Below are 56,150 nucleotides of genomic sequence, written 5' to 3' on the forward strand. Positions count from 1 at the left end.
GAAAAGAACCGCGCCATCGAGGACCGCCGCAACGAGGACCGGTTCCACTTCATCGAGTGGACGAAAAAAGCGTTTTCCAACGTCCAGGTCATCCCCGCGGGCAACGGCATCATGCACCAGATCAACCTGGAGAAGATGTCGCCCGTGGTCCATGCGGACAACGGCGTGGCCTATCCCGACACCTGCGTGGGCACCGACAGCCACACGCCGCACGTGGATGCCCTGGGCGTGGTCGCCATCGGCGTGGGCGGCCTGGAGGCCGAGAACGTGATGCTGGGCCGCGCCAGCTGGATGCGCCTGCCCGAGATCGTGGGCGTCAAGCTCACCGGCCAGCGCCAGGACGGCATCACCGCCACCGACGTGGTGCTGGCCCTGACCGAGTTCCTGCGCAAGTCCAGGGTGGTGGGTGCCTACCTGGAGTTTCATGGCGAAGGCGCGGCCAGGCTGACCATTGGCGACCGCGCGACCATCTCGAACATGGCCCCCGAATACGGCGCCACCGCCGCCATGTTCAGCATCGACACGCAGACGCTGGAGTACCTGACCCTCACGGGCCGCGCGGCGGAGCAGGTCAGGCTGGTCGAGACCTACGCGAAGCACGCCGGCCTGTGGTCGGACTCGCTCAGGGAGGCCGTGTACGAACGCCATCTGGAGTTCGACCTGTCCAGCGTGGTGCGCAACCTGGCGGGCCCGTCGAACCCGCATGCGCGCGTGGCCACCGCCGATCTGGCGGCCAAGGGCATCGCGGGCGTCTGGCGCATGCCCACGCCGGAAGAAGGCACGATGCCCGACGGCGCCGTGATCATCGCGGCCATCACGAGCTGCACCAACACCTCCAACCCGCGCAACGTGATCGCCGCCGCCCTGCTCGCCCGCAATGCGAACCGGCTGGGCCTGGCGCGCAAGCCCTGGGTCAAGACCTCGCTGGCCCCCGGCTCCAGGGCCGTGGAGCTGTACCTGAAGGAAGCCGGCCTGCTGCAGGACCTCGAAAAGCTGGGCTTCGGCATCGTGGCCTTCGCCTGCACCACCTGCAACGGCATGAGCGGCGCGCTCGATCCGGACATCCAGCAGGAGATCATCGGCCGCGGCCTCCACACGGCCGCCGTGCTCTCGGGCAACCGCAACTTCGACGGGCGCATCCACCCCTATGCCCGGCAGGCGTTCCTGGCCTCGCCGCCGCTGGTCGTGGCCTATGCGATCGCGGGCACGGTGCGGTTCGACATCGAGAACGACGTGCTCACGGTGGTGGACGGCAAGCCCGTGCGCCTGAGGGACATCTGGCCCGCCGACGAGGAAATCGACGCCGTCGTGAAGGCCGCCGTGAAGCCCGCGCAGTACCGCGCCGTGTACGAACCGATGTTCGCCATCCGGCACGACGACGGCCAGCGCGTATCGCCGCAGTACGGCTGGCGGGCGCAGTCCACCTACATCCGCCGCCCGCCCTACTGGGACACCGAAGGCGTGGGCGCGCTGGCCGCGAACCCGCGCACCTTGAAGGGCATGCGGGCGCTGGCCCTCCTGCCGGACAACATCACCACCGACCACCTCTCGCCCTCCAACGCCATCCTGCCCGACAGCGCGGCCGGAGAGTACCTGCACAGCATGGGCCTGCCCGAGGAGGACTTCAACTCCTACGCCACCCACCGCGGCGACCACCTCACCGCCATGCGCGCCACGTTCGCCAACCCGCAGCTCGTCAACGAGATGGCCGTGGTGGATGGCCAGGTTCGCAAGGGCTCGCTCGCCCGGGTGGAGCCCGAAGGCCAGGTCATGCGCATGTGGGAGGCCATCGAAACCTACCTGCACCGCCGCCAGCCGCTCATCATCATCGCCGGCGCCGACTACGGCCAGGGCTCCAGCCGCGACTGGGCCGCCAAGGGCGTGCGCCTGGCGGGCGTCGAAACCGTGGTGGCCGAGGGCTTCGAGCGCATCCACCGCACCAACCTGATCGGCATGGGCGTGCTGCCGCTGGAGTTCAAGGACGGCACCACGCGGCGGACCCTGGGGCTCGACGGCACCGAAACCTACGACGTGCAAGGCCAGCCGCAGCCACGCGCCACGCTCATGCTCGTCATCCGGCGCAAGAATGGCGAGGTGGTGAACGTGCCCATGGCCTGCCGCCTGGACACCGCCGAGGAAGTCTCCGTGTACGAAGCGGGCGGCGTGCTGCAGCGCTTCGCCCAGGACTTCCTGGCCCAGAATGTCAAGCAAAAACAGCCCCTGGCGCAGTCATGACAAGCGCTGGCTGCTATCAAATTTGAAAAATCCGACATGACGACACTCTTTGCGCCACAGATCCGGATCCCCGCCACCTACCTGCGAGGCGGCACCAGCAAGGGCGTTTTTTTCCAGTTGCAGGACCTGCCCGAGGCGGCCCGGCAGCCCGGCGCCGCGCGCGACGCCCTGCTGCTGCGCGTGCTGGGCAGCCCCGACCCCTATGGCAAGCAGATCGACGGCCTGGGCAATGCCTCGTCGAGCACCAGCAAGGCCGTGATCCTCAGCCGCAGCACGCGCCCCGGCCATGACGTGGACTACCTGTTCGGCCAGGTCTCCATCGACCAGCCCTTCGTGGACTGGAGCGGCAACTGCGGCAACCTCTCGGCCGCCGTGGGGCCCTGCGCCATCCACATGGGGCTGGTCGATGCGGCGCGCGTGCCGCGCGACGGCACCGCCGCCGTGCGCATCTGGCAGGCCAACATCGGCAAGACCATCGTGGCGCACGTGCCGATGGCCGCCGGGCAGGTGCAGGAGACGGGCGAATTCGAGCTGGACGGCGTGACCTTCGCGGCCGCCGAGGTACAGCTTGAATTCCTCGACCCGGCGGACGAGGGCGAGGACGGCGGCGCGATGTTCCCCACCGGCAACCTGGTCGACCGCCTGGACGTGCCGGGCGTCGGCAGCTTCCAGGCCACGCTGATCAACGCGGGCATACCGACCATCTTCCTCAATGCCCGGGACATCGGCTGCACCGGCACCGAGCTGCAGGCCGCCGTCAACGGCGACGCGCAGGCGCTCGCGCGCTTCGAGGCCATCCGCGCGCACGGCGCGCTGAGGATGGGCCTGATCCGGGAGCTGGCCGAGGCCGCCACGCGCCAGCACACGCCCAAGATCGCCTTCGTGGCACCGCCCGCCGGCTACACGGCCTCCAGCGGCAGGCGCGTCGAGGCGCAGGACGTGGACCTGCTCGTGCGGGCGCTCTCCATGGGCCAGCTGCACCACGCCATGATGGGCACGGCGGCCGTGGCCATCGGCACCGCCGCCGCCATCCCGGGCACGCTGGTCAACCTCGCGGCGGGCGGCGGCCCGCGCGGTGCCGTGCGCTTCGGCCACCCGTCCGGCACGCTGCGCGTGGGCGCCGAGGCCGCACAGGTCGACGGCCGGTGGCAGGTCACCAAGGCCGTGATGAGCCGCAGCGCCCGCATCCTCATGGAAGGCTGGGTCAGGGTGCCCGCCCCCTGAGCGGCGGCGCGGTTTCAGGAAAAGTGCGGCACGCCTGCGTGCCGCCATTGAACCAACAGCGAAGAAGAAAATGATGAACACCAAGCAGCGACTCAAGTCCCTGGCCGAAGCCCGCCGCGGCATCCTCGTGCCCGGCGCGTTCAACGCCCTCTCCGCCCGCGTCGTGGCCGACCTGGGCTTCGAGGCCCTCTACGTCACCGGCGCGGGCGTCACCAACATGTGGTTCGGCCTGCCCGACCAGGGCTTCATGGGCCTCACGGACATCGCCGACCACACGGCGCGCATCCGCGACGCGGTGGAGCTGCCGCTCATCGTGGACGCCGACACCGGCTTCGGGAACGCGCTCAATACCTACCATGCGGTGCGCACGCTGGAGCGCGCGGGCGCCGACTGCATCCAGCTCGAAGACCAGGTCAGCCCCAAGCGCTGCGGGCATTTCAACGGCAAGGAGGTCATCTCCACCGAGGAGATGCTGGGCAAGATCCGGGCGGCGGTGGACGCGCGCCGCGACCCGGACACCCTGATCCTGGCCCGCACCGACGCCTGCGCCACCCAGGGCTTCGAAGCCGCCGTGGAGCGCGCGCAGCGCTACGGCGAGGCCGGCGCCGACATCCTGTTCGTGGAGGCCGTGACCACGGCCGAGCAAATCCGCACCCTGCCCCGGCGCCTGGCCGACAGGCCCCAGCTCATGAACATGGTGATCGGCGGCAAGACCCCCATCGTCAGCGCCGAGGAACTGGCGGGCCTGGGCTACGGCATTGTGCTGTACGCCAATGCCGCGCTGCAAGGTGCCGTGGCCGGCATGCAGAAGGCGCTGGCGGTGCTGCGCGAAACCCGGCGCATCGACGAAGACCCCGCCCTGGTCGCGCCCTTTGCAGAACGCCAGCGCCTGGTGCGCAAGCCCGAATGGGATGCGCTGGAGCGCAAATACCAATAAAAAGCAGTCCTGGCGCTTGCTGCAAAAGCGCAAGCAGCTACATATTCAATAGCAATCAAACGGCCTGACGCCACGCGGTGCGGCCAATCCGCGGGCGTCAAGCCAGCGCGCGACGGCGTAGCGTTTTACGCACACGCCACGGCACAGCCGCGGGCCGCGCTGCACAATGGGTTTTCCGTACCTTGTGCGCGCCCTGCCAATGCAAAGCATTTCTTCCGCGAACATCGTAGACCTGCTGCTGGATGCCGTCTGCATCGTGCAAGCCGACAGCCGGATCGTGTTCGTGAGCCCTGCCTTCGAGCGCATCTTTGGCTATGCGCCCCAGGAGGTGGTGGGGCGGCGCATGCTGGACATGGTCCACCCCGAAGACCTCGAGGCCACCGAGCGCCAGGCGCGCAGCGTGACCGAGGGCCATCTGCAGCTTCAGTTCGAGAACCGCTATGTGCGCAAGGACGGCACCGTCGCGCACATCCGCTGGACGGCGCGCTGGCTGCCCGACCGGCAGCTGCGGCTGGCCGTGGCCCACGACATCACCGAACGCAAGTTCACCGAGTCCATGCGCGGGGCGATCTACGCGATCTCCGAAGCGGCGCAGACAGCGCCCAACCTGGATACGCTGTTCGGGCGCATCCACCACACCGTCGGGCAGTTGCTGCCCGCCACCGATTTTTCAGTGGCGCTGTACGACCGCGAGAACGGCGCTCTGAGCTTTCCCTACCACGTGAGCGACGGGCTGCCCATGCCCGCCCCCATGGCGCTGGTGCGCGATTCGCTGTGCGCCGAGGTCATCCGCAACGGCAGTACCCTGCTGCTCACGCCCACCACGCGGGCCGGGCTGCCCGTGGAGGTGCCGCACGAACACCTTCCGCTGTACTGGCTGGGCGTGCCGCTGCAGACACCGCAGGGCGCCATCGGCGCGCTGGTGCTGCAAAGCCATACCGGGCAGTACCGCTACACCGACAAGGACAAGGAGCTCCTGCAGTTCGTCTCCACCCAGGTCGCGGCCGCCATCGAACGCCAGCAGATGCACGAGCGCCTGGAGCACATGGCGCAGTACGACCAGCTCACGCACCTGCCCAACCGCCAGCTGTTCCTGGACCGACTGAAGACCGCCCTCGCCCGCGCCCGGCGGGACCAGGGCCAGCTGTCGCTGCTGTTCATCGACCTGGACCATTTCAAGGACGTGAACGACACCCTGGGCCATGCCATGGGCGACCTGCTGCTGCAGCGGGTGGCGCAGCGGCTGCTGGAATGCGTGCGCGGCTCCGACACCGTGGCCCGCCTGGGCGGCGACGAGTTCGTGGTGCTGCTCGAGCATGGCCCCGCGCAAGGGCACACCACGGCGGTGGCCGAAAAGATCCTGGCGGCATTCGGCCAGGCCTTCGACCTGGAGGGCACGAGGCTGGCGATCCACCCCAGCATCGGGGTGGCCCTGCACCCCGAGCACGGCAGCGAGGTGCACCACCTGCTGGGCCACGCCGACGCCGCCATGTACCTCTCGAAGAAAAACGGGGGCAACCAGGTGCGGCTTGCGCCGCAGCCCCGCGCGGACAGGGGCCCGTAGCGGCCTGGGCCGCCCGCACCACCGGACCGCCATGCACGCCCCACGCCCCGGCGACACCTGCGCCGCGCCCACGCCCCACCGCCGCGCGGCGGCCCTGCAGCTCCTGAAGCGGCTGGGCCTTGCCGTGCTGGCCTTGCCGGTGGCGATGGTCCTCACGTTCGCGGCCTTTCCGTTCTGGTCGTGGCTGGAGCGCACGACCGGCATCGAAAGCATGGGCCGCGAAGGCCCAGCCAGCTGGTGCTACCTGGCCACCTGGGGGCTGCTCGCGCTCGCCCTGGCGGGGCCAGCCCTGCTGCGCGCCGTGCGAAGCCTGCGCCCGGCCCGGGGCCACCGGGCGGGGCACTAGCCACCGCCCGGCAAGCCGCTGCGCCACGCCCCCCCGGCGGCTGGCGGCGATGTCGCTGCACAATGCGCCTTTCGCACCCGCGCCCTTCACCCACGGCCTACGGCCCCGCCCCCATGCTCTACAACGCCCTCAAGCTCGCCCATGTCCTGTCCATCGTGGTGTGGATAGGAGGCATGGTGTTCGCGCATTTCTTCCTGCGCCCGGCCGCGCAGTCACTGGAGCCCGCGCAGCGCGTGCGGCTGATGCACGACGTGCTCCAGCGCTTTCTCGCGGCGGTGTCGGTGGCCGTCGTGGTCGTGCTGGCCAGCGGGCTGTGGATGATCGGCCGCGTGGCCAGGCAGGCCGTGCAGGCCGGCGGCTCGTTTTCCATGCCGCTGGACTGGACCGTCATGGCCACCCTGGGCCTGGTGATGATGGCCATCTTCGGCCACATCCGCTTCGCGCTGTTCAGGCGCCTGCAGCGCGCGGTGGCCGCCTCGGACTGGCCTGCCGGCGGCCAGGCCCTCGCCAGCATCCGCAGCTGGGTAGGCGTCAATCTGGCGCTGGGCGTGGTCACGATCGTCGTCACCCTGCTGGCCTGACGGCGCACCGCCGCTTCCTGCCCATGCTCACGCACAAGCAGCTGCGCTACTTCGTGGACATCGTGGACGCGGGCAGCTTCAGCTTGGCGGCCGAGCGGCTGTTCATCGCCCAGTCGGCGCTGAGCCGCCAGGTCAAGGACATGGAACAGGCGCTGCAGGTACCCCTGCTCGAGCGCGGCACGCGGCACCTGCAGGCCACCCCCGCGGGGCGGTCGCTGTATGCCGACGCGCGCCGCATCCTCGCCGACCTGCAGCAGGCCGCCGTCAACGCGCGCGATGCGCAGCGCGGCATCGAGGGCACGGTGCACCTGCTGCATGCCAGCTCGGTGCCGCTCACGCCCGCGCTGCAGTCCTTTCTGCGCCGCCATCTGGCGCAGCACCCGGGGGTGTCGGTCGAGGTATCGCAATCCTCGTCCGAGCACCAGGCCCCCGACATCGCCCAGGCGCGCGCCGACATGGGCCTGGCGCGCGCGCCGGTGCTGCGCCGCTACCCCGGCATGCACTATGAGCCGCTGTACACCGAGGGCCTGGTGGTGGCCCTGCCCCCCGGCCATGCGCTGGCGCAAGCGCCCGAGATCGCACTGGGCGACTTGCGCGGGGAGTCCTTCGTGGCCACGCCCCACCTGGACCGGGGCGGCCTCAGCCACCACGTGGCCCAGCTGTGCCGGGCGGCCGGGTTCGAGCCGCGCAGCGCGCGGGTACGCTCGCGCAAATGGTCGCAGTTGGCCCTGGTGCAGGGAGGTTTTGGCGTGGCGGTGATGCCCGAATCGCTGGCAGCATGGGCACCGCCGGGTGTGCCCGTGCGCCCACTGGCCGGGAGCACGGGTCACCGCACGGCGGTGCTGGCCTTGTGGCGCGAGGACGCAGCGCCCCTGGTGCAGCAGTTCGCGGATGCCATGGTGCGCAGCTTCGCCCCGCTGCCACAGGCCCCCGGCTCCCACCCGCCTGCGGGCTGAACCCAGCTGATTTCGAGATAGATACCCGCCCCATTCGGTATTGGATGTGCAGGGGGACCGCCGGTAGAGTGCATCGCATTCGTCCACCGTGCCTGTTGCCCCCGCCACCATGCCGCTCTCCACCCTTGCCGACTTTCTGCCCGCCGTCCAGCCGTGGCAACTGGCCCTCATCTGCGCGGGGGTGACCGCCGCCTACGTGATCTTCGGCATGGCCGGTTTCGGCACCGCCCTGGTGGCCGGGCCGGTGCTGGCCCACTTCATCCCCGTCGCGACCATCGTGCCGCTGCTGGCGCTGCTCGATTTTTTCGCCGCCGCCACCAACATCGCACGCGACCGCCATGCGGCCGACCGCGCCGAGCTGGGCCGCCTGGTCCCGTTCATGGCCGCGGGCAGCCTCGCGGGGGCCGCGCTGCTGCTCTGGGGGAGGCCCGATGCACTGCAGTGGGCCCTGGGCGCATTCGCCACGGGCTATGCGCTCCATGCGCTGAGCGGCCACAAGCCCCGGTCGGCGCTGCCCCCGCGCGCGGCCCTGCCCTTTGGCTTCATCGGCGGCATCTTCTCGGCCCTCTTTGGAAGCGGCGGTTTTCTCTATGCCATCTACCTGGCGGGGCGGCTGGACGACAAGGACCGTATCCGCGTCACGCAGTCCACCCTGATCGGGCTGAGCACGCTGACCCGCGCGGTGCTGTTCCTGCTGGCGGGTGTGTACGCGCAGGCGCCGGTGCTGGTGCTGGCGGCCGCGCTGGTGCCGGCCATGCTGCTGGGCACGGCCATCGGGCGGCGCATCACGCTGCGCCTGTCGCGCGAACAATTTCTGCGCGTGGTCCACGGGGTGGTGCTGTGCTCGGGCGTGCTGCTGCTGTGGCGGCAGTGGGCGGGCGCATAGCCGCAGGCCCCGGCCGCCGGTTCACCTACTTGGGTTGCGGACAAGGGCCCGCCGGCGCGCGCGCCGCGCCCCGGTCCTCTACCATCGGGCGAAGAGGAGCCGCGCTACGTGTTCAAGTTTTTCGAAAACCGCCTTCCCCCCTATCCCCCCGCCGAACCCCACCTGCCCCCGAAGGACTTCATGGCCTTCGTCTGGGATGGCACGCGTGGCCTGCGTGGCTACGTCGCCACGATGGCGGGGCTGTCCGCCGCCATCGCGGTGTACGAAGCCCTGCTGTTCGCCGTGCTCGGCCATGTGGTCGACTGGCTCTCCACCGTCGCACCCGGTGCGCTGTGGACGCAGCACAAGGCCTCCATCCTCGGCATCACCGCGCTGCTGCTGGGCTCCGTGGGCCTGGTGGCGCTGCAGACGGCCATCAAGCACCAGGTGCTGGCCATCAACTTCCCGCTGCGCCTGCGCTGGAACTTCCACCGCCTGATGCTGGGCCAGAGCATGGCCTTCTATGCCGACGAGTTCGCGGGCCGCATCACCACCAAGATCATGCAGACCGCGCTGGCCGTGCGCGACATGATCTTCACCACCACCGACGTGGTGATCGGCATGGGCGTCTACCTCGTCACCATCCTCGTGCTGCTGGCCGGGTTTGACGTGCGGCTGCTGGCCCCGTTCGCCGCCTGGATGGTGGCCTACGGGCTGGCTTGCTGGTATTTCGTGCCGCGCCTGGGCAAGGTGGGCAAGGCCCAGGCCGATGCGCGCTCGGTGATGACCGGGCGCATCACCGATGCCTACACCAACATCGCCACCGTCAAGCTGTTCTCGCACACGCGCCGCGAATCCGAATTCGCGCGCGCGGCCATGGACGCCTTCAAGCTCACCGGCTACGCGCAGATGCGCCTGGTGAGCCTCTTCGAGATCGTGAATCACATCCTGGTGGTGGTCATGATCCTGGGTGCGTGCGGCACGGCGCTGTGGCTGTGGTCGCTCGGCGAGGTGGGCGCGGGCGCCGTGGCCGCCGTCACCGCCATGACGCTGCGCGTGTCGGGCCACGCGCACTGGGTGATGTGGGAGATGACCACCCTGTTCGAGAGCGTGGGCACCATCCAGGACGGCATCAACACGCTGACCAGGCCGCGCACGGTGGTGGATGCACCCGATGCCCAGCCACTCGCCGTGACCCAGGGCGAGGTGCGCTTTGACAACATGAGCTTTGCCTATGGCAACGGCCGGCCCGTGATCGACGGGCTGAACCTGGTCATCCGGCCGGGCGAGAAGATCGGGCTCATCGGCCGTTCGGGCGCCGGCAAGTCCACGCTGGTGAACCTGCTGCTGCGCTTTCACGACGTCAGCTCGGGCCGCATCCTCATCGATGGCCAGGACATCGCCCACGTCACGCAGGACAGCCTGCGCCGCTCCATCGGCATGGTGACGCAGGACACCTCGCTGCTGCACCGCTCCATGCGCGACAACATCCTGTACGGCCGCCCCGACGCGAGCGAGGCCGACCTGCACAAGGCGGCCGAGCGCGCCGAGGCGGCGGACTTCATCGCCACGCTGACCGACCTGCAAGGCCGCACGGGCTACGAGGCGCATGTGGGCGAACGCGGCGTGAAGCTGTCGGGCGGCCAGCGCCAGCGGGTCGCGATCGCGCGGGTGATGCTCAAGGACGCGCCCATCCTGCTGCTCGATGAAGCCACCAGCGCGCTCGACTCCGAGGTGGAGGCCGCCATCCAGCAAAGCCTGGACAGCCTGATGCAGGGCAAGACCGTGATCGCGATTGCGCACCGCCTGTCCACCATCGCGGCCATGGACCGCCTCATCGTGATGGACGCGGGCCGCATCGTGGAAGAAGGCACGCACGCGCAGCTGCTGGGCCAGGGCGGCGTGTATGCACGCCTGTGGGGGCACCAGAGCGGCGGATTCCTGGGCGAATCGGAAGAAGACTGATGTAGCCGCAGGGGCTGCCGCACACCGCCAAAAGCACCTGATTCGCCGGTGGTCAGTCCCCCGAGTGGACCGCACCGGAGATGCTGGGTTGGTCGCTTCCCGCTCAGCGGCCTACGGATTCGAGATCCGCTCAATGGCTCTGGACCAATAACTCACCAGATTGGTGAAGTGCATCTGGGCGCCCGCGAAGGTGCCGGAAGGGATGCTGAAAAGGCACACCTTGCCAGCATCTCGAGCTAGATAGTTCTCTGAGTAGTCGGACCAGTACTCGGGCGACAAGGAGTACACGACCTCGCCCGTCACCTTGTCCTTCACGTAGATCCTGTGGCCCATTTGCCCCAGAAAGGACACACTCTCTATGACGACCCGGTACCACCGATCTGCGTGCACTTTGTCGTTCTCAAGCGTGCCGCGTGGGTTGGTTCCCGTTTGTGGCTGGTGCGACTCGCCGTTCGTGAAGTCAGGCCTGATTTCAATCTCCTCGAGAGCAACGCAGCCAGGTCCGTAGCTCCAATTGCCAAGGATTGCTGCGGCTCCCCGGTTGTCGCCAGGAACATGGGGAGACTGATTGGAACCTTTGTGCCTCGCGACGAGGCCCATATGGCAGCCCTCCAGGTAGCCGCCAATGAACCGTACATCCATCGCGATGGTGTGCCGGTTGTTTTGGCCCTGGTAGTTGCCGGGCTTGCCTGTTTCATCGAAAACGATCAGGTAGGGATTCACGACGATGGCAGGACGCGAGCCTGGCACCACGGGTATGCCTGCATTTGTCGCCACATAAATGACCTCCTCGTCCGGGTCCGCAGAAGTGACCCGGCCATCAGGGATAAGAACTGTCTTGATTTTTGCCATGCGACAAGACCTTTACGGTGTGAAATCAGGAGGAATCTTCAGACGCCCTTCTTTGATCCCGCCCGCGCCAACCATAGGGCAACATATGGTCGTTGGCAGCGTGAGTTGCGCGCGATTGGCACTACTCTACAACTGTTCAAATAGAAAACCCATCCAGGGCCAAATGGCTTGATGGGAATCGCGGGTTTTCAAAATCGCTCGGCCAAATGTTTGATCATGACCGGGGATGCGCGCCAAGAAACCGCATTCAGCATGCGCCGAGACGGCGGCTGTTGGACCTGGGCAATGAAGCCACGCGGCCAAAAGGGAATGGTGGATCGACGTGGGCAATAGTGTGCCCAGTTAGAAACAGAATCCAGAACCGAAAAAGCCGCCCAAAACATGGCGGCTTGATCTGGATACGAACCTGGAGCAGGTTGCCAAGATTTCCCGAAATTCTGAAGGCTGGTCTCCTTCAAAGAGAAAAACTTGGTAGGCGCGATTGGACTCGAACCAACGACCCCCACCATGTCAAGGTGGTGCTCTAACCAGCTGAGCTACGCGCCTGTCGTTGTTTAGACTACGATTATAACCATAAAAAATCGACCCGCCATCAAATTGGTCCATCAATCTCAATCAGACAGCTACGCCAACAATGATGACACCGCATCCACGGCGGACACGTTCACTGCCGCAGGGGCGCGTGGTCGTCAGCTGATGCGGCGTCCGTTCTCCGCGTACACCGCCAGGTAGATCGCGTCCGAACCGATGTAGGGCGCCTTGTTGCCAAAGCCCACGTTGAAGTCGCCGAACGACAGCGAACGGATGCTGGCCAGGCCCGAGCGCAGGCGTTCACGCGTGACGTCCTTGCCGGCATTCTTCAGGCCCTCGATCATGATCTGGCCGTTGAGCCAGCCTTCCAGCGCGCTGCCGCTGTTCAGGAACGCCGCATCGCCGCCCGTGGCCTTCATGCTGCTCTGGAACTTGCGCACCACCACCGACTTTTGCGAGTTGGCATCCGGGAACACCTGCACCAGCGCCAGGCCGCGCGTGGAAGCGGCGAGCTTGGGCAGCTCGGAGGAGATCACCGTGACCGACAGGCCCGCCAGCGGCACGCCCTGCGCCTTGGCGCGAAAGGCCTGCACGAACGCGGTGTTGGCCGTGCCGGTGGTGGCCAGCAGCACGGCGCCCGGGCGCTCGGCGGCCACCTTGTCGGCCAGCTCGGCGCCGTTCTTGCCATCCACGGCCAGGGCAAATTCGCCCGCGCGCTCGACCTTGATCTCGTCGAGCACCTTGGACATGTCCTTGAGCACTTCCTTGCCAAAGGGGTTGTCCAGGTAGACCACGGCAATGCGCTTGAGGCCCATGTCCACGATCTGCTTGACCAGGCGCTGCGTCTCTTCGCGGTACGTGGGGCGCAGGAAGAACACATGGCGGTTTTCGGGCATGCGCAGCGAAGTGGCGCCCGTGACGGGCCCCACGGTGGGAATGCCCTTGGATTCGATGAGCGGAAGAATGGACGCGGTGTTGGCCGTGCCCAGCGGCGAGATCAGCGCGAACACCGACTGCGCCTCGACCATGCCGGTCACGTTCTGCAGGGTGCGGCTGGCCACATAGCCGTCGTCCTTGATCTCCATGCGGATCTCGCGGCCGTGCACGCCGCCGGCGCTGTTCACTTCGGCAAACGCCGCCTTCATGCCCGCCACCTGCTCGATGCCTGCCTGGCCCAGCGGGCCGGTCAGCGCGATGGAGCAGCCCAGGTTGACGCTCCGGGCGGTCAGGGCTTCTTCTGCGGCCATGGCGGTCTGGGCCCATGCGGGCAAGCCGGTGGCAGCCACGGCCTGGGTGGCGCGCAAAAGAAAGTGTCTACGGCTCATGTCGATACGCCCCAAAGTAGTGCAAAGGTGGCGCAGGCTACAGGCATATGCGGGTTTCACTTGTCAGCTTCGCGACAGCTGTGCGCATCACGTCACACCACGGCCGCCGGCCCGCAGCAAAGAACCTGCCTGTGCTCTAGCCGCGGGCCAGCAGCAGTTGCGGCAGGAGCGTGGCGGCGGTGCCACGCAGCACCGCATGCGCGGCGCCATCCAGCTCGCTGGGCGCGGGGTTGAGCACCGCCACCCGGGCACCGGCCGCGCGCGCCTGGTGCGCCAGGCCGGCCGCCGGGTAGACCGCACCGGCCGTGCCCACGACCAGCATCAGGTCGCAACGCCCGGCTGCGTGCTGCGCGGCCTCGAGCGTTGCATACGGCAGGGCCTCCCCGAACCACACCACCCCGGGGCGCAGCAGGTTGCCGCAGCGGTCGCAATATGGCGGGCGGCCCGCCACGGCGTGGTCGACATGGCAGCAGTTGCGCGGCATATCCAGCCAGCGGTCCTCAAAGATGTCGCCGTGCAGGCACAGCACTCCGGCGCTGCCGGCACGCTGGTGCAGGCCATCGACATTCTGGGTGATGAGCGTGAGGCGGCCAGGATCGCCGCGCTGAAAATCGGCCAGCGCAAAATGCCCCACATTGGGCGCCACCCCCTGCAGCAGATCGCGCCGGTACTGGTACCAGTCCCACACGCGCTGGGGGTGGGCGCGGAAGCCTTCCTCGGTCGCCATGTCCTCGGGGCGGAACTGGGCCCAGTAGCCCGTCCGGGCGTCACGGAAGGTGGGCACCCCCGATTCCGCGCTCACGCCCGCCCCGGTCAGCACGGCGATGTGGCGGGCCTGCCGCACCCAGTCCTTCACGGTGTCCAGCAAGGCCCCTCCTGCGTCGTCCGGGCCGGCGCAGGAATCAGGAGCGTTGACGGAGCGCCTCATACAGGCACACGCCGCTGGCCACCGACACGTTCAGGCTCTCGACCGCGCCCTTCATGGGAATGCTCACCAGTTCGTCGCAGGTCTTGCGCGTGAGCTGGCGCATGCCATCGCCCTCGGCGCCCAGCACCAGGGCCACGGGGCCTTTCAGGTCCACCTGGTAGACCGTCTTGGGCGCATCGTCGCTGGTGCCGATGCACCAGATGTTGCGCTCCTTGAACTCGCCCAGCGTGCGCGCCAGATTGGTGACCATGAAGTACGGCATGGTCTCGGCCGCGCCGCTGGCCACCTTGGCCACCGTGGCGTTGATGCCCACGGCATGGTCCTTGGGGGCGATGACGGCATGCGCGCCCGCGCCATCGGCCACGCGCAGGCAGGCGCCCAGGTTGTGCGGGTCGGTCACGCCGTCGAGCACCAGCAGCAAAGGCTGCTCGATGCCGGCGGCTTCCAGGTTCTCCAGCAGCTCATCCAGCGAGGTGACCTGGGCCACGGGCTCCACCCGCGCGGCCACGCCCTGGTGGCCGTGGCTGCCGGCCAGCTTGGCGATGCGCACGCTGTCGGCCTCGATCAGGCGGGCACCGGCCTCGCGGGCACGGTCGAGAAACTGGCGCATGCGGGCGTCGCGCCGCGTGGCTTCGTAGTAAATCTCGATGATGGATTTCGGCGCGGTCTTCAGACGCACGCCCACGGCGTGAAAGCCGAAGAGAACTTTGGGGCTGGACATGGCGTGATTATCCGTTGCACGTCATAGCTATCATTTTTATAGCTGCAGGCGCTTGCACTGCTTGCGCTTTAGTGCAAACAGCACTTGAACTCAAACGACCCGCCCGGCCTCGATGGTGATGCGCCGCTCGCACTGGTCGGCGATGGCCCGGTCGTGCGTGACCAGCACCAGGGTCGTGCCCTGTTCGCGGTTGAGGTCGAACATGAGCTTCATGATCGTCTCGCCGGTGGCGAAGTCCAGGCTGCCCGTGGGCTCGTCGGCCAGCAGCACCGCCGGCTGCACCACGAAGGCACGCGCCAGCGCCACGCGCTGCTGCTCGCCGCCCGACAGCACCTTGGGGTAGTGCGCGAGGCGCTGCCCCAGGCCCACGCGGGCCAGCATGTCGGCGGCGGCCTTGCGCGCATCGCGCCGGTTGGCCAGCTCCAGCGGCAGCATCACGTTCTCCAGCGCGGTGAGGTTGCCCATGAGCTGAAAGCTCTGGAACACGAAGCCCACCTTCTGGGCGCGCAGCGCGGCGCGCGCATCCTCGTCGATGGCAAAGAGGTCGTGCCCGTCCAGGCGCACGGTGCCCCGCGTGGGGGTGTCCAGCCCCGCGATGATGGACAGCAAGGTGCTCTTGCCCGATCCCGAAGCCCCCACGATGGCCGCAGTTTCCCTGGAGGCCAGGCGGAAATCGATATCCCGCAGAATGTCGAGCGTTCCGGTGGAATCCGTCACCGACTTGAAGACATGCTCCACGGCAATAATGGGTGCCGCGGACGGCGCCGTGGCCGATGCCACGGGCGATGAGAGGGATTCGGACATGAAAGGCTCTTTACTTTGATTCGAGATCTGCATCGGCGCCACTTTATCCTGAGCGCCGCCGCCGGCGCCGTGGTGGGGGCTTGCGCCCCCGCCGCCTGGGCCCAGGCCAGCGCGAAAGCCGCGGCCACGCCGCCTCGCCCTCCCCTCATCCTCGTGCTGGGAGACTCCCTGAGCGCCGAGTACGGGCTGGCGCGCGGCACGGGCTGGGTGGCCCTGCTGGAAAAGCAGCTCGCCCAGGACAAGCTGGCGGCCACCGTGGTCAACGCCAGCGTGAGCGGGGAGACCACCGCGGGCGGGCGCTCGCGGCTGGCAGCGCTGCTGGCGCAGCACAAGCCCAGCCATGTGGTGATTGAACTGGGCGGCAACGATGCCCTGCGCGGGCTGCCGCTCAAGAATACCGAAGAGAACCTGACGTGGATGACGCAGGCGGCGCAAAAGGCCGGCGCCAGGGTGCTGCTGGTGGGGATGCAGGTGCCGCCCAACTATGGCACCGACTACGCGAACCGGTTTGCGGGCCTGTTCGCCACGGTCGCGCAGGCCCAGAAGGCCGCCGTGGTCCCCTTCTTCCTGAAGGGCGTGGCGGACGGGGCGGACCCGACCCGCCTGTTCCAGCCGGACCGCATCCACCCACGCGCCGAGGCGCATCCGCAGATGCTGGCCAACGTATGGCCGGAACTCAGGAAATTGCTGCGCTGAAATGGGCCCGGCGCCTCAGGCGCCGGTGGAATCCGCGGGCTGACCGGCAGGGACATCCGCGCCCTCGGCCGGCTGACCGTCCGAGGGCTGGTCCCCCTGCGGGTCATCGGGCCGGCGCTGTGTTTTGGCCCTCAGCTTCTCTTCCTTTTTTTTCTTTTTGGCGAGTTCGCGCTGGCGTTTTTCGTATCCGTAGTTGGGTGTTGCCAAGGTAGTTGCTTCCTGAAGTAGAGGCTCACTGTAACAGCATGGTCTTTTTTCAGGCACATGCCGCAGCGGGCCGCAGTGGGGTTACTGATGCACGGTACGCATGCCAGCTGGCATGGCCCAGGACAGGGCCCGCCAGAAGCAGCCCAATGCCCCAGAACCAGAGCGAAACGGCCACCGCGGCGGTAATGATCGCCCCCCAGAGCAGCATCACGGCAGTGTTTTCCACCACCACGCGCATGCTCGTGATGCCGGCCGTGAGGGCGTCGGTGTCGCGGTCGAGGATCATGGGGATGGACACGACGGATGTGGAGAACACCAGTGCCGCGAACACGCCCCCGACCACTGCATAGACCGCGACGAAGCTCCAGTTCTGCGGGTTGAAGACCGCCTGCAGCACGCCCGTGGTCGATGGCATGCCGGTGTTGAAGAACACGGCGAACACCACCAGCGAGGCACGGCCCCACAGCAGCTCGAGCACCACGAGGACCAGCACCAGCATGCCCATGCTGCCCATGTGGCTGTCCCAGCAGGTGAGCGACTCGCTCAATGCCGGCGCCAGCCCCGCCTCGCGCCGCCGGCTGGTGTCATACAGCCCCATGGCCAGGAAAGGGCCCAGCAGCAGGCAGCCGCTGGCCAGGGACATCGTGTACTCCGGCCGGGTGCGAAAGACCCAGCCCAGCACCAGCGCCATGGCCCAGAAGCACGTGCCGTAGAACACGGCGATGCCGGGCGCGGCGCGCACGTCCCGCAGGCCCCTGGCGAGCCAGCGCAACGGGTCGGCCAGGCGAAGGCGCTGCAGGGTGACCTGCTGCGCGGCGCCGGTGTCGGCGGCCGTGGAGCCGGCGGGGCCTGCCGCGTCGGGGGCGGGCTTGGAAGAGGTGGCAGTCATGCCGCCACACTAAGCCCCCCGGCACCTGCACGCCACTGCGGAAACTACCACCCCCTGGCCCGTCCGGCGGGGGTCAGGCCTCCGGGAAGGCCCGCTCCAGGGCCTGCTGCAGGTCCTGCCGAAGATCCTCCTCCGCTTCCAGCCCTATGGAAAACCGCACGAGCGTGCCGGGCTGGAGATGCGCCGTGGGACGGCTGCGCATGCTGGAAAGGTGGTAAGGCACCACCAGGCTCATCGGCCCGCCCCAGCTGTAGCCGAGCTTGAACAAGCGCAGGCTGTCGCAGAACACGTCCACCTGCTGCTGGGTGTGGCGCGCGTGGATCATCACGCTGAACAACCCGGCGGCCGTGCCCTCGCCACCGTCGGCAGCACCGCACAGCGCCTTCCAGTGGCCGTGGCCAGGCGCCCCCGCCAGCGCCGGGTGCAGGACCTGGGCCACGGCAGGCTGCTGCTGCATCCACTGCGCCAGGCTGCGGGCCGCCCTGTCATGGGCGCGGTAGCGCAAGCCAATGCTGGGCAAGGCGCGCAGCACGGCCTCGGCATCGTTGCCGCCCACCCCCAGGCCAAGCCGCATGTGGGTCAGCTTGATCTTCATGTGCAGGCCCGGGTCGCGCGTGATCACGCTGCCCATGAGCACGTCACCGCCGCCACTGGGGTATTTGGTGAGGGCATGGGCCGAGATGTCCACACCCAGGCTGCCGTCTCCACTGAGATCGAAGGGCGCAAACGCCAGGCCCGCCCCCCAGGTGTTGTCCAGGGCGGTGATCACGCCACGGGCACGGCAGATGCGCACCTGCTCGCAGAGATCCGGAAACTCCATGGTGACCGAGCCCGGGGCCTCCAGCCAGACCAGCCGCGTGGCCGGCGTGATGCGGGCCGCCAGGTCGGCGGGGTCCAGCGGGTCGTACAGCCCATGGGAAACGCCGAAACGCGCGAGTTCGCCGTGGGCGAAATCCTTGCCGGGACCGTAGGCGTTGTCGGGTATCAGCACCTCATCGCCCGGCTTGAGCAAGGCCAGCCCCACGTTGGCGATGGCCGCCAGGCCGCTGGGCACCAGCACGCACTGCAGGCCCCCTTCCAGCGTGCACAGGCGCTCTTCGAGGATGAAGGTGGTGGGCGTGCCGTGCAGCCCGTAGGTATAGCCGCTCTTGTCCTTCCACTCGCGCGAGCGCATGGCCACCACGTTGGGGAAAATGACGGTGGAGGCCTTGTAGACCCCCGGCTGCGGGGCCGCGAACCCGCTGGGTGGCACGTAGCCGTGGTGGACGATGCGGGTGGCGGGATCGGTGTCGTGCTCTTTCATGCCAGCCATGGTAGCGCGCCGCCAGGGATACCCCTGGCGGCGCGTATGGCGTGCGGCGCGGCTACGGCGCGCTGGCAGGCGAATCAGCTGGCGGTCACGACCAACTGGTTGTTGACCTCCGTGACGCCCGTAACGCCCTTGGCAATCGTTTCAGCACGGTCGCGGGCGACGGTGGAAGGTGCGGGGCCGTTCAAAGTCACCTTACCGTTCACCGTATCTACATTGATTTTCACCGCGCTCAAATCAGGGTCCTTGGCCAAGCTTGCGTTGACTTGGGCAGTGATAGTGGCGTCATCGATCGCGCCCGCAGCAGAATTGGTAGCCTTCTTGGCAGAAGATTCCGCATTTTGCATGGCGCTTTCAGCTTTCATGCGGGCATCCGCGGCAGCCTGTTCAGTCTTCTCGACCGCGGAGTCCAAGCGTTGGCCCACGGTAGGCTCGTCCTTCTTGCCGCATGCCGACAGGCCCAAGGCCAGGGCGCTCACAGCCAGGATACTGGCAATACGGTGTGCGGGACGCTGGGAAATCATCTGGGTATTCATGCGAAAACTCCTTGCGGTTGAAACATGGGCTCGACTCTAGGCAACCTTTCGCTGGCCCCGGGTCGGACGCCACCGAAGCGACTGTAGGACGGTGCCGCCAGGCGGCCGCGCAGATGCCAGGGCCACCTCAGGACAGGGGCGACAATGTATGCATGCTTGCTTTCCCCTCCTCGCTGACCCGCTGGCTTCCCTTTCTCTCCTGGCCCCGGCCCGACCGCGCCCTGCTCAAGGGGGAGTTCTGGGCCGGAATGACGGTGGGCCTGATGCTGGTGCCGCAGGGGGTCGCCTATGCGGCCCTGGCCGGCATGCCGCTCGTGACGGGCATCTATGCCTCGCTGATTCCCGCCCTGGTGGCGGTGCTGTTCAGTGCGTCCACCCGTCTGGGCGTGGGTCCCACGGCGCTCACCAGCCTGCTGATCGGCGCTTCGCTCACGGGCCTGGCCGAGCCGGGCAGCGCGCAATGGGTGGCCATGGCGGCATGGATCGCCCTGATGTCCGGACTGCTGCAGCTGGTGATGGGCATCGCGCGTTTTGGCTGGCTTCTGAACCTGGTGACATCCCCCGTGCTCAGTGGCTTCACGCAGGCGGCGGCCCTGTTGATCCTGGGCTCTCAGCTCGCGGCGCTCACGGGCCTGCGGTCGGACTGGGGCGCGCTGCTGTCCACGCCCTCGCCCGGCCTGTTTGACCTCGCCGCGGCCGCTTTTGGCCTGGGAAGCCTGGCATTGCTGACCCTCGCACGCCGCTGGCGGCCCAATTTCCCCGCCGCCATCGTCGTCGTGGGCGCTGCGGGCGCGCTGAGCTGGGCGCTGGGCTATGCGGACGCTGGTGGCGCCGTGGTGGGGGCGCTGCCTTCGGGGCTGCCCGCCCCCTACTGGCCCGGCGCCCTCCCCTGGTCGGGATTCGCCGCCCTGGTGATGCCGGTGCTGGTGGTCACGCTGGTGAGCTTTCTCGAAACCGCGTCCAGCGCCAAGGTGGAAAGCCAGCGCTCGGGCGAGCGCTGGAACGAAAACCAGGATCTGATTGGCCAGGGCCTGGCCAAGATCAGCAGCGGGCTGTGCGGCAGCTTTGCCACCAGCGCCTCGTTCTCGCGGTCGGCCATCAACCTGTACGCGGGCGCAAAAAGCGGCTGGGCCACCGTTTTTGCGATCGCGCTGGTGCTGGTGGTGCTGCTCTGGCTCACGCCGGCGCTCTACCACGTGCCGCAATCGGTGCTCGCGGCCGTGGTGGTGACCGCGGTGACCAGCCTCATCAAGCCTGGCACGCTGCTGCGGCTGTGGCGGGTATCGCGGGTGGAGGCGGTGATCGGCGGCGTCACCTTCGCACTGACGCTCGCCACGGCACCCAGGATGTACTGGGGAGTGCTGGTGGGATTGCTGATGAACCTGAGCCACTTCCTGTACCAGCGGCTGCATCCCCGCATCATCGAGGTGGGCCTGCACCCTGACGGCAGCCTGCGCGACCGGCACTTGTGGCATCTTCCCGCGCTCGCCCCCCGGCTGCTGGCGCTGCGCATGGATGCGGAACTCGATTTCGCCTCCGCCAGCGCGCTGGAGCGCCGCGTCACCGAACACCTGGCGGCCCACCCGGAGGTGGTGCACCTGTGCCTGCTGGCCCAGCCCATCAACCGCATCGACGTGACGGGCGTAGAGACCTTCGCCCACCTGCTGGCCCTGCTGCGGTCCCGCGGCGGCACGCTGCACCTGAGCGGCCTCAAGCTGCCCGTGGAGCGGGTGCTGCGCCAGGCGGGCCTGCTGGACGCCGGCGCCGGCTTGGCGATGTACCGCACCGATGCCGACGCCTTGATGGCGCTGCAGCTGCTGCCACCCTCGCCATTGCCCCCTTCTACGGCCCCCGCCCAGGGATAGCTTCGCGGGTTTCACCTAGACACAGGGCTGGCCCTCTTTTTGCTGACGCACTGGTACACTTCATAAACTCTCTTTGCTCCATTTGTGTCTGACTCTGCGGCCTCTTACCTTGTAGATCTGCGCGACCTTCGCCTGGATACTGCACACGCGCTGGTGGCTCAGGCCAGCGGCAGCGAAGCTGCATTGCACCGCGAGGTGCCTTCGCGCTACCTGCAGGGCCTGATCGACGGCCTGTGCGAGCTGTCCCTCAAGGACCCGCTCACCGGCCTGGCCAATCGCCGGCATTTCCGGGCGGTGCTCGAGCGCGAAATCGACCGCGTCACGCGCTCCGGCGAGGCGGCGCTGCTGCTCATGCTCGATATCGACCACTTCAAGAAGGTGAACGACACGCATGGCCATCTGGCCGGCGACATCGTGCTGCAGTCGGTGGCCCGCACGCTCAATGCCTGTGTGCGCCCCATGGACACGCTGGCACGCTATGGCGGCGAAGAGTTCGCGGTGGTGCTGCCCGCATGCCAGGCAGGGTTTGGCCGCGTGGTGGCCGAGCGCATCCGGCGCGCAGTGGCCAACACGCCCATCCGGGTTTCCAGCACGGTGGAGCTCAACGTGTCGGTGAGCATAGGCGGCGCCTTCGCCATGCAGTGGATCCGTTCGACCACGCTGCTGTGGACGGACCGTGCCGACCACCAGCTCTACCAGGCCAAGGCCGAAGGCCGCAACCGCGTCAGCATCGAGGAGCAACCCGACAGCACGGTCAGTGCCGAAGAGAAAAGCCTGTTGTTCGGACCGCTCTACACCCCCTCGGGCTGGGGCGATCTGCCCCCGCTGGACCCAACAGGCAGCGCCTACTGAAAGTTAGAAGATGAGCGACGCGCTGTCCCCCTCCCCACCCACATCGCCAGCAGTTCCTGCCGGCCCGGCCACGCCCCACGCTCCCGCCCCCGGGGGCGCCCGCATCATTGCGGTCACGAGCGGCAAGGGCGGGGTGGGCAAGACCTTTGTTTCTGCCAACCTGGCCGCCGCCCTGACCCGCCGCGGCCAGCGTGTGCTGGTGCTCGATGCCGACCTGGGCCTGGCCAACCTCGACGTGGTGCTGAACCTGCACCCGAAAATCACGCTGCACGATGTCTTCACCGGCAAGGCCACGCTGGACGAAGCCGTGATCCAGGCGCCCGGCGGCTTCAACGTTCTGCTGGCGGGATCGGGGATGGTCGAGTATTCGCGCCTGACGCCCGAGGTGCGCAACCAGTTCCTGAGCGTGATCCAGGCGCTCACGCCCCAGTACGACGTGGTGCTGCTCGACACCGGCGCCGGGATCTCCGACGTGGTGCTGTTCTCCATTTCGCTCGCCTCCGAGGTGCTGATCGTGGCAACGCCCGAACCCACCTCGCTGACCGACGCCTATGCGGCCATCAAGGTGCTGGCCATGCAGCAAAAGCGCCAGCACGTGCGCATGGTCATCAACCAGGCCGCGCGCCCGGGCGATGGCCGTGCCATCACCAGCCAGCTGCAACAGGTGCTGGACCGCTTTGTGAGCACCGAGTCGGGCCGCCCTATGCGCCTCATCCACATGGGCGACATCCCGGCCGACCCTTCCGTGCGCGACGCCGTGATGCGCCGCCAGCTGCTGTTGCTGCAGACCCCGGGCTGCCCCGCGGCCCTGGCCATTGCCCAGCTGGCCAACAAGATCGAAACCACGCTGCTGACGCCCGCCCCCTGAGCAGCCTGCGGGCTGCTGCGGGCCCCTGGCTGCACGGCGGCGGCCCGCGCGAGAGGTGAAGCGCAGCGGCCCCATTGCGCTGCCTTGCCGTGAATCCCATGGACAACATCCTCAATATCTCCTGCTACAAGTTCGTGCCCCTGCCCGACGCGGCGGCGCTGCGCGACCTGCTGCAAGCGCGCGCCACCGCGGCGGACCTCAAGGGCACCATCCTGCTGGCAGGCGAAGGCATCAACTTCTTCCTGGCGGGGCCCGCGGACGCGGTGCGCGGGTTCGTGGATGCGCTGCGCACCGATGCGCGCTTCGCCGACCTCGACCCCAAGGAAAGCTGGTCGGCCACGGTGCCGTTTCGCAAGATGCTGGTGAAGGTCAAGCGCGAGATCATCCGCATGGACCATCCCGCCATCCAGCCCGCGGAGGGCCGCGCGCCCTCCGTGGCCCCGGCCACGCTGCGCCGCTGGCTGGAGCAGGGACACGATGACGAGGGCCGCGAAGTGGTCACGCTCGACACGCGCAATGCCTTCGAGGTGGACCACGGCACCTTCGACAACGCGATTGACTGGCGCATCGGCAAGTTCACCGAATTCCCCCCCGCCCTGCGCGCGCACAAGGATGCGCTGCAGGACAAGACCGTGGTGAGCTTCTGCACGGGCGGCATCCGCTGCGAGAAGGCAGCCATCCTCATGCGCGAGGAAGGCCTCTCCCATGTCTATCAGCTCGAAGGCGGCATCCTCAAGTATTTCGAGTTGACCGATGGCGCCCACTACCGCGGTGGCTGCTTTGTGTTCGACGAACGCGCGGTGCTGGCCAGCGACCTGTCGGCGGCCGAAGAATCAAGAAAGTGAGCAACCAGCGCTTGCTGGACAAGCGCTGGCACCTTGTTTGGCTTGAAAATTCAGCAAGCAGCCATGCGGGGCCACCGGCTCGCATGAGCGGGCAGGGGCTTTCGCCAAGGTGGCTGCCTACTTGGTGAAGCGGCGCTCGGGCAGCGGTATCCACTCCACCTCGCCGGGCACCTGGCCCAGGGCCTGCGCATCCCAGTCGTCCGCCGCCTGCACGATGCGCTCCTTGCGGCTGGAGACGAAGTTCCACCACATGTGGCGCGGCGCATCGAGGGCATCGCCGCCGATCACCATGAGGCGCGCAGCGGCCTCGCCGGGCACGGACAGGCGCATGCCCTGGCCCGGCTCCACCACGGCGAGCAGTTGCGCACCCAGGGCTTCGCCATCGAGCTGCACGGGGTTGTCCACCGTGTACACCGCCATCTCCTGGGCCAGCGCCGGGATTTCCAGCGTGGCGCCCCCGGGCAGCTGCACGTCGAGATACAGCGTGGGGGAATAGGTCGCCACCGGGGAGGTCTGCCCAAACGCGGTGCCGATGAGCACGCGCACCGTCGCGTCCCCCACGCGCACCTCGGGGATGGTGGCCGCCGGCGTGTGCACGAACGACGGCTCCGCCTCCTCGTTCGCCGTGGGCAGGGCCGCCCACAGCTGGATGCCGTGGTTCACGTAGGCCGTGTCCGCCAGGCTTTCCGGGCGCCGCTCGGAATGCACGATGCCCCGGCCGGCCGTCATCCAGTTGATGGCGCCAGGCTCGATCTGCTGCACGTATCCCAGGCTGTCGCGGTGCATGATGGCGCCGGAAAACAGATAGGTCACGGTGGCCAGCCCGATGTGCGGATGGGGACGCACGTCGTGGCTGTCTCCCGGCACCACGGTCACGGGGCCGAAGTGGTCGAAGAACAGGAACGGCCCGACCGCCTGGCGCTGCACGGCGGGCAGCAGGCGGCGCACGGTGAAGCCGCCGCCCAGGTCCTTGGCGTGGCCCTTGAGTTGCAGGATCGGCCCGCTCATGGCATGCGCTCCGCCGAGGTGCTGATCTCCGTCGTCACGGTGGTCATGAGCTTGTGCACCGGGCATTTCTGCGCAACGGTTTCCAGCTCGCTGATCTGTGCGTCGGTCAGGTCGCCGCTGATCTGCAGCCGTGCCGAAAGGCGGTAGGTGCCGGCACGCTCGGCCGAGGCGTCGCGTTCGATCACGGTGTGCACGTCCTGCACCGGCAGGCCCTTGCGGCGCGCATACCACAGCACGGTGAGCGCCTTGCAGGCGCCCAGCGCCGCGTCGTACAGGTCATGCGGGTTCGGGCCGCTGTCGACGCCGCCCTCCTGCACGGTGCCGTCGGCCACGAATTCGTGGCCGCGGATGTGCACGGCCTGGGCCATCGGCGCACCGGGGATGCGCCGCAGTTCGATGGTCATGGGAGCTTCTCCTTTGTTCTCGTGCGGGCCACTGTAGCGTGAAGCGCGTGCTCAGCGGGCCCAGCGCAGGGCCGCGGCCGCCACGCGTTCGCCGAACTGGCGGCCGGTCGCCAGGTCGCCCGGGAACATCTCGGCGGCCGAGGCGTCCGATGGCGACTGCGCCATGGCGCCGCTGAAGGAGCCGATCCAGTTCACGTCCTGGCGCGTGGCGGCCTTGGAGTTGGCAGGCATCATGCCGTTGCCCACCCAAAGGCCCCCATGCTGCATGGCCAGGTGGAACAGGTAGTCCAGCGTGACCTGCTTGTCGCCGTTGGTGCTGGCGCTGTTGGTGAAGCCGGCGAAGAGCTTGTCCTTCCACGCCTGGCTGAACCAGGGCTTGGACGAGGCATCGGCGAATTTCTTGAACTGCCAGCTCGGCCCCGCCATGTAGGTGGGCGACCCGAAAATGATGGCGCTGGCGCCAGCCAGCGTGTCCCAGCCTCCCTCGGGCAGGTTGCCGTCCGCATCGATCGCGACAAGCTCGGCGCCCGCGCCTTCGGCCACGGCCTGGGCCAGGCGCTGGGTGTGGCCGTAGCCCGAATGGTAAACAACGGCGATGTGTGCCATGAAGAAACTCCTGATGGGGAAGCAAGCAGTGAATGAAAACAGGTGGAAGTCAGAAAAGCAGGCGCGGCGCAAGGGCGTGCATGGGCTGCGCTGCCCGCGCACGCCGCCGCCGTAGCGGCCCGGCCCCGTCAGCGCAGTTCAGCGCGCACCGCGCCGGGCGTCCAGGCTCCAGCCGCCCGCGCCAAACGCGACGAGGGCCAGCAGGCCGCCGCTGATGGCGACGTTCTTGAAGAACATAAGCTGCTGCATCATCTGCTTGTCGGCGGGCAGGCTCCAGTACGCGTGGAAGAAAAAGCTGGCCACCAGCGTGAAGAGCGCCAGCGCGAGGGCCGCAAAGCGCGTGCCAAGGCCGAAGATGAGCGCCAGGCTGCCCAGCACCTCGACGGCCGCGGCCACGGCGGCAGCGACGGTCGGCATGGGCAGCCCCACCGAACCGATGTAGCCCACGGTACCGGCAAAGCCGGTGATCTTGCCGATGCCCGCGGGCAGGAACAGGGCCGCCAGCAGCAGGCGGGACGCCAGGGCCAGGGGATTTTGCAGGGATGTGAACATGGTGAACTCCTGGAGAAGTGGTTGCTAAAAGAACGTCAGGTAACTATCAGGCGGCCAGATCAAACACCAGCACCTCGGCATCGTGGCCATGGGTCAACGACAAGGCGGTTTCGTTCTCGATCAGCGCGGCGTCGCCGCCCGACAGAGCATTTCCATTCACCGTGAGCCCGCCACGCACAAGGTGCACGTAGGCCTTGCGCGCCGGGTTCAGGGCCAGTGTGACGGCCTCGCCGGCATTGAGCAAGCCGGCGTACAGGGACGCGTCGGCGTGGATCGTGACCGAGCCGTGCGCGCCGTCGGGAGAGGCCACCAGGCACAGGGCGCCCCGCTTGCTCGCCTCGGCAACGGTCTTTTGCTCATAGCTTGGCGGGATGCCGCGCACGTTCGGCTCGATCCATATCTGCAGGAAGTGCGTCGTCTGTCCCGGCGCATGGTTGAACTCGCTGTGCATCACGCCCGAACCCGCGCTCATGCGCTGCACGTCGCCCGGCGGAATGCCCAGGATGTTGCCCATGCTGTCCTTGTGGGCCAGCTCGCCCGACAGCACGTAGCTGATGATTTCCATGTCCCGGTGGCCGTGCGTGCCAAACCCCGTGCCCGGCGCAATGCGGTCTTCGTTGAAGACACGCAGGTTGCCAAAGCCCATGTGGGCCGGATCGTAGTAGCCGGCGAACGAGAAGCTGTGGAACGAATGGAGCCACCCATGGTCGGCATGGCCCCGGTCTTGTGATTTGCGAACAGTCAGCATGGCGCGTGCTCCTTTCAAGCCCCCACTGTAGAACCCGGGTCCAGCACGCAGGAGCTGCCAGATTGATGGAACCGTTCAAATAATCTGAATTAACATGGCGCCACCATGCAAAATGCCCGTGATGTCCTGACCCCTGATGCATTGACCATGCTGCAGGTGATCGCCGAGGCGGGCAGTTTCGCCGCCGCAGCCCGGCAGCTCGGCCTGGTGCCCAGCGCCCTCACCTACCGCGTGCGCCAGATCGAGGACGCGCTGGATGTGCTGCTGTTCGACCGCAGCGCCCGGCAGGCCAAGCCCACAGAGGCGGGCGTCGAACTGCTGCGCGAAGGCGCGCGCCTGCTGCAGGACATCGATGCCGTGGCCCACCGGGTGCGCCGCGTGGCCACCGGCTGGGAGCCGCAGCTCACCATTTCGGTCGATGGCGCGATCTCGCCGCACACCATGCTGGAGCTGGTGGACGCGTTCTACGCCATGGCCCCGCCCACCCGGCTGAAACTGCGCGACGGCATCATGACCGGCACCCTGGAGGCCCTGACCTCGGGCCGGGCCGACCTGGCCATCGGCGTGTCGGTCGCCGGCGCCAACGTGGCCGGCCTGCAGCAGGCGCCCCTGGGGGACCTGCTGTTCATCTACGTGGTGGCGCCGCACCACCCGCTGGCCTCCGCGCCCGAGCCCATCACCGACGCCATGCTGCTGCAGCACCGCGCCGTGGCGGTGGCCGATTCGGCCACGCGCGGCGGCGCCACCATGGGCCTGCTGGGCGGACAGGACGTGCTCACCGTGGACACCATGCAGGCCAAGGTGCGCGTGCAGCTGCGCGGCCTGGGCGGCGGCTTCCTGCCCGAACCCATGGTGCGCCCGTACCTCGAGGCCGGCAGGCTGGTGGCGCGCCGCGTGGCGCGCCCCGAACGCAACGTCCGCGTGCACTACGCCTGGGGCGGCCCGGGCTTCACGGCCCCCGGCCGCGCGCTGCAATGGTGGCTCCATCAGCTGCAAAGCCCCGCCACCCGCCGCGCTCTGCTGGAAAACCACCATCATTTCTGATCCGGCGCACACGCCCACGCGCCGCAGCGCGTGTAGAGTGGTTCCTGTTGCATGGCATTTGCGCTCACGCGCGCAGGGCCGTGTATTTCACCTGCCGACCGTCATCGAAAGGCCTTCCATGAGCAACCCCGTTCCACGCCCCGCCAAACGGCACCGACGCACCGCAGCCTCCGGGCCATCCGCCTCCGTGCCGGCCACGGACGCGGCGCCCACCACGTATTCGGGGGCCGCGCAGCGGCACTTCGCCATCATCGGCGCCGGCATGGCGGGCATTGCCTGCGCCCGCACGCTGGTGCAGGCAGGGCACCGCGTGACGGTGTTCGAGAAATCGGCGCAGGCCGGTGGCCGCACCGCCACCATCGACAGCCCGTTCGGCAACTTTGACGCGGGCGCGCAGTACTTCACCGTGCGCGATCCGCGCTTCGCGCGCGCCATCGACACCGTGCCCGGCATCTGCAAGCGCTGGAGCGCCAATTCCGTGCAGGTGCTCGACGCCACCGGCCGCGTGGCCGCCGCCGGCCTGCCCCATCGCGAGGCGCACTGGGTGGCCAGCCCGGGCATGCAGTCGCTGGTGGCCACCTGGGCCGAGCCGCTGCGCCAGGCAGGCCAGCTGGTCACCGGCACGCGCGTGGTCCGCATCGAACGCGACTCCGTGAATGCCCCCGGCTGGCAGCTTCGCACCGAAGGCCCGGGCGGCACCCAGCGCGTCTACGCGGGTTTTGACGCCGTGCTGCTCGCGCAGCCGTCGGTGCCCGCCCAGGCGCTCCTGGCCAACTCGGCGCTGGACACGCCGCTCACCGAAGCGCTTTCCACCGTCGCCATCGCTCCCTGCTGGACGCTCATGCTGGCCTACCCCCAGGCCGTGCGCCCCGGGCTCACCACGCTGGGCCCGCAATGGAACGCAGCGCGCAGCACCCACCACCGGATTGCCTGGCTGGCGCGCGAATCGTCCAAGCCCGGCCGCAACGTGATCGAGCGCTGGACGGTCCAGGCCAGCCCGGCCTGGTCCGCCGAGCATCTGGAAGACGACGAAGGCCGCGTGCAGGCCAAGCTCATCAAGGCGTTCGCCGAGGTCACCGGCATCCGGGCCGAACCCGCCCATGCCGACACGCGCCGCTGGCGCTACGCGCAAACCACGCACCCGCTGGGCCGCAGCCACCTGTGGGACGCGGGCATGGGCCTGGGCGCCTGCGGCGACTGGTGCCTGGGCCACCGGGTGGAGGATGCCTTCGTGTCGGGCCTGGAGCTGGCACTCGCGGTGGCATGACGGCGGGCGTGGCCGCGGGGCCCCGCTACACCGGCCGGTTCGCGCCCTCTCCCACGGGCCCGCTGCACGCGGGCTCGCTGGTGGCCGCCCTGGCCAGCTGGCTCGACGCCCAGGCCCACCAGGGGCGCTGGCTGGTGCGCATCGAGGACGTGGACACGCCACGCTGCGTGGAAGGCGCCGGTGAGTTCATCCTGCGGCAGCTGGCCACCTGCGGCCTGGTGCCCGATGCGCCGCCAGTCTGGCAATCCACCCGCGGCGCGCTGTACCAGCGGGCGCTGGACCAGTTGATCGCGCAGCACCATGCCTACCCCTGCGCCTGCTCGCGCAAGGACATCGAAGAAGCCCAGGCGGCCCTGGGCCATGCGCGCGAGCGGCATGCGGCACTCCCCTACCCCGGCACCTGCCGCCACGGCCTGCACGGGCGCACCGGCCGCTCCTGGCGCTTCAATGCCACAGAGTTTCAGCCAGATCAGGCCCTGGCGCATACGGATCAAGCGCGGGCAGCTACATATTCGATAGCATCGGGCATCCTCGACTGGCAGGACCGCCGCCTGGGCACACAGCGGCAGGACGTTGCCCATGCCGTGGGCGACTTCGTGCTGCGCCGGGCCGACGGGCTCTGGGCCTACCAGCTCGCGGTCGTCGTGGACGATGCGGACCAGGGCATGACCCATGTCGTGCGCGGCGAGGACCTGGCCGACAACACGCCCCGGCAGATCCTGCTGCAGCAGGCCCTGGGCGTGCCCACGCCCCGCTACCTGCACACGCCGCTGGTGTGCGGCGAGAACGGCGAAAAGCTGTCCAAGCAGAACGGGGCCCGGGCGCTGGAGCTGGCCGCCCCCCTGCAGGCACTGGCCGGGGCCGCGCAGGTGCTGGGCCTGCCGCCGCTGACAGATCCGAACACCCGTTGCATCTCGGATGCGCTGACCCTCTGGGTGGCAGCGTGGCGACGAAACTACAATGTCGCACCGTGACCGAACTGACCCACAACGCCTCCACCCCCGCCGCCGCGCCTGCCGCGCCCTCTGCGGCCTCCACGACAACTGGTGGAGCCCCCGCCGGCGTGAGCCATCCCAAGACCATCAAGAGCTTCGTGCGCCGCGCCGGCCGCACCACGACGGGCCAGGCCAAGGCCTTTGAAGACCTGGGGCCCCGCTTCATCCTGCCCTATGCGCCCGCGCCGCTGGATGCCCCCGCGGCCTTTGGCCGCACGGCCCCGCTGGTGCTGGAGATCGGATTCGGCATGGGCGAGGCCACGGCCCATATCGCCGGGGTCCGCCCGGACGACAACTTCCTGTGCTGCGAAGTGCACGAACCCGGCGTGGGCGCCCTGCTCAAGCGCATCGGCGAGCAGGGGCTGACCAACATCCGCATCCTGCAGCACGATGCCGTGGAGGTGATCGACCACATGCTGCCCGAAGGCGGCCTGGATGGCGTGCATATCTTCTTCCCCGACCCCTGGCACAAGAAGAAACACAACAAGCGCCGCCTGATCCAGGCGCCCCTGGTGGCCAAGCTGGCCGCGCGGCTGAAGCCCGGCGGTTACCTGCATTGCGCCACGGACTGGCAGCCCTATGCCGAGCAGATGCTGCAGGTACTGGCCGCCGAGCCCCGGCTCCAGAACACCGCCACGGGCTTCGCCCCGCAACCCGGCTACCGGCCCCTCACCAAGTTCGAGAACCGCGGCCTGCGGCTGGGGCACGGTGTGTGGGATGTTGTGTTCGTGCGACGCCATTGACAACATGACCGCGCCGGCCCACCGTACACCACCCATGAAGCCCATTCTTCAGAACCTGGTTGAGATGACCGGCCACCGCGACCACCTGCGGCTGGAAGTGTCGGTGCTGTCCACGCTGCAAAAGCTCAGCGGCATCGTTGAAGTCAGGGCCCTGGAGCTGTTCACGCATGCCGGCGTGCCCCACGTGCGTCCACGCACCTGGGTGGAAGAGGGGCACCTGGTGTCCACCGACTCGGAAGCCGCCGCAGACCCCCGGCGGGAAACGCTGGACCAGTATCCCGCCCTGCGCGAATGCGTCGCGAGCCACGGCGACAGCGCGCTGGCCTCGCCGCGCAAGGGCCGCCATGTGCTCTGGCTGCCGGTGTGGATGCACGACAAGGTCAACACCTGCCTGGAAATCACGCACTCCCGCCCGTTCTCGGCGCACAAGCTCGAAGTGCTCAAGGGCGTGTTCCAGGTCTACCAGAACTACCAGAGCCTGCTCGACTACAGCGAACGCGACGCGCTCACGGGCCTGTTCAACCGCAAGACCTTCGACGAACAGTTCTCGCGCCACGCCGTGAGCGGGCTGGCCAGCAGCCGTTCGGGGCCCCTGACCGAATCGTTCCCGCCTGAAGAAGGCTCATTGCCCGGCGAACCGGTGCAGCAGTGGCTGGCCGTGGTGGACATCGACCATTTCAAGCTGGTGAACGACCGCTTCGGCCACCTGTATGGCGACGAGGTGCTGATCCTCATTGCCAACATCCTGCGCAGCTCGTTCCGCAGCCATGACCGCATCTTCCGTTTTGGTGGCGAAGAGTTCGTGGTGCTGCTGCGCTCCACCACATTGAGCACGGCCCACCGGGTCTTCAACCGCTTTCGCCTGGCGGTGCAGGAGTACCCTTTTCCGCAGGTGGGCCAGGTCACCGTGAGCCTGGGCTTCGTGAGCACGGCCCGGGGCTCGCCGGTGGAAATACTGGGCCAGGCCGACCAGGCGCTTTACTACGCCAAGGAACATGGCCGCAACCAGGTCTGCTTCTACGATGAACTGGTGGCCACCGGCCATCTGTCCGCCAAGGTCGCCAACGACGACGTCGAGCTGTTCTAGCAAGCGGCCGGCTGTCTCGCGCGGCGTTCCCCGGCGGCAGCCATCGCGCCGCAGCCGCTCGAAGGAGGCAGCGCCCGTACCCGGCGCACGCCGTCAGTCCAGCGACGCCACGAGGGCCGGCACATCCACCGCATCGCGCTGCGCGGCAGGCAGGAAGCGCTCGGCGTAGTCCAGCCACACCCCGCTGGACAGGAAGAAGCGGAACACCTCGGCATCGATATGGCGGTCACGCACCATGTGGGCCATGATCCGGAGCGACTCGGACAAGGTCTTGGGGGCCTTATAGGGACGGTCCGCCGCCGTCAGCGCCTCGAAGATGTCGGCCAGCGTCATCACGCGGTCCGCCAGTGTCAATTGCCCCGCCTTGAGGCGCCGCGGGTACCCGGTGCCATCGAGCTTTTCATGGTGCGAGCCCGCGATGGACGGCACACGCGCCAGGTGCGGCGGAAACGGCAGGCCGCTGAGCATGACGATGGTCTGCACGATATGGTCGTTGATCTTGAAGCGGTCTTCCGCGGTCAGGGTTCCGCGCCGTATCGACAGATTGTGCAACTCGCCCAGATGCGCCTCCTGGGACGGCAGCGCCATGTCGAAGCCCCATTTGTTGGCCGGGTTGCCCGCCTCCACCGGCGGGCGCCGGGAACCCCAGGGCACGATGTGCTCGGCCCGGTCGGCCAGCAGGGGCTCGTTGGCGGGCAGGGGGCGCACCGGCACGTCCGCCAGGCGCCCCATCTCCGCCATCGACAGGCCCAGCCGGTCGTCGAAATGCCGCTGCCACACCTGGCGGGCAATCCCGGCGAGCCGCTGCACGTCCGCATCGGCCATGAATTCGCCCCCTACGTTGCATCGCGCCACGAAGGCGAACTCTTCCTGCAGCCGGTCGCGCCGCTGCAGCAGCTCGCGCTGCAGGCGCACCGGGTCCACGCCGGAGACATGCTGCTTCCAGTAGTCCAGCTCGGCATCGCGCCACAGCACCTCGAAGCGCATGCGCACCTCGTGGATGCGGTTGTACAGCGCCTCCAGCTTGGTGGCCTTGTCGATGATGTGCTCGGGGCTAGTGACCTTGCCGCAGTCGTGCAGCCAGGCGCCCAGACGGAACTCGTAGCGTTCGGCATCGGTCATCGCCACCTGCGCGAAAGGCCCCTCCTTCGCCTCGCACATGCGCTGCATGAGGAATTCGGCCAATTGCGGCACACGCTCGCAGTGCCCCCCCGTGTAGGGGCTTTTCGCATCGATGGCATCGGCCAGCAGGCGGATGACGGCGTCGAACAGCTTCTTTTGCCCCTCGATCAGGCCGCGCGTTTCAATCGCCACCGACAAGGTGCCGGACAGCTTCTCGACAAACGCCCGGAAATGGACATCCTCCTGCCGCGGGTCCGACAGGTAGCGCAGCACCAGCAGGCCCAGGGGTTGCCCATCGCGCGTGCGCAACTGCACGCGCAGCACGCGCTGGGGCATGGCGTCCCCATCGCCCTCCTCCTGGTCGCCGGGCTGCGGCTCGGCATGGTTGATGAAATGCACCATGGGCAGGTGCTCCGGGTACCGTGGCTGGTGCTCGGGGTCTTCGCAGTACCGCGCCGTGCGCAGCAGCCCCGCCCGCTGCTCCTCCACCAGGTACACCGCCCCGCCCGTGCAGCTGGTGGCACGCACCAGTTCGTAGAGCACGCTGGACAGCATGAGCTCCATGCGCGACTCGGCACTGATGTGGTGGGTGATGTGCAGAAACTCCTGGATGGTGTCCGACATGCGGTCCATCACCTGGCCCAGTTCGCGCACCTCGCGCACGGGCGACAGGCGGTGCGCCGGCCGCCGGAAATCGAACCGCGCCAGCGCCTGCGCCTGGGTGGCCAGCCCCGAAAGGCTGCGCCCCACGCGCCGCCCGGCCATCCATCCCACGGGCAGCATCAGCACGATGAGCCCCAGGGACAGCCATACCTGGCGCCACAGGTTCTGATTCACATCCGCCAGCAGTTCGGCGGTGGGGATCGCCATCAGGATGTGCAGCCCCTGCCAACGCTGCGATTTCAGGGGCAGCACCGTGGCGAGCCACTCCTCGCCATCGGCCATGAAGCGGCGCGACGGCCCCTTCGCCGTCCCCCCGCCGCCCAGGGCCTGCAGGCTGGGCACACCCAGCTCCTTCAGCGTGCGCAGCTTGAGGCTGGTCTCCCCACCCTCGCGCAGCAGCACGCGCGACATGTCCGGATACGCCAGCACGCGCTGGGCCGGGTCCACCACGGCGATCTCGGTGCGGGGCATCAGCCGCAGGCTGCCAATCTCCCTCCCGAGGTCGGTGAGCGCCACGTCCAGGCCGATCACGGCGCGCCCGTCCTCGCTGGGCTGGCTCAGCGTGACCCCCACCTCCTGCGTGGTGAAGAACACATAGGGCGCGGTCAGTATCTGCGTGTTCTTGTCTGCCGCTTCGGCGTACCAGGGGCGCGAGCGGGGATCGTAGAGGTAGCCAGGGCGCACGGAGGATTCGAGCAGGCGCAGCTGCGCGTCGTAGTAGCTCCAGCGCCCCACCAGGCCTGTGGTGCCGCGCTCGCGGGCCATCGACTGGAGCAAGAACGCGGCCTGCGCTGGCGCGTCCAGCCGCGTGCGCAGTTGCGCATCGCGCAGCGGCCGCACCAGCAGGAACTGCCCGTCGGCATATCCGATGAAAACCGCCGACAGCAAGGGATTTTGCTCCAGCAGGCGTGCAAACACCGGCAGGCGGCGCAGCCGGGCCTGCAGGCTGGTCGCCGAGGCAATGGGATCGAACGCGAGCAGCCGGATCGTGGCATCGGCGGGGTCCACGATGTGGTGCACCCTTTCGCTGATCAGCTGGCTGATGTGCCGGGCGCTGTCGTCCGAGGCCGCGATGATCGCCTCCCGCGCGCTGGTACCCACCTGGTAGACCAGCACCACCGTGAGCAGCAGCATGGCGGACACCACCACCGAGGCGATCACCACCTCGAACGGAACGGTGATGCGCCGCCACCAGGGCAGTCCGTCAGCCCCCGGGGCTGAGGAGGGGCTGGAGCGGGCGCCATAGCCTGGCACGGGCTCTGGCGGGCTTTCGCGCAGGGTGTCCATGCGCACCAATGTAGGGGGAAAGGCGGTGGCCCGTCATCCCCTATTTCGCCGCTCGGCGGTGGCCGCCCGGACCACCGCTCCGCAGGGCGTCCAGGTCCTCAGATTTTCTGGGCCACCCAGCCGGCCACCGACGCGAGCGCCGCGGGCAGGCTGGAGGCATCGGTGCCGCCCGCCATGGCCATGTCGGGCTTGCCGCCGCCCTTGCCGCCCACTTGCTGGGCCACGAAGTTGACCAGCTCGCCCGCCTTCAGGCGGCCCACGCTGTCGGCCGTGACGCCGGCGGCGATCTGCACCTTGTCGCCATCGACGGCGGCCAGCACGATCGCGGCGGTCTTGAGCTTGTCCTTGAGCTTGTCCATGGTGTCGCGCAGGGTCTTGGCGTCGGCGCCGGGCAAGGCAGCGGCCAGTACCTTGAGGCCCTTCACATCGACGGCCTGGTTCACCAGCTCGTCGCCTTGGTTGGACGCCAGCTTGCCCTTGAGCGCCGCCACTTCCTTCTCCAGCGCGCGCGCGTTGTCGAGTGCCTGTGCGATCCGGCCATTGAGTTCGCTCACGGGGGCCTTCAGCGTACCGGCGGCCTGGGTCACGGTGTCTTCAAGCTGCTGCAGGTAGGCGAGCGCGTTGGCGCCGGTCACGGCTTCGATACGGCGCACGCCCGCGGCCACGCCGCCTTCGGCGACCACCTTGAACAGGCCGATGTCGCCGGTGCGCTGCACGTGCGTGCCGCCGCACAGTTCGCGGCTGGTGCCGATGTCCAGCACGCGCACGGTTTCACCGTATTTCTCGCCGAACAGCATCACGGCACCGGTCTTCTGGGCCGACTCGATGTCCATCACGCGGGCCTGCGTGGGCTGGTTGGCCAGGATTTCCTCGTTCACGCGGCGCTCCACCTCGCGGATTTCCGCTGCGGTGACGGCGCCGTTGTGCGTGAAGTCGAAGCGGGTGCGGTCGGCATTGACCAGGCTGCCCTTTTGCTGCACGTGGCCGCCCAGCACTTCGCGCAGGGCCTTGTGCATGATGTGCGTCACCGAGTGGTTGCGCACCGTGGCCGCACGCACGGCCGTGTTCACCTGGGCCTGCACGGTGTCGCCCACGTTCAGGGTGCCCTCTTCGAGCGTGCCGTGGTGGCCATACACGTCGGCCTTGATCTTGAGCGTGTCGCCCACCGCGAAGCGGGCCGAGCCACTGGTGATGACGCCTTCGTCGCCCACCTGGCCGCCGCTTTCGGCATAGAACGGGGTCGTGTCGAGCACCACCACGCCGTTTTGACCACTCTTCAGGGCGGCAGCGCTTGTCCCGTCCACGTAGATAGCTACGATCTTTGCAGTTTCCGCCAGGTGTTCGTAGCCGGTGAACTGGTTAGCCGCGCCGGTGTACTCCAGCGCCTTGTCCATCTTGAACTTGCCAGCGGCGCGGGCCTGGGCCTTCTGTTTTTCCATGGCGACCTTGAAGCCGGCCTCGTCCACCTCGACGTCGCGCTCGCGGCACACGTCGTTGGTCAGGTCCAGCGGGAAGCCGTAGGTGTCGTGCAGCTTGAAGGCCACGTCGCCGGGCAGCACCTTGGCGCCACCGCCCAGGGCTGCGTCCAGAATCTCCATGCCATTGGCCAGGGTCTCGAAGAAGCGCTCTTCCTCGGCCTTGAGCACGTCGGTGATGCGCTGCTCCTGCTCGCGCAGCTTGGGGTAGGCGTCGCCCATCAGGCGCACCAGCTCGCCCACCAGCTTGTGGAAAAACGGCGTCTTCTTGCCCAGCTTGTAGCCGTGGCGGATGGCGCGGCGCACGATGCGGCGCTGCACGTAGCCGCGGCCTTCGTTGCTGGGGATCACGCCGTCGCTCACCAGGAAGGCGGTGGCGCGGATGTGGTCGGCGATCACGCGCAGGCTCTTGTTGTTCAGGTCGGCCACGCCGGTCTCGCGGCCGGCGGCCTTGATCAGCGCGTCGAACAGGTCGATCTCGTAGTTGCTGTGCACGTGCTGCAGGATCGCGGCCAGGCGCTCCAGGCCCATGCCCGTGTCCACGCAGGGCGCGGGCAGCGGCGTGACCGAGCCGTCTTCGGCCATGTCGAACTGCATGAACACGTTGTTCCAGATCTCGATGAAGCGGTCGCCGTCTTCATCGGGGCTGCCGGGGGGGCCGCCGGGAATGTGGTCGCCGTGGTCGTAGAAGATCTCGCTGCAGGGGCCGCAGGGACCGGTGTCGGCCATCATCCAGAAGTTGTCGGACTTGTAGCGGCCGCCCTTGTTGTCGCCGATGCGGATCACGCGCTCTGGCGGCAGGCCGATTTCCTTGGTCCAGATGTCGTAGGCTTCGTCGTCCTCTTCGTACACGGTGGCCAGCAGGCGCTCGGGCGGCAGCTTGTACACGGTGGTGAGAAGTTCCCAGGCCCATTTCAGCGACTCGCGCTTGAAGTAGTCGCCAAAGCTCCAGTTGCCCAGCATCTCGAAGAAGGTGTGGTGGCGCGCGGTGTAGCCCACGTTCTCCAGGTCATTGTGCTTGCCGCCGGCGCGCAGGCAGGCCTGCACCGACACGGCGCGGTTGTAGGGGCGCTTGTCGGTGCCCAGGAACACGTCCTTGAACTGCACCATGCCGGAGTTGGTGAACATCAGCGTGGGGTCGTTGCCCGGCACCAGCGAGCTCGAGGCCACGATGGTGTGGCCCTTGGAGGCAAAGAAATCCAGGAAGGACTTGCGGATGTCGGCAACCGAGAACGAAGGCGTGGTGTTGTGGGTCATGTGCGAAAAGGGGCAACAGGCCTGGATCAGTGAGGGGCCTCGCGCACGCGGCGCGGCCACCCGGTTTATGGGGAGAACCACGGATTCTATCGAGACGGCGGCCTGAACCGGCCTCCGGCCCTGGAGGCCCCTTCATTCAATGCCGCCCGGGCACGGGCGGCCTGCCGATAGGTCAACCGGGCAACCGGGTGCGGGGACACCTCGGCCAGGCCCGGGCCCTGGGCGCACCTGCGCCGGGCATGCATCCACCCCGCGCACTGCGCTGGGGCCGCCCGCGCCCCGCTGCGGGGCATGCCGGCGCCCGGGACACCCGCTTTGGGACCATCCAAGCGCAAATCCGGCTGGCACGCAAGATGCTAAATACCCTGACAAGATATTTTAAATATCTTCTTAATATATTTACAGCAACGCTACTTCATCGTCACCACCCACCCCCGCCCTTTTCCCATCCTTCTTTTTCCTCAGGAGTCCATCCATGAACCATCCCCGCTGGCAAGGCATCTTCCCCGCCATCACCACCAAGTTCCACGCCGACGAGAGCATCGATGCCGAAGGCACGGCGCGCCACATCGACTTCCAGATCCGCAACGGCATCCACGGCCTGGTGACCTGCGGCTCGCTGGGTGAAGCCAGCACCCTCTCGCTGGAAGAAAAGCTGCAGGTCGCCAAGATCGCACTGGAAGCCGCCGACGGCCGCATCCCCGTGCTGGCGAATGTCTCGGAGACCAGCACCCGGGAAGCCCTGCGCTACATCGACGGCGGCAACAAGCTCGGAGTGGCTGGCTACATGGTCATGCCCTCGGTGATCTACGTCGCCGACGCGCGCGAAGCCATGCTGAACGTGCGCACCATGGCCGAGGCCGCGCAGAAGCCGGTGATGGTCTACAACAACCCGGTGGCCTACCGCGTGGACCTCAAGCCCGAGCACTTCGCCGAGCTGGCGGACTGCAAGTGGATCGAAGCCATCAAGGAAAGCACCGACAACATCCGCCGCGTGACCGACCTGCGCATCGCGCTGGGCGACCGCTACCAGATCTTCCTGGGCGTGGACGACCTGGCCTACGAGGGCCTGGCGCTGGGCTGCGACGGCCTGCTGGCCGGCGTGGGCTGCGCCTTCCCGCGCGAGACCGTGGCGCTGTACGACCTGATGAAGGCCGGCCGCTTTGCCGAGGCACTCAAGCTCTACCAATGGATGACGCCCATGCTGCACCTCGACGTCTCCACCAAGCTCGTGCAGAACCTCAAGCTGATCGACCTGCTGGTGGGTGTGGGCACCGAGCACATGCGCCGCCCGCGCCTGCCCCTGATTGGCGAGGAGCGCGCCTTCATCAAGCGCATCGTCAGGAAGGCGCTGGAAACACGCCCCGCCGAGTACCAGTCCGTGGCCTGAGACGGTACCGACCGACAGGCTGCCCCCCCGGGCCGCAGGAGACAACAGCGGCCCTTCCCCTTCGCACACACAAGAGGTTTCCCATGACACGTGCATCTTTCGGATTTCGGACCCTGACGCCCGCCGCCATCGCGGCGCTGATGCTGGCCACACATGCCGGCGCCCAGGAACAGCTGGTCAAGATCGGCCACAGCGGCCCGCTCTCCGGCCCCAATGCCTTCGCGGGCAAGGACAACGAGAACGGCGTGCGCCTGGCCGTCGAGGAGCTCAACGCGAAGAAGATCGTGGTGGGAGGCAAGACCCTGAAGTTCGACCTCGTGTCCGAGGACGACCAGTGCGACGCCCGCACCGGGGTGAGCGTGGCGCAGAAGCTGGTGGACAGCGGCGTGAAGTTCGTCATGGGGCCGTACTGCTCGGGCGTGGCCATTCCCGCCTCACGCGTCTACAGCGAAGGCGGGGCCATGGTCTCCACCGTGGGCACCAACCCCAAGGTCACCGAGAACGGCTACAAGAACCTGTTCCGCATCATCGCCAGCGACACCCAGATCGGCTCGAACATGGCCGTGTATGCCGCCCAGGTGCTCAAGGTCAAGCAGGTGGCGGTGATCGACGACCGCACCGCCTTCGGCCAGGGCGTGGCCGACCAGTTCACCAAGGAGGCGAAGAAGCAGGGCCTGACCGTGGTGGGCCAGGAGTTCACGACCGACAAGTCCACCGATTTCCTATCCATCCTCACCAGCCTCAAGGGCAAGCAGCCGCAGGCCATCTTCTTTGGCGGCTACGCCCCGCAGGCCGCGCCCATGGCGCGGCAGATGAAGCAGCTGGGCCTCACGGCCAAGCTCTTGGGTGGCGACACGCTGTGCAGCCCCGAGGTCGGCAAGCTCGGTGGCGAAGCGGTGAACGACACCGTGTTCTGCGCCCAGGGCGGCACCATGCTCGACAAGGCCGCGAACGGCCCGGCCTTCAAGGCGAAATACAAGGCGCGCTTCAAGCTGGATGCCGATGCCTATGCGGCGTCCTACTACGACCAGGTGATGTTCATGGCCGATGCCATGCAGAAGGCCCAGTCCGTGGAACCCGCCAAGGTCGGCGCGCAGATGCTCCAGGGCAGCCACCAGGGCGTGGCGGGCACCTATGCCTACGACGACAAGGGCAACCTCAAGCAAGCTCCCATCACGGTGCTCACGTTCAAGAACGCCGCCCCCGTGCCGCTGGCCAGCTATTGAAACTCCGCCGCGAAATCGTGGCGGCCCGCCGCTACGATGCCTGCACCTTTCTGCCATGTGACCGACCATGACCCACGACACCCGCATGCAACGCATACAGATCCTCGACTCCCACACCGGGGGTGAACCCACGCGGCTCGTGGTGGGCGGCTTTCCCGACCTGGGCACCGGCAGCATGGCCGAGCGCCGCGCCCTGCTGGCCAGCCAGCACGATGCCTGGCGCGCGGCCACGGTGCTCGAGCCGCGCGGCAACGACGTGATCGTGGGCGCGCTGCTGTGCGCGCCGCAGAACCCGGCCAATGCGGCGGGCGTGATCTTCTTCAACAACACCGGCTACCTCGGCATGTGCGGCCACGGCACCATCGGCCTGGTGGCCTCGCTGGCCTACCTGGGCCGCATCGAGCCCGGGGTGCACGGCATCGAGACGCCCGTGGGCACGGTGACCACCACGCTGCACGAGGATGGCTCGGTCAGCGTGCGCAACGTGCCGGCCTACCGGCTGCACCAGGGCCTGTCGCTCCAGGTGCCGGGCATCGGCACTGTCACGGGCGACGTGGCCTGGGGCGGCAACTGGTTCTTCCTGATGAGCGGGCACGGCCAGCGCGTGGCCAGCGACAACCTGCAGGCGCTGACCGACTACACCAGCGCCATCCAGCAGGCCCTGAAAGACCAGGGCGTCCGCGGCGACAACGGCGGCGAGATCGACCACATCGAGCTCTTTGCCGACGACGACGTGGCCGACAGCCGCAACTTCGTGCTCTGCCCGGGCGGTGCCTACGACCGCTCGCCCTGCGGCACCGGCACCAGCGCCAAGCTGGCCTGCCTGGCGGCCGACGGCACGCTGCAGCCCGGCCAGGCGTGGCGCCAGGCCAGCATCATCGGCAGCAGCTTCGAGGCACGCTACGAACCCGACACCCAGGCCGGCAGGATCATCCCCACGCTGCGCGGCACGGCCCACATGAGCGCCGAGGCCACGCTGCTGATCGAGGCCAGCGACCCCTTCGGCTGGGGCATCCGGCTCTAAGGCCCTCTTTTCAGGCACACCCACCCGGCAGGCACCATGCGACACGCGGACGTCATCGTCATCGGAGCAGGCATCGTCGGCGCGGCCTGCGCCCATGTCCTCGCAGGCCGTGGCCTGCATGTGCTGGTGCTGGACGCCCGGCTGGGCGGCGCCACGGCGGCCGGTATGGGCCACTTGGTGGTGATGGACGACAACCCCGCCGAGCTGGCGCTGAGCCAGGCATCCCTGGCGCTCTGGCATGCGTGGGGACCACGGATGACGGCCGACCAGCCCGGCTGCGCCTACACCAACTGCGGCACGCTCTGGCTGGCCGCCAACGACGCCGAGATGGCCGGTGCCGAAGAAAAAGCCCAGCGCCTGCAGCGCCACGGCCTGCCCTGTGACCTGCTGGACGCCGCCACCCTGCGGCGCCTGGAACCCGCCCTGCGCCCCGGACTGCGGGGCGCACTGAAGGTGCCCGGCGACAGCGTGGTGTATGCCCCCAATGCCGCCCAGTGGCTGCTGCAGCAGGCACCGCGCCAGATCCGCTTCGAGCAGGCCGAGGCATGCCGCATCGAGGGCGGCCGGGTGCAGCTGGTGGACGGCAGCTGGCGCGAAGCCCAGGCCGTGGTGCTGGCCGCCGGCATCCATGCCACGCGCTTGTGCCCCGAGCTCCCCATCCGCCCCAAGAAGGGCCACCTGCTCATCACCGACCGCTACCCCGGCGTGGTGCGGCACCAGCTGGTGGAGCTGGGCTACATCAGCAACGCCCACCAGACCGACGGCACCTCCGTGGCGTTCAACCTGCAGCCCCGGCCCACCGGGCAACTGCTGCTGGGCTCATCGCGCCAGTTCGACACCACCGACCCGGCCATCGACCAGGACGTGCTGGCCCGGATGCTGCGCCGCGCCTTGGACTACATGCCCGGCCTGGCCGGGCTGAACGCCATCCGCACCTGGACGGGATTTCGCGCCACCACGCCCGACAGCCTGCCCATCATCGGGCGCCACCCCACCCGCGACCAGCTCTGGCTGGCCGTGGGCCACGAAGGCCTGGGCGTGACCACCGCCCCCGCCACCGCCGAGTTGCTGGCGGCGCAGCTGACCGGTGGCCCCCTGCCCCTGGACCCCGCCCCCTTCGCGGCGCAGCGCTTCAGCCTGGAAGGCCTGGCGGCATGAGCACATCCACTCCCCTGGTACACGCCGTCATCGACGGCACCACCATCGAGCTGGCACCGGGCCACAGCGTCGCGGCGGCCCTGGCCCTGCTGCCTCCGGGCTGCGCCCGCACGTCGGTCACCGGCGAGCGCCGTGCGCCTTTCTGCGGCATGGGCATCTGCCACGAGTGCCGGGTGCTTGTGGACGGCCGCCAGCGCCTGGCCTGCCAGACCCTGTGCACCGACGGCATGGTGATCGACACACGCGGCCAGCCGCAGGCAGGTATGCCATGACCCCCCACCAGCGCTGCGATCTGCTGATCATCGGCGCCGGTCCCGCCGGCATGGCGGCCGCCCTGGCGGCGGCGCCCCGGGGCCTTGCCATCACCCTCGTGGACGACAACATCCATCCCGGCGGACAGATCTGGCGCGACGGCCCCGGCAGCACCCTGCCCCCGCTCGCTCGCCAGCACCGCGAGGCGCTGGAGCGCTACCCGAACATCCGCCTGCTGTGCGGCACGCGCGTGGTGGGGCTGGGTGGCCCCTCGGCGCCGCAAGATGCCCCCGCCTTGCTGCTGGAAGACGCCGAACAGGGCTGGATCCAGCACAGCCACCGCCTGGTGCTGTGCAACGGAGCACGGGAGCTGCTGCTGCCCTTTCCCGGCTGGACGCTACCCGGCGTGACCGGCGCCGGCGGACTGCAGGCGCTGATCAAGGCCGGCTTGCCGGTGCAGGGCCAGCGCATCGTGGTGGCCGGCACCGGTCCCCTGCTGCTGGCCTGCGCCGACACCGCCCGCAAGGCCGGCGCCCAGGTCATCCGCATTGCCGAACAGGCTTCCTGGCGGGCCCTGGCCGCCTTCGCGCTGCAGCTGCCGCGCTGGCCCGCCAAGGCGCTGCAGGCAACGACCCTGTTCAACCACCACTGGCGCGCCTCCAGCCACGTGCTGCATGCACAGGGCCAGGGCCGGCTGGAGGCCGTGCGGATCCAGCGCGGCACGCGCCAGGAAACCCTGGCCTGCGACCGGCTTGCCTGCGGCTTTGGGCTGGTGCCCAACACCCAGATGGGCCAACTGCTGGGCTGCACGCTCAACGATCGCCAAGGCCTGCAGGTGGACGGCCTCATGGCCACCAGCGTGCCCCATGTGTACGCCGCAGGGGAATGCACCGGCTTTGGCGGCAGCGAACGCGCGCTGGCACAGGGCGCCATCGCGGGGCATGCCGCCGCGGGCGACACGGCCCGGGCCCAGGCCCGCCAAGCCGCCCTGGCCCGCTGGCAAGGTTTCGCGGACCTGCTGCACACCCACTTCGAGCTCGGCGAGGCGGTGCGCCAGCTGGCCGCCCCGGACACCCTCGTCTGCCGCTGCGAAGACGTGCCCTTGCGCGAGCTGGCCTCCCGCAGCAGCTGGATCGACGCCAAGCTGCACACGCGCTGCGGCATGGGCGCCTGCCAGGGCCGCGTGTGTGGTGCCGCCACCCATGCGCTGTTCGGCTGGACGCCCGCCCCACCCCGCCATCTGCTGGCGCCCGCGCGCATCGGCACGCTGGCGCAATGCCCCACCCCGGTGGACGAATCCACCGGCATCCGCCCATGAACGACACCACTCCCCTTCCCGCCCCCGCCAGCTCCGCGATGGTGCACGTCCCCCTGGACGACCTGATGGCCCTGGCGCGTGCCGTGCTGCTGCGTCTGGGCCTGGGCGAAGCCCACGCGGGCGCCATGGCCCGCGTCATCGTGGCCGGGCAGCGTGATGCCTGCCAGTCGCACGGCGTCTACCGGCTCACCAGCTGTGCCCACACGGTGCGCACCGGCAAGGTGGAGCTGCAGGCCCTGCCAGTGCTGCAGGCGGGCGCCGGCCCGGTGGTGCGGGTGGACGCCCAGGGGGCGTTTTCACCCCTGGCTTTCGAACAAGGCCTGCCCGCGCTGGTGGAGGCCACCCGCCGCCACGGCATGGGTGCGCTGGTCATCAACCGCTGCGTGCACTTCTCGGCACTGTGGCCCGAGATCGAGGCCCTCACCGCCCACGGCCTGGCGGCCCTGGCACTCACGCCCAGCCACGCCTGGGTGGCGCCGGCCGGCGGGCACCAGCCCGTCTTCGGCACCAACCCCATCGCCTTCGGCTGGCCACGCCCGGGTCCCCACCCCTATGTGTTCGACTTCGCCACCAGCGCCATCGCGCGCGGCGACCTGGAGCTGCACCGCCGCGCGGGCCAGCCCCTGCCCGAGGGCTGCGGGGTGGACGGCCAGGGCCGGCCTTCCACCGATCCGGTGGCCGTGGCGCGGGGCGCCATGCGCACCTTTGGCGGGCACAAGGGCTCGGCCCTGGCCACCATGGTCGAGCTCATGGCCGGCACGCTGATCGGCGACTGGACCAGCCGCGAATCCATCGCCCACGACGCTGGCGCCGGCGCCACGCCCCTGCATGGCGAACTGGTGCTGGCCTTCGACCCCGCCCAGTTTGCGGGCGGCGATGCGGCCCCCCACCAGGCGCGTGCCGAGGCGATGTTCGATGCCATCACTGGCCAGGGCGCCCGGCTGCCCTCGCAGCGCCGCTTCGCCGCCCGGGCGCGCAGCCTGGCCGAGGGCGCGGCGGTGCCACGCGCCCTGTACGGAGAGATCCTCGCGATGGCAGGCTGAACCCGGCAGCGCGGGCGCGCCGACCGGTACGCGCGCCACCCGCGCGCATTCATCTTGCTTCTACATATATCAAGAAGATATTTAAACCGGCGCCCCATTCCCGACACCCAGACCACGGAGCCCACCCCATGTCCACCGCCACCGCTTCTCCCACCCCACCCGGCGGGCCCGCGCCCGCAGCGCCGGCCCGCGCGGTCCTCGCCCTGTCCAGCCTGGTGCTGCGCGCGGAGCGCAACTGCCTCACCGCCCTGATGACCTTGCTGGTGGCGCTGATCCTGCTGAACGTGGCCACCCGCTACACCGGCTTTCCCATTTACTGGATCGACGAAGCGGCGGTCTACACCGTGGTCTGGCTGACCTTCGTGGGGGCCTCCGTGATGACACGGCTGCGCATGGACTTCGCGGTGGGCATGCTGACCGAGAAGCTCTCCGAGAAATGGGCCAAGGCGGCCAAGGTCATCGCCACCACGGGGGTGCTGCTGTTTGGCATCGCCATGCTGGTGATGTGCTGGCTGTGGATGGACCCGGTGGGCATCGCCCGCTACGGCTTCGACGCCAAGGAATTCGGTGCCGAGACCTTCAACTTCCTCTATACCGAGCGCACCCAGACCCTGAACTGGCCCACCTGGGTGCTGCAGCTGATCCTGCCGCTGTTTTCCCTCACCTTCACGCTGCACGCGCTAGCCAACCTCATCGAGGACATGGGCCTGGCACCGCGCCGCAGCCACCCTGGTTTCGACGTCGTCAGCGCCGACGCCGTGAACTGACCCCGGAGCCCGCCCCATGTTCACTTCCCTCTTCTTCTGCGCGGCCCTCATGGTGGGCGTGCCCATCGGCGTGTGCCTGTGCATCTCGGGCATCGCGTACATCTTCAGCACCGGCAACACCGTGCTGTTCCAGTCCTTTCCCATGCAGATGTTCGCGGGGGTGGACAGCTATGGGCTCATCGCCATTCCGCTGTTCATCCTGATCGGCGAGATCATGAACAGCGGCGGCATCACGCGCCGCCTGGTGGACATGTCGATGGCCTTCGTCGGCTCCGTCAAGGGGGGCTTGGCCTACGTGAACATCCTGGCCAACATGCTGGTCTCGTCCATCATCGGCTCGGCCACGGCCCAGGTGGCCATCATGTCCCAGGTGATGGTGCCCGAGATGGAAAAGCAGGGCTACGACAAGACCTTCGCCGCCGGCCTCACGGTCTACGGCGGCATGCTGGGGCCGATCATTCCACCTTCGGTGATGTTCGTGGTCTACAGCGTGCTGGCACAGGTGGCCGTGGGCGACATGCTCATCGCGGGCATCCTGCCGGGCATCCTGCTCACCATCCTGTTCTTCATCATCATCGCGCTGATGGGTTTCATCTACGACTACCCGCGCAGCGAAAGGCGCACGCTGGCGCAGCGGGCCCGCACCGTGGTGACATCCAGCCCCACCCTGCTGATCCCGATCGTGATCGTGGGCTCCATCCTGGGCGGCTTGGCCAATCCGACCGAAGCGGCCGCCGTGGGCGCCCTGGCCGCGGCGCTGGTGGGGCGGTATGTGACCAAGGAATTCCGGCTCGGCTCCATGCCCGCCATCCTGTTGCGCTCGGCCATCTACTCGGCCATCGTGCTGTTCCTGGTGGCCGCCGCCGCGGTGTTTTCCTGGCTGCTGATCTACGGCAAGGTGCCGCAGATGGTGGCGGCCTGGATCCAGACCGTGGCGCACGACCCGATCACCTTCCTGCTGCTGGTCAACGTCATCCTGCTGGTCATCGGCACCGTGATCGACGGCATCCCCGGGCTGATCATGACCGTGCCCATCCTGCTGCCCATCGCCACCGACATCTACCACATCGACCCGCGCCACTTCGGCGTGGTGGTGGTGATCAACCTGGTGCTGGGCCTGATGTCCCCGCCCGTGGGGCTGAGCTTCTTCGTCGCGGCCGCCGTCACCGGCGCCAAGCCCGGCAAGATGTTCATCGTCACCCTGCCCTTCTTCCTCATCAGCTGCGTGGCGCTGGTGATGCTCTCCCTGTTCCCCAGCCTGTCGCTTGCCCTGATCAAGTAAGCGGCTCCATCCCTTCGCCCTCTTCGCATTGCCTCGCACAACTTCCAGGAGTTCACCATGACCGTTTCCCGCCGCCACTTCATCCAGTCCACCGCCGCGGCAGCCGCCGCAGCGGCCCCGCTGGGCTTTCCGTCCGTCGTGCTCGCCGCCGATGCCAAGGAATTCCGCCTGGGCCTGATCACCCCGGCGGGGCACTCATGGAACCGCGCCGCGCTGCAGTTCGGCGAAGCGCTGAAGAAAGAGACCGATGGCCGCCTGAGCGTGACCGTGTTCCACTCGGGCCAGTTGGGCAACGAGACGGCCATGATGCAGCAGCTGCAATCCGGCGCCCTGGACATGGGCTGGATCCAGGCCGCAGAGCTGGGCTCGCGGGTGGCGAGCGTGGCGGCCATCAACGCGCCCTACCTGGTGCGCTCGACCCCCGCGGTGGCCAAGCTGGTGCGCACCCCCGCCGCGCTGAAGCTGCTGGAGGTGCTGCCGCGCGAAACCGGCACCATCGGGCTGGGCTGGGGCATCACCGGCATGCGCGCGGTGTTCGCCACCAAGGACATCGCGGTGCCGACCGACCTCAAGGGCATGAAGCTGCGCATCAACCCCACCCCCGTGTACCGCGACTTCTACCAGTTGCTAGGCGCCGCCCCGACGCCCATTCCCACGCCCGCCGTGTTCGACGCCATGAGCAACGGCCAGGTGGATGGGCTGGAAGCCGACATCGAGTTCTCGTGGAACCAGCGCTTCGACAAGGTTTCCAAGACCCTGCTGCAGATGAACGCCCTCTTCATGCCCTTTGCCCCGCTGGTGTCGGGCCGCATCTGGCAGGGCCTGGATGCCAAGGACAAGGAGCTGATCCGCAAGCTGGTGGCCCAGACGCTGGACGCCCAGATCAACGACATCGTCACCACGGAAGCCGGCCTGATCGAGAAGTTCAAGGGCTCGGGCATCGCGTTCAAGAGCGCCTCCAGCTACAACCCCGACGGCATCATCCAGGAGTTCGACAAGCTGTGGCTGCCCAAGGCTCCTCAGATCGCCGAGCTGCGCAAGGCGGGCGCGGGCCTGTAGGAAGGGTGCGGGCGGGAGCGCTCCCCGTGCCACGGACCGCCAACAGGTTCTAAGATGCGGCACCGCGCCCCCGCGGCCAGGACAACGAACGCCATTCCCCCAGCATGAAACCGAGCAGCGCATCCCTCCCGCGAGACCCCGCCCCCAAACGGCGCGCGGCCGACGTGGCCTACGACGCCATCGAAGCCATGATCTCCACGCTGCAGCTGCAGCCCGGCAGTCCGGTGGTCGAGGCCGAGATCGCCGAAAGCACCGGCCTGGGCCGCACCCCGGTGCGCGAGGCGCTGCTGCGCATGGTCTCCATCGGACTCATCGCGCAGCAGCCCCGGCGCGGGCTGCTGGTATCGCACATCGACCTGGCCGACCACCTGGACGTGATCCAGACACGCCGCGTGCTGGAACGCCTGGTTGCCTCGTGCGCGGCACGCCGCGCCACCGCGCCGCAGCGCCAGGCCATCGTGCGCTGCGCGGAAAAGATGGTGGACGCCGCCGCGCGCGGCCATCTGGACGACTACATGCTGGCCGACCACGAGCTGGATGTGGTGACGCACCAGGCCAGCCAGAACCACTCGGCCGTCAAATGCGTGTCGCCGCTCATCGTGCAGTGCCGCCGGTTCTGGTACGCCTACCAGCACGAGGGCGAGGTGTCCGAGGGCGCGCGCGCCCACATGCACCTGGCCCAGGGCATCGCCACGGGCGACGAAGCGAGGGCCGTGGCCGGTGCGGAGCAGCTCATGGACTACCTGGAGCGGTTCGCGCGGCGCATCATCGACCAGTAGCGGGCCGAATGCCCGCCGGCACCACTCCGAAGTACATCTGCCATGGACCGCGCCGCCTCCGCTGTGACAAGCTCTTGCAGGCGCCCAGCCGCTGATCACCTCACGCGCATCGCATAGAGGCTGCCCATGCACCGGGCGTCCCAGCCCGACCCCGTCATCACCCGCCAGCAGTTGCTCACGGCCGTGCGGGGCTCCAGCCACGCCGAAGGCACGCACGACGTATGAGCGCACTTGGCCAACCCGCGCAAGAAGCTCAATGCCTCCATGCCCCGGCCTCTGGTGGCCGGAGCGGGATCGGCCATCGATGCCTGCCACAGCCCCCCAAGGGCTCATGCCGTGCAGCGCAACGCCCGCTCGCCCGCCACCCGCAGCCGCTCCTTCAGCGATGCCGGCGCAAGCACCTCGAATTCGACATCGAGCGCCATCAGCCAGTAGACCAGGGAGTCATTGGCCGCGCACTCCAGCTGGCACCGCAGCCCCTTGCCCAGGGTGGAGACCACGCCTGCGGACTTGGGAATGCGGCGCGACATCACCGCATACGGCGCATGCAGCACGACGCGCGCCTGCTCGGCGTGGTGCGGCGCCGAGATGGAGCGCGCAACGTAGCCCTTCAGATCGCCGCCGTCAGGCGAGGCCCGGGGCGCGAAATGCGCGCCCACCTGGGGGTCGCCCACGATGCGGTCGATGCGGAAGGTGCGCCAGTCGGTGCGCACCCGGTCCCAGGCGACCAGGTACCAGCGCTCGCCGGTGTGCACCACGCCTTGCGGCTCCACCTGGCGCTGTGCGCTGCGGCCCTTGCCGTCCTCGTAGCTGAACTCGATGCGCAGCTGGTCGCGGCAGGCGGACGCCAGCGTGGCCAGCAGCGATGCTTCCACCACCGGTCCGGTGCGGTCCAGCGGCAGGATGGCCGAACGCAGCGCGTCCACGCGTTTGCGCAGGCGCGCGGGCATGGCCTGCTCCAGCTTGACCAGCGCCCGGAGCGCGGGCTCCTCGATGCCGCCCACCGCGCCGGCCGTGGCGGTGCGCAGCGCGATCGACACGGCCAGGGCCTCGTCGTCGTCCAGCAGCAGGGGCGGCAGCGCCTGTCCGGCGCGAAAGGCATAGCCGCCGGCCACCCCGCTGCTGGCATGCACAGGGTAGCCCAGCTGGCGCAGGCGGTCGATGTCGCGCCGCAGGGTGCGCGGGTGCACCTCCAGGCGCTCGGCCAGTTCTGGCCCCATCCAGTGGTTGCGCGTCTGCAGCAGCGACAGCAGGCGCAAAAGGCGGGTCGATGACGTGAGCATGGTGCGACTGTACTTTTTATTGAGGACCGAAACTGTCCGCAATGGAATCTACAGTGGCACCACCTTTTCTTCCACCACCACCAAGGAGTTTTCCATGTCCATCGTCCTCTACTGGCACCCCATGTCCAGCGCCAGCCCCATTGCCTGCGCCCTTGCCGAACTGGGCGTGCCCCACGAGCGCGTGAAGATCGACATCCGCACTGGCGAGCAGCGCCGCCCGGAGTACCTGGCCCTCAACCCCAACGGCAAGGTGCCCACCCTGACCGTGGACGGCGCCCCCATGTTCGAGGCGCTGGCCATCCACCTGTGGCTGGGCCACCGCTACGGCATCGAGCGGGGGCTGTGGCCCGCCGCGGGCACGCCAGAGGCGCTGCAGGCCCTGTCGTGGTGCGTCTGGGCCTATGTCACCTACGGCACGGTCCTGGTGCGCCTGCAGGTGGCCACGCAAGGCGACGAGGCCCTGCGCAGCCCCGCGCACGCCGAGGCCGCCACCCGGGGGCTGAACGAACTGCTGGCGCTGCTGGATGCACGGCTGGCCGCGCAGCCCTGGATGCTGGGCGCGGACTACTCGCTGGTGGACCTGGTGGTGGGCTCGGTCCTGGGCTACAGCGTGTACCTGGGTGCGCCCGTCAACGCACACCCCCACGTGCAGGCCTGGCTGGCGCGCGTGCAGGCGCGTCCGGCGATGCAGATCGAAAGCTGAGCTGGCGGCGAAAAAGGCGGCCAGGGCTAGAGCAGCACGATGTCGTACTGCTCCTGCCCCATCGCGCTTTCGGACTGCAGCGAGATCGGCTTCTTGATGAAGTCCGAGAGACCGGCCAGGTGCTGGCTTTCCTCGTCCAGGAACAGCTCCACCACCCGCGGCGAGGCCACCACGCGGAACTCGCGCGGGTTGAACTGGCGGGCTTCGCGCAGGATCTCGCGCAGGATGTCGTAGCACACGCTGCGCGCGGTCTTCACGCTGCCCTTGCCCTGGCAGGCCTCGCAGGGTTCGCACAGCATGTGGGCCAGCGATTCGCGGGTGCGCTTGCGCGTCATCTCCACCAGGCCCAGCTGCGAGAAGCCGCCCGCCATGGTCTTCACGCGATCGCGGCCAAGCTGCTTTCGGAACTCCGCCAGCACGGCCTGCTGGTGGTCCTCGCGCACCATGTCGATGAAGTCCACGATGATGATGCCGCCCAGGTTGCGCAGGCGCAGCTGGCGCGCAATGGCCTGCGCGGCCTCCAGGTTGGTCTTGAAGATGGTGTCGTCGAAATTGCGCGCGCCCACGTAGCCACCGGTGTTCACGTCGATGGTGGTCAGCGCCTCGGTCTGGTCCACGATGAGGTAGCCGCCGGATTTCAGATCGACGCGCCGGCCCAGCGCCTTCGCCACTTCCTCGTCGATGGAGTACAGGTCGAAGATCGGGCGCTCGCCCTTGTAGTGCTGCAGCTTGCCGGCGGCGGCGGGCATGAACTCCACACCAAACGCCCGCAGCCGCTGGAACTGCTCCATCGAGTCGAGCCGGATGGTCTGCGTGTGGTCGCCCACCAGGTCGCGCAGCACGCGCTGCAGCAGGTCCAGGTCCTGGTGCAGCAGCGACATCGCGGGCAGCTTGAGCGATGCCTCCTTGATGCGCGCCCAGGTCTTGCGCAGGTAGGCGATGTCCTCCGCCAGCTCGGCGTCGGTCGAATCCTCTCCGTTGGTGCGCAGGATGAAGCCGCCGCCACCGCCCGTGGCCTTGTCGCCCACCAGCGCCTGCAGCCGCGCGCGCAGCGCATCGCGCTCCGCGCCGGGGATTTTTTGCGACACGCCCACATGGTCGTCCTGCGGCAGAAACACCAGCAGGCGCCCGGCCACGCTGATCTGCGTGGACAGGCGTGCGCCCTTGGTGCCGATCGGGTCCTTGATGACCTGCACCATCAGCGACTGGCCTTCGAACACCTGCTTTTCAATGGGTACCTGCGGCTCGTTCTTGCGGGCGAATGCCGGCGGCTCGCCATCGGGCTGGCGTTGCCACACATCGGCCACGTGCAAGAAGGCCGCGCGCTCCAGCCCGATGTCGATGAAGGCCGACTGCATGCCCGGCAGCACACGCGAGACTTTGCCCAGGTAGACGTTGCCCACCAGGCCGCGCTCCAGCGTGCGCTCGATGTGCAGCTCCTGCACGGCGCCATGCTCCACCACGGCCACGCGGGTTTCCTGGGGCGACCAGTTGATCAGGATGTCTTGTTGCATGGCTTCTTCTTTTCTGAAATCGGTCGCGTTCTTGCTGCTGTTGGAATCACCGAGGCGCTACGCCAGGGCCGCCGGGGAACTGGCTTTGCCAGGCCCCTGGCGGCGTCCCCCTGGGGGGAAGGCGCCGCAGGCGACTCAGGAGGGTCATATCTGAAACCCGGCGGCGCGCAGAAGTTGCGCTGTCTCGTACATCGGCAACCCCATGATGCCCGAATAGCTGCCAGCCAGGTGCTCCACATAGGCAGCAGCCCGGCCCTGAATACCGTAAGCCCCGGCCTTGCCCAGTGGCTCACCCGTGGCCACGTAGGCATCAATCTGCGCGGGCGTCATGGCGGCGAAGGTCACGCGCGACACCGACAGCGCAGAAAGGCGCCTGGGGCCCACCTGCAGCGCCACGGCGGTGAGCACGCGGTGCTCGTGCCCTGCCAGTTCGGCCAGCATGCGCGCAGCGTGTTGCGCGTCGTCGGGTTTTCCGTAAATCGTGCGGCCCAGGGCCACGGTGGTGTCGGAGCACAGGATGGGCGCATCCGGCAAACCCCGGCGCGCGCGCCGGGCCACGGCGGCATCCAGCTTGAGGCCGGTCACGCGCTCCACATAGGCCGTGGGCGCCTCGCCGGGCAGCACCGCCTCGATGGCCTCGGCGTCTTCGGGCTCGTCGCCGTCCATGTTGGGCAGCAGCAGTTCGTGGCGCACGCCCAGCTGTTCGATCAGCTGGCGCCGGCGGGGACTCTGGGAGGCAAGGTAGATGAAGTCGGGCATGAACGGATTTTGAGAAGAAAACCGGCTCTAGCGCTTATCCATCAAGCGCTAGCAGCTATAAAAAATATAGTATTTCACCCGCACGCCGATCCAGCCCTCATTCGCGGTGGTAAGGGTGCCCGGCGTTCACCGACCAGGCGCGGTACAGCTGCTCGATGAGCAGCACGCGCACCATGGCATGGGGCAGGGTCAGGTCCGAGAGGCGGATGCGCTCGTGCGCGCCCTGGCGAAACGCCGGATCGAGCCCGTCCGGGCCGCCGATGACCAGTGCCACGTCGTCGCCACCCAGCTGCCAGCCCTTGAGGCGTTCGGCCAGGGCCTTGGTGGTGAGGCTGGTGCCGCGCTCGTCCAGCGCCACCACGCGCGTGCCGCGCGGGATGGCCGCCTCGATGCGCTCGCGCTCGGCGGCGTACAGCGTCTCCAGGGTCTTGGAGCCCCGCGGTTCGGTCTTGACGGCCTTGAGTTCGACCTTGAGTTCGGGCGGAAAGCGTTTGGCGTAGTCGTCGTAAGCCGTTTGCGCCCAGTCAGGCACCCGCTGCCCGACCGCCACGATAAGCAGCTTCATGTGATGTGCACCTGGGGTTCAGAGGGGGGCGCCGTGCGCAGGCGTAGCGGCCAGCACACAGCCCCGCCCACGCATCAGCCCTTGCGGGCTGGAGCCTTCTTGGCCGCGGGCTTGGCCGCTGCGGCGGCGCCAGCGGTCCTGGACGCCGGCTTGGCGGCGGCGCGCGCAGGCGCCTTGCCCACGGGGGCCGATGATTTCTTGGCTGCGGGCTTTTTCGCGCCGCCTGGCTTCACGACCACGGTCTTGACGGGTGCCTTGGGCGCTGCAGGCTTCCTGGCGGCTGCCGTGCCGGCAACCTTGCCCGCGGTCTTGCTGGCGGGTTTGGCGGCGGGCTTGCCAACGTGGGTCTTCGCAGCCGGCTTGGCGGCAGCAGACTTGGCCGGCGCAGCCGCGGCAGTCTTGGCGGCGGTCCTGGCCACGGCCTTCACCGTGGCCTTGCCGGAACGGGCCGCCACGGTGGGCGCCGCCGTCTTTTTTGCAGGCGCCTTGCCAGCGGCCTTGGCGTCGGATTTCGCCGCCTTCTGGGCCGACTTCTTCTCGGCCAGCTCGGTGGCCGCGCTGGAGACCGGCTTGGCCGCGCCGAGCTTCAGGCGCACGGGCGTGTCGCCCCACAGCTCTTCCAGGCGGTAGTACTGGCGGATGGCGGGCTGCATGATGTGCGCCACGGCGGCGCCGCAGTCCACGATGATCCATTCGCCGTTGTCTTCGCCTTCGATACGCGGCTTGGTGAAACCGGCTTCCTTCACCGCGTCGCGCACGCTTGCGGCCAGGGCCTTGGTCTGGCGGTTGGAGGTGCCCGATGCCACGATCACCCGTTCAAACAGCGGCGAGAGATGCTCGGTGTTGAAGACCTGGATGTCTTGCGCCTTGACGTCCTCCAGGCCATCGACGATGGCGCGCTGGAGTTTGGTGACGTCTTTCTTGGCGGCGGTTTCCGATTTGGTGGAGGTGGTCATCAGGCGGTGAATAGAGAGGGAATGGAATCAATATAGCGTGCAACGCAGCGCACAGCCAGCGGGCTGAGCCTTGGGTGTTGCGCTGGTGTTGTGCTTTGGCGCTGCAGCAGTTTGAGGTGTTTTTGGCCTCTTGCGCTGGTGTGAAAAGCGCGGGCAGCTATTGAAATTATAGCTTTTGCGGTGTTCACACCCTTGGGACCGGCTTTCAGGCGGTGGGGGCGGCACCTTCGGCAAGCCAGTCGCGGCGTACCAGGAACCTCTGCAACAGCGCCGCCTCGGCCGAATCGGCGGCATCGGAGCGCTGGTACGACCACGACACCAGCGGCGGCATGGACAACAAAATGGACTCGGTGCGCCCCCCCGACTGCAGGCCAAAGTGGGTGCCCCGGTCCCACACCAGGTTGAACTCCACATAGCGGCCCCGGCGGTAGAGCTGGAAGTCGCGCTCGCGCTCGCCAAACGGCAGGTTCTGGCGCTTCTCCACGATGGGCAGGTAGGCCTTGAGGAAGGCGTCGCCCACCGACTGCGTCATGGCCAGGCTCTGGTCAAAGCCCAGCTCCGAGAAGTCGTCATAGAACACCCCGCCCACACCGCGCTGCTCGCCGCGGTGCTTGAGGTAGAAGTATTCGTCGCACCACTGCTTGAAGCGTGGGTACTTGTCGTCGCCAAAGGCGCTGAGCGCATCGCGGCAGGTGCGGTGAAAGTGCACCGCGTCTTCCTCGAAGCCGTAGTACGGCGTGAGGTCCATGCCACCGCCAAACCAGCAGGTCGGCGCCTGCCCCGGATGGCCCGCCGCGATCATGCGCACATTCATGTGCACGGTGGGCACATACGGGTTGCGCGGGTGGAAGACCAGCGACACGCCCATGGCCTCGAACGGCGCACCGGCCAGCTCGGGCCGGTGCTGCGTGGC

General features: G+C 68.4%; 53 protein-coding genes and 1 tRNA gene (2 of these 54 running past the window's edge). 31 read left to right on the forward strand and 23 right to left on the reverse strand.

Features of this window, described 5'->3' with window-relative positions; genetic code table 11:
• The 9 genes from acnD to AC1RCS_RS15445 all read left to right on the forward strand — a co-directional run.
• Positions 1-2,235, forward strand: partial view of a Fe/S-dependent 2-methylisocitrate dehydratase AcnD gene (gene acnD / locus AC1RCS_RS15405; protein ID WP_369642498.1) — the 3' portion only. The gene continues 402 nt to the left of window position 1, outside the view; only the last 2,235 of its 2,637 coding nucleotides appear in the window; its start codon lies off the left edge, out of view; its stop codon occupies positions 2,233-2,235.
• Between the two features lie 36 nt (positions 2,236-2,271).
• Complete coding sequence (gene prpF, locus AC1RCS_RS15410) at positions 2,272-3,459, forward strand: 2-methylaconitate cis-trans isomerase PrpF (RefSeq protein ID WP_492245303.1); 1,188 nt, start codon at positions 2,272-2,274, stop codon at positions 3,457-3,459.
• Between the two features lie 73 nt (positions 3,460-3,532).
• On the forward strand, positions 3,533-4,396 hold the full coding sequence (locus AC1RCS_RS15415) for an isocitrate lyase/PEP mutase family protein (protein WP_218294937.1): 864 nt from the start codon (positions 3,533-3,535) through the stop codon (positions 4,394-4,396).
• 199 nt (positions 4,397-4,595) lie between these two features.
• The gene (locus AC1RCS_RS15420; protein ID WP_218294936.1) at positions 4,596-5,960 is read left to right on the forward strand and encodes a sensor domain-containing protein; all 1,365 of its coding nucleotides are present in this window, start codon (positions 4,596-4,598) and stop codon (positions 5,958-5,960) included.
• A gap of 31 nt (positions 5,961-5,991) precedes the next feature.
• The gene (locus AC1RCS_RS15425; protein ID WP_492245304.1) at positions 5,992-6,306 is read left to right on the forward strand and encodes a hypothetical protein; all 315 of its coding nucleotides are present in this window, start codon (positions 5,992-5,994) and stop codon (positions 6,304-6,306) included.
• A 113-nt stretch (positions 6,307-6,419) separates the two neighbouring features.
• Positions 6,420-6,887 (forward strand): CopD family protein, encoded by a 468-nt coding sequence (locus AC1RCS_RS15430; protein ID WP_218294934.1) that lies wholly within the window; start codon positions 6,420-6,422, stop codon positions 6,885-6,887.
• 23 nt (positions 6,888-6,910) lie between these two features.
• The gene (locus AC1RCS_RS15435; protein WP_218294933.1) at positions 6,911-7,843 is read left to right on the forward strand and encodes a LysR family transcriptional regulator; all 933 of its coding nucleotides are present in this window, start codon (positions 6,911-6,913) and stop codon (positions 7,841-7,843) included.
• Between the two features lie 109 nt (positions 7,844-7,952).
• Positions 7,953-8,729: a sulfite exporter TauE/SafE family protein gene (locus tag AC1RCS_RS15440; protein ID WP_218294932.1), complete on the forward strand. Its 777-nt coding sequence runs from the start codon at positions 7,953-7,955 to the stop codon at positions 8,727-8,729.
• Between the two features lie 108 nt (positions 8,730-8,837).
• Positions 8,838-10,673, forward strand: coding sequence for an ABC transporter ATP-binding protein (locus AC1RCS_RS15445; RefSeq protein ID WP_218338533.1), 1,836 nt, complete (start codon positions 8,838-8,840; stop codon positions 10,671-10,673).
• Positions 10,674-10,784: 111 nt separating this feature from the next.
• On the opposite strand, the gene AC1RCS_RS15450 is transcribed toward AC1RCS_RS15445, so the two are convergent.
• The 6 genes from AC1RCS_RS15450 to AC1RCS_RS15475 form a co-directional block, all read right to left on the reverse strand.
• Positions 10,785-11,525: a hypothetical protein gene (locus AC1RCS_RS15450; protein ID WP_492245306.1), complete on the reverse strand. Its 741-nt coding sequence runs from the start codon at positions 11,523-11,525 to the stop codon at positions 10,785-10,787.
• 469 nt (positions 11,526-11,994) lie between these two features.
• Positions 11,995-12,071, reverse strand: a tRNA-Val gene (locus tag AC1RCS_RS15455).
• A 143-nt stretch (positions 12,072-12,214) separates the two neighbouring features.
• Positions 12,215-13,381 (reverse strand): ABC transporter substrate-binding protein, encoded by a 1,167-nt coding sequence (locus AC1RCS_RS15460; RefSeq protein WP_369642382.1) that lies wholly within the window; start codon positions 13,379-13,381, stop codon positions 12,215-12,217.
• A gap of 136 nt (positions 13,382-13,517) precedes the next feature.
• Positions 13,518-14,249: an SIR2 family NAD-dependent protein deacylase gene (locus AC1RCS_RS15465; protein ID WP_492245307.1), complete on the reverse strand. Its 732-nt coding sequence runs from the start codon at positions 14,247-14,249 to the stop codon at positions 13,518-13,520.
• A gap of 34 nt (positions 14,250-14,283) precedes the next feature.
• Entirely contained in the window at positions 14,284-15,030 is a 747-nt protein-coding gene (gene rlmB, locus AC1RCS_RS15470; RefSeq protein ID WP_492245308.1) for a 23S rRNA (guanosine(2251)-2'-O)-methyltransferase RlmB, read from the reverse strand.
• Positions 15,031-15,120: 90 nt separating this feature from the next.
• On the reverse strand, positions 15,121-15,834 hold the full coding sequence (locus AC1RCS_RS15475) for an ABC transporter ATP-binding protein (protein ID WP_218295148.1): 714 nt from the start codon (positions 15,832-15,834) through the stop codon (positions 15,121-15,123).
• Between the two features lie 15 nt (positions 15,835-15,849).
• On the opposite strand from AC1RCS_RS15475, the gene AC1RCS_RS15480 reads away from it, so the two are divergent.
• Positions 15,850-16,530 (forward strand): arylesterase, encoded by a 681-nt coding sequence (locus tag AC1RCS_RS15480; RefSeq protein WP_492245309.1) that lies wholly within the window; start codon positions 15,850-15,852, stop codon positions 16,528-16,530.
• Between the two features lie 15 nt (positions 16,531-16,545).
• Here AC1RCS_RS15480 and AC1RCS_RS15485 read toward each other — a convergent pair whose 3' ends face one another.
• From AC1RCS_RS15485 to AC1RCS_RS15500, 4 genes are all read right to left on the reverse strand, one after another.
• A complete protein-coding gene (locus AC1RCS_RS15485) occupies positions 16,546-16,737 on the reverse strand; it encodes a hypothetical protein (RefSeq protein WP_492245310.1) in 192 nt (63 codons plus the stop codon).
• 49 nt (positions 16,738-16,786) lie between these two features.
• Positions 16,787-17,626 (reverse strand): DUF2189 domain-containing protein, encoded by an 840-nt coding sequence (locus AC1RCS_RS15490; RefSeq protein WP_492245311.1) that lies wholly within the window; start codon positions 17,624-17,626, stop codon positions 16,787-16,789.
• Positions 17,627-17,699: 73 nt separating this feature from the next.
• Positions 17,700-18,938, reverse strand: a complete 1,239-nt coding sequence (locus tag AC1RCS_RS15495; RefSeq protein ID WP_492245312.1) for a PLP-dependent transferase — start codon at positions 18,936-18,938, stop codon at positions 17,700-17,702.
• A 74-nt stretch (positions 18,939-19,012) separates the two neighbouring features.
• Positions 19,013-19,471, reverse strand: a complete 459-nt coding sequence (locus AC1RCS_RS15500) for a BON domain-containing protein (protein WP_218295153.1) — start codon at positions 19,469-19,471, stop codon at positions 19,013-19,015.
• 152 nt (positions 19,472-19,623) lie between these two features.
• Here AC1RCS_RS15500 and AC1RCS_RS15505 point away from each other — a divergent pair, with 152 nt between their 5' ends.
• The 4 genes from AC1RCS_RS15505 to AC1RCS_RS15520 all read left to right on the forward strand — a co-directional run bounded on the left by AC1RCS_RS15505 (position 19,624) and on the right by AC1RCS_RS15520 (position 23,901).
• Complete coding sequence (locus tag AC1RCS_RS15505) at positions 19,624-21,336, forward strand: SulP family inorganic anion transporter (RefSeq protein WP_218295154.1); 1,713 nt, start codon at positions 19,624-19,626, stop codon at positions 21,334-21,336.
• Positions 21,337-21,420: 84 nt separating this feature from the next.
• The gene (locus AC1RCS_RS15510) at positions 21,421-22,188 is read left to right on the forward strand and encodes a GGDEF domain-containing protein (protein ID WP_218295155.1); all 768 of its coding nucleotides are present in this window, start codon (positions 21,421-21,423) and stop codon (positions 22,186-22,188) included.
• Positions 22,189-22,198: 10 nt separating this feature from the next.
• A complete protein-coding gene (locus AC1RCS_RS15515; RefSeq protein WP_218295156.1) occupies positions 22,199-23,056 on the forward strand; it encodes a MinD/ParA family protein in 858 nt (285 codons plus the stop codon).
• 98 nt (positions 23,057-23,154) lie between these two features.
• The gene (locus AC1RCS_RS15520; protein ID WP_369642377.1) at positions 23,155-23,901 is read left to right on the forward strand and encodes a sulfurtransferase; all 747 of its coding nucleotides are present in this window, start codon (positions 23,155-23,157) and stop codon (positions 23,899-23,901) included.
• Positions 23,902-24,018: 117 nt separating this feature from the next.
• Here the strand turns inward: AC1RCS_RS15520 and AC1RCS_RS15525 are convergent, their stop codons facing one another.
• The 5 genes from AC1RCS_RS15525 to AC1RCS_RS15545 all read right to left on the reverse strand — a co-directional run bounded on the left by AC1RCS_RS15525 (position 24,019) and on the right by AC1RCS_RS15545 (position 27,219).
• Positions 24,019-24,909 (reverse strand): pirin family protein, encoded by an 891-nt coding sequence (locus AC1RCS_RS15525; protein ID WP_492245313.1) that lies wholly within the window; start codon positions 24,907-24,909, stop codon positions 24,019-24,021.
• Positions 24,906-25,313, reverse strand: coding sequence for an OsmC family protein (locus AC1RCS_RS15530; RefSeq protein ID WP_218338684.1), 408 nt, complete (start codon positions 25,311-25,313; stop codon positions 24,906-24,908). Before AC1RCS_RS15530 ends, AC1RCS_RS15525 begins: the two co-directional genes overlap by 4 nt.
• A 51-nt stretch (positions 25,314-25,364) precedes the next feature.
• The gene (locus AC1RCS_RS15535; RefSeq protein WP_218295160.1) at positions 25,365-25,919 is read right to left on the reverse strand and encodes a flavodoxin family protein; all 555 of its coding nucleotides are present in this window, start codon (positions 25,917-25,919) and stop codon (positions 25,365-25,367) included.
• 138 nt (positions 25,920-26,057) lie between these two features.
• On the reverse strand, positions 26,058-26,471 hold the full coding sequence (locus AC1RCS_RS15540) for a DoxX family protein (protein ID WP_218295161.1): 414 nt from the start codon (positions 26,469-26,471) through the stop codon (positions 26,058-26,060).
• Positions 26,472-26,517: 46 nt separating this feature from the next.
• Complete coding sequence (locus AC1RCS_RS15545; protein ID WP_492245314.1) at positions 26,518-27,219, reverse strand: pirin family protein; 702 nt, start codon at positions 27,217-27,219, stop codon at positions 26,518-26,520.
• A gap of 105 nt (positions 27,220-27,324) precedes the next feature.
• On the opposite strand from AC1RCS_RS15545, the gene AC1RCS_RS15550 reads away from it, so the two are divergent.
• From AC1RCS_RS15550 to AC1RCS_RS15570, 5 genes are all read left to right on the forward strand, one after another.
• On the forward strand, positions 27,325-28,263 hold the full coding sequence (locus tag AC1RCS_RS15550; RefSeq protein WP_218295163.1) for a LysR family transcriptional regulator: 939 nt from the start codon (positions 27,325-27,327) through the stop codon (positions 28,261-28,263).
• A 118-nt stretch (positions 28,264-28,381) separates the two neighbouring features.
• Positions 28,382-29,530: an NAD(P)/FAD-dependent oxidoreductase gene (locus tag AC1RCS_RS15555; protein ID WP_492245315.1), complete on the forward strand. Its 1,149-nt coding sequence runs from the start codon at positions 28,382-28,384 to the stop codon at positions 29,528-29,530.
• Positions 29,527-30,504, forward strand: a complete 978-nt coding sequence (gene gluQRS / locus AC1RCS_RS15560) for a tRNA glutamyl-Q(34) synthetase GluQRS (protein WP_492245316.1) — start codon at positions 29,527-29,529, stop codon at positions 30,502-30,504. Before AC1RCS_RS15555 ends, gluQRS begins: the two co-directional genes overlap by 4 nt.
• Positions 30,501-31,268 (forward strand): tRNA (guanosine(46)-N7)-methyltransferase TrmB, encoded by a 768-nt coding sequence (trmB, locus tag AC1RCS_RS15565; RefSeq protein WP_492245317.1) that lies wholly within the window; start codon positions 30,501-30,503, stop codon positions 31,266-31,268. Before gluQRS ends, trmB begins: the two co-directional genes overlap by 4 nt.
• Before the next feature lie 34 nt (positions 31,269-31,302).
• Complete coding sequence (locus tag AC1RCS_RS15570) at positions 31,303-32,355, forward strand: GGDEF domain-containing protein (protein ID WP_218295166.1); 1,053 nt, start codon at positions 31,303-31,305, stop codon at positions 32,353-32,355.
• A 93-nt stretch (positions 32,356-32,448) separates the two neighbouring features.
• On the opposite strand, the gene AC1RCS_RS15575 is transcribed toward AC1RCS_RS15570, so the two are convergent.
• Both AC1RCS_RS15575 and alaS read right to left on the reverse strand, forming a co-directional pair.
• A complete protein-coding gene (locus tag AC1RCS_RS15575; RefSeq protein ID WP_492245318.1) occupies positions 32,449-35,427 on the reverse strand; it encodes an HD domain-containing phosphohydrolase in 2,979 nt (992 codons plus the stop codon).
• Positions 35,428-35,525: 98 nt separating this feature from the next.
• Complete coding sequence (alaS, locus tag AC1RCS_RS15580) at positions 35,526-38,159, reverse strand: alanine--tRNA ligase (RefSeq protein WP_218338689.1); 2,634 nt, start codon at positions 38,157-38,159, stop codon at positions 35,526-35,528.
• 475 nt (positions 38,160-38,634) lie between these two features.
• On the opposite strand from alaS, the gene AC1RCS_RS15585 reads away from it, so the two are divergent.
• The 11 genes from AC1RCS_RS15585 to AC1RCS_RS15635 all read left to right on the forward strand — a co-directional run bounded on the left by AC1RCS_RS15585 (position 38,635) and on the right by AC1RCS_RS15635 (position 49,457).
• Entirely contained in the window at positions 38,635-39,549 is a 915-nt protein-coding gene (locus AC1RCS_RS15585) for a dihydrodipicolinate synthase family protein (protein ID WP_492245319.1), read from the forward strand.
• Between the two features lie 83 nt (positions 39,550-39,632).
• Positions 39,633-40,775, forward strand: a complete 1,143-nt coding sequence (locus AC1RCS_RS15590) for a branched-chain amino acid ABC transporter substrate-binding protein (protein ID WP_492245320.1) — start codon at positions 39,633-39,635, stop codon at positions 40,773-40,775.
• 85 nt (positions 40,776-40,860) lie between these two features.
• Positions 40,861-41,799, forward strand: a complete 939-nt coding sequence (locus AC1RCS_RS15595) for a 4-hydroxyproline epimerase (protein ID WP_218295332.1) — start codon at positions 40,861-40,863, stop codon at positions 41,797-41,799.
• Positions 41,800-41,835: 36 nt separating this feature from the next.
• A complete protein-coding gene (locus tag AC1RCS_RS15600; protein ID WP_492245321.1) occupies positions 41,836-42,957 on the forward strand; it encodes an NAD(P)/FAD-dependent oxidoreductase in 1,122 nt (373 codons plus the stop codon).
• A complete protein-coding gene (locus AC1RCS_RS15605) occupies positions 42,954-43,229 on the forward strand; it encodes a 2Fe-2S iron-sulfur cluster-binding protein (RefSeq protein WP_492245322.1) in 276 nt (91 codons plus the stop codon). Before AC1RCS_RS15600 ends, AC1RCS_RS15605 begins: the two co-directional genes overlap by 4 nt.
• Entirely contained in the window at positions 43,226-44,527 is a 1,302-nt protein-coding gene (locus AC1RCS_RS15610; protein ID WP_492245323.1) for an FAD-dependent oxidoreductase, read from the forward strand. The genes AC1RCS_RS15605 and AC1RCS_RS15610 overlap by 4 nt, the downstream gene beginning before the upstream one ends.
• Positions 44,524-45,570 (forward strand): Ldh family oxidoreductase, encoded by a 1,047-nt coding sequence (locus AC1RCS_RS15615; protein ID WP_492245324.1) that lies wholly within the window; start codon positions 44,524-44,526, stop codon positions 45,568-45,570. The genes AC1RCS_RS15610 and AC1RCS_RS15615 overlap by 4 nt, the downstream gene beginning before the upstream one ends.
• A 128-nt stretch (positions 45,571-45,698) precedes the next feature.
• On the forward strand, positions 45,699-46,337 hold the full coding sequence (locus AC1RCS_RS15620; RefSeq protein ID WP_492245325.1) for a TRAP transporter small permease: 639 nt from the start codon (positions 45,699-45,701) through the stop codon (positions 46,335-46,337).
• A gap of 16 nt (positions 46,338-46,353) precedes the next feature.
• Complete coding sequence (locus tag AC1RCS_RS15625; protein WP_218295176.1) at positions 46,354-47,619, forward strand: TRAP transporter large permease; 1,266 nt, start codon at positions 46,354-46,356, stop codon at positions 47,617-47,619.
• Between the two features lie 57 nt (positions 47,620-47,676).
• On the forward strand, positions 47,677-48,678 hold the full coding sequence (locus tag AC1RCS_RS15630; protein ID WP_492245326.1) for a TRAP transporter substrate-binding protein: 1,002 nt from the start codon (positions 47,677-47,679) through the stop codon (positions 48,676-48,678).
• A 104-nt stretch (positions 48,679-48,782) separates the two neighbouring features.
• Positions 48,783-49,457, forward strand: coding sequence for a GntR family transcriptional regulator (locus tag AC1RCS_RS15635; protein WP_218295178.1), 675 nt, complete (start codon positions 48,783-48,785; stop codon positions 49,455-49,457).
• A 329-nt stretch (positions 49,458-49,786) separates the two neighbouring features.
• Here the strand turns inward: AC1RCS_RS15635 and AC1RCS_RS15640 are convergent, their stop codons facing one another.
• Positions 49,787-50,740 carry a helix-turn-helix transcriptional regulator gene (locus AC1RCS_RS15640; protein WP_218294871.1) on the reverse strand — a complete coding sequence of 318 codons (954 nt, stop codon included), beginning with the start codon at positions 50,738-50,740 and terminating at the stop codon, positions 49,787-49,789.
• A gap of 94 nt (positions 50,741-50,834) precedes the next feature.
• On the opposite strand from AC1RCS_RS15640, the gene AC1RCS_RS15645 reads away from it, so the two are divergent.
• Positions 50,835-51,443: a glutathione S-transferase family protein gene (locus AC1RCS_RS15645; RefSeq protein ID WP_218294870.1), complete on the forward strand. Its 609-nt coding sequence runs from the start codon at positions 50,835-50,837 to the stop codon at positions 51,441-51,443.
• Positions 51,444-51,469: 26 nt separating this feature from the next.
• On the opposite strand, the gene rng is transcribed toward AC1RCS_RS15645, so the two are convergent.
• The 5 genes from rng to hemF form a co-directional block, all read right to left on the reverse strand.
• Positions 51,470-52,957, reverse strand: a complete 1,488-nt coding sequence (gene rng / locus AC1RCS_RS15650; RefSeq protein ID WP_218294869.1) for a ribonuclease G — start codon at positions 52,955-52,957, stop codon at positions 51,470-51,472.
• A gap of 144 nt (positions 52,958-53,101) precedes the next feature.
• Positions 53,102-53,716 (reverse strand): Maf family protein, encoded by a 615-nt coding sequence (locus AC1RCS_RS15655; RefSeq protein WP_492245327.1) that lies wholly within the window; start codon positions 53,714-53,716, stop codon positions 53,102-53,104.
• Between the two features lie 97 nt (positions 53,717-53,813).
• Complete coding sequence (gene rlmH / locus AC1RCS_RS15660; RefSeq protein ID WP_005798500.1) at positions 53,814-54,281, reverse strand: 23S rRNA (pseudouridine(1915)-N(3))-methyltransferase RlmH; 468 nt, start codon at positions 54,279-54,281, stop codon at positions 53,814-53,816.
• A gap of 74 nt (positions 54,282-54,355) precedes the next feature.
• Entirely contained in the window at positions 54,356-55,237 is an 882-nt protein-coding gene (rsfS, locus tag AC1RCS_RS15665) for a ribosome silencing factor (protein ID WP_218338491.1), read from the reverse strand.
• A 205-nt stretch (positions 55,238-55,442) separates the two neighbouring features.
• Positions 55,443-56,150, reverse strand: the 3' portion of a protein-coding gene (hemF, locus tag AC1RCS_RS15670) for an oxygen-dependent coproporphyrinogen oxidase (RefSeq protein WP_218338490.1). The gene runs 261 nt beyond the window's last position; only the last 708 of its 969 coding nucleotides appear in the window; its start codon lies off the right edge, out of view; it ends in the stop codon at positions 55,443-55,445.

Source organism: Acidovorax sp. GW823-FHT01C06 (assembly GCF_058798375.1).

What these genes read in the sequence shown, in the direction of transcription:
- prpF (WP_492245303.1), top strand. Translation starts at nt 2,272, where the DNA reads ATGACGACACTCTTTGCGCCACAGATCCGGATCCCCGCCACCTACCTG.
- AC1RCS_RS15415 (WP_218294937.1), top strand. Translation starts at nt 3,533, where the DNA reads ATGAACACCAAGCAGCGACTCAAGTCCCTGGCCGAAGCCCGCCGCGGC.
- AC1RCS_RS15420 (WP_218294936.1), top strand. Translation starts at nt 4,596, where the DNA reads ATGCAAAGCATTTCTTCCGCGAACATCGTAGACCTGCTGCTGGATGCC.
- AC1RCS_RS15425 (WP_492245304.1), top strand. Translation starts at nt 5,992, where the DNA reads ATGCACGCCCCACGCCCCGGCGACACCTGCGCCGCGCCCACGCCCCAC.
- AC1RCS_RS15430 (WP_218294934.1), top strand. Translation starts at nt 6,420, where the DNA reads ATGCTCTACAACGCCCTCAAGCTCGCCCATGTCCTGTCCATCGTGGTG.
- AC1RCS_RS15435 (WP_218294933.1), top strand. Translation starts at nt 6,911, where the DNA reads ATGCTCACGCACAAGCAGCTGCGCTACTTCGTGGACATCGTGGACGCG.
- AC1RCS_RS15440 (WP_218294932.1), top strand. Translation starts at nt 7,953, where the DNA reads ATGCCGCTCTCCACCCTTGCCGACTTTCTGCCCGCCGTCCAGCCGTGG.
- AC1RCS_RS15450 (WP_492245306.1), bottom strand. Translation starts at nt 11,525, where the DNA reads ATGGCAAAAATCAAGACAGTTCTTATCCCTGATGGCCGGGTCACTTCT.
- AC1RCS_RS15460 (WP_369642382.1), bottom strand. Translation starts at nt 13,381, where the DNA reads ATGAGCCGTAGACACTTTCTTTTGCGCGCCACCCAGGCCGTGGCTGCC.
- rlmB (WP_492245308.1), bottom strand. Translation starts at nt 15,030, where the DNA reads ATGTCCAGCCCCAAAGTTCTCTTCGGCTTTCACGCCGTGGGCGTGCGT.
- AC1RCS_RS15475 (WP_218295148.1), bottom strand. Translation starts at nt 15,834, where the DNA reads ATGTCCGAATCCCTCTCATCGCCCGTGGCATCGGCCACGGCGCCGTCC.
- AC1RCS_RS15490 (WP_492245311.1), bottom strand. Translation starts at nt 17,626, where the DNA reads ATGACTGCCACCTCTTCCAAGCCCGCCCCCGACGCGGCAGGCCCCGCC.
- AC1RCS_RS15495 (WP_492245312.1), bottom strand. Translation starts at nt 18,938, where the DNA reads ATGGCTGGCATGAAAGAGCACGACACCGATCCCGCCACCCGCATCGTC.
- AC1RCS_RS15500 (WP_218295153.1), bottom strand. Translation starts at nt 19,471, where the DNA reads ATGAATACCCAGATGATTTCCCAGCGTCCCGCACACCGTATTGCCAGT.
- AC1RCS_RS15505 (WP_218295154.1), top strand. Translation starts at nt 19,624, where the DNA reads ATGCTTGCTTTCCCCTCCTCGCTGACCCGCTGGCTTCCCTTTCTCTCC.
- AC1RCS_RS15515 (WP_218295156.1), top strand. Translation starts at nt 22,199, where the DNA reads ATGAGCGACGCGCTGTCCCCCTCCCCACCCACATCGCCAGCAGTTCCT.
- AC1RCS_RS15520 (WP_369642377.1), top strand. Translation starts at nt 23,155, where the DNA reads ATGGACAACATCCTCAATATCTCCTGCTACAAGTTCGTGCCCCTGCCC.
- AC1RCS_RS15525 (WP_492245313.1), bottom strand. Translation starts at nt 24,909, where the DNA reads ATGAGCGGGCCGATCCTGCAACTCAAGGGCCACGCCAAGGACCTGGGC.
- AC1RCS_RS15530 (WP_218338684.1), bottom strand. Translation starts at nt 25,313, where the DNA reads ATGACCATCGAACTGCGGCGCATCCCCGGTGCGCCGATGGCCCAGGCC.
- AC1RCS_RS15535 (WP_218295160.1), bottom strand. Translation starts at nt 25,919, where the DNA reads ATGGCACACATCGCCGTTGTTTACCATTCGGGCTACGGCCACACCCAG.
- AC1RCS_RS15540 (WP_218295161.1), bottom strand. Translation starts at nt 26,471, where the DNA reads ATGTTCACATCCCTGCAAAATCCCCTGGCCCTGGCGTCCCGCCTGCTG.
- AC1RCS_RS15545 (WP_492245314.1), bottom strand. Translation starts at nt 27,219, where the DNA reads ATGCTGACTGTTCGCAAATCACAAGACCGGGGCCATGCCGACCATGGG.
- AC1RCS_RS15550 (WP_218295163.1), top strand. Translation starts at nt 27,325, where the DNA reads ATGCAAAATGCCCGTGATGTCCTGACCCCTGATGCATTGACCATGCTG.
- AC1RCS_RS15555 (WP_492245315.1), top strand. Translation starts at nt 28,382, where the DNA reads ATGAGCAACCCCGTTCCACGCCCCGCCAAACGGCACCGACGCACCGCA.
- gluQRS (WP_492245316.1), top strand. Translation starts at nt 29,527, where the DNA reads ATGACGGCGGGCGTGGCCGCGGGGCCCCGCTACACCGGCCGGTTCGCG.
- AC1RCS_RS15570 (WP_218295166.1), top strand. Translation starts at nt 31,303, where the DNA reads ATGAAGCCCATTCTTCAGAACCTGGTTGAGATGACCGGCCACCGCGAC.
- AC1RCS_RS15575 (WP_492245318.1), bottom strand. Translation starts at nt 35,427, where the DNA reads ATGGACACCCTGCGCGAAAGCCCGCCAGAGCCCGTGCCAGGCTATGGC.
- alaS (WP_218338689.1), bottom strand. Translation starts at nt 38,159, where the DNA reads ATGACCCACAACACCACGCCTTCGTTCTCGGTTGCCGACATCCGCAAG.
- AC1RCS_RS15585 (WP_492245319.1), top strand. Translation starts at nt 38,635, where the DNA reads ATGAACCATCCCCGCTGGCAAGGCATCTTCCCCGCCATCACCACCAAG.
- AC1RCS_RS15590 (WP_492245320.1), top strand. Translation starts at nt 39,633, where the DNA reads ATGACACGTGCATCTTTCGGATTTCGGACCCTGACGCCCGCCGCCATC.
- AC1RCS_RS15595 (WP_218295332.1), top strand. Translation starts at nt 40,861, where the DNA reads ATGCAACGCATACAGATCCTCGACTCCCACACCGGGGGTGAACCCACG.
- AC1RCS_RS15600 (WP_492245321.1), top strand. Translation starts at nt 41,836, where the DNA reads ATGCGACACGCGGACGTCATCGTCATCGGAGCAGGCATCGTCGGCGCG.
- AC1RCS_RS15605 (WP_492245322.1), top strand. Translation starts at nt 42,954, where the DNA reads ATGAGCACATCCACTCCCCTGGTACACGCCGTCATCGACGGCACCACC.
- AC1RCS_RS15610 (WP_492245323.1), top strand. Translation starts at nt 43,226, where the DNA reads ATGACCCCCCACCAGCGCTGCGATCTGCTGATCATCGGCGCCGGTCCC.
- AC1RCS_RS15615 (WP_492245324.1), top strand. Translation starts at nt 44,524, where the DNA reads ATGAACGACACCACTCCCCTTCCCGCCCCCGCCAGCTCCGCGATGGTG.
- AC1RCS_RS15620 (WP_492245325.1), top strand. Translation starts at nt 45,699, where the DNA reads ATGTCCACCGCCACCGCTTCTCCCACCCCACCCGGCGGGCCCGCGCCC.
- AC1RCS_RS15625 (WP_218295176.1), top strand. Translation starts at nt 46,354, where the DNA reads ATGTTCACTTCCCTCTTCTTCTGCGCGGCCCTCATGGTGGGCGTGCCC.
- AC1RCS_RS15630 (WP_492245326.1), top strand. Translation starts at nt 47,677, where the DNA reads ATGACCGTTTCCCGCCGCCACTTCATCCAGTCCACCGCCGCGGCAGCC.
- AC1RCS_RS15635 (WP_218295178.1), top strand. Translation starts at nt 48,783, where the DNA reads ATGAAACCGAGCAGCGCATCCCTCCCGCGAGACCCCGCCCCCAAACGG.
- AC1RCS_RS15640 (WP_218294871.1), bottom strand. Translation starts at nt 50,740, where the DNA reads ATGCTCACGTCATCGACCCGCCTTTTGCGCCTGCTGTCGCTGCTGCAG.
- AC1RCS_RS15645 (WP_218294870.1), top strand. Translation starts at nt 50,835, where the DNA reads ATGTCCATCGTCCTCTACTGGCACCCCATGTCCAGCGCCAGCCCCATT.
- rng (WP_218294869.1), bottom strand. Translation starts at nt 52,957, where the DNA reads ATGCAACAAGACATCCTGATCAACTGGTCGCCCCAGGAAACCCGCGTG.
- AC1RCS_RS15655 (WP_492245327.1), bottom strand. Translation starts at nt 53,716, where the DNA reads ATGCCCGACTTCATCTACCTTGCCTCCCAGAGTCCCCGCCGGCGCCAG.
- rlmH (WP_005798500.1), bottom strand. Translation starts at nt 54,281, where the DNA reads ATGAAGCTGCTTATCGTGGCGGTCGGGCAGCGGGTGCCTGACTGGGCG.
- rsfS (WP_218338491.1), bottom strand. Translation starts at nt 55,237, where the DNA reads ATGACCACCTCCACCAAATCGGAAACCGCCGCCAAGAAAGACGTCACC.